The 57,671-nt window shown below is 68.4% G+C and carries 48 protein-coding genes (2 of these 48 running past the window's edge); 18 read left to right on the top strand and 30 right to left on the bottom strand.

Annotated elements, in window-relative coordinates; genetic code table 11:
* On the top strand, window positions 1-517 hold the 3' end of the coding sequence (locus EV138_RS22700; protein ID WP_133980807.1) for a cytochrome P450 family protein. 527 nt of this gene lie to the left of the window's left edge; the window shows 517 of its 1,044 coding nt (coding positions 528-1,044); its start codon lies beyond the left edge, outside the window; the stop codon is at window positions 515-517.
* On the opposite strand, the gene EV138_RS22705 is transcribed toward EV138_RS22700, so the two are convergent.
* Together EV138_RS22705 and EV138_RS22710 are read right to left on the bottom strand one after the other, a co-directional pair.
* Window positions 481-1,146, bottom strand: coding sequence for a response regulator (locus EV138_RS22705; protein WP_133980808.1), 666 nt, complete (start codon window positions 1,144-1,146; stop codon window positions 481-483). The genes EV138_RS22700 and EV138_RS22705 overlap by 37 nt on opposite strands.
* Window positions 1,143-1,940: a sensor histidine kinase gene (locus EV138_RS22710; protein ID WP_238158294.1), complete on the bottom strand. Its 798-nt coding sequence runs from the start codon at window positions 1,938-1,940 to the stop codon at window positions 1,143-1,145. Before EV138_RS22710 ends, EV138_RS22705 begins: the two co-directional genes overlap by 4 nt.
* 139 nt (window positions 1,941-2,079) lie before the next feature.
* Between EV138_RS22710 and EV138_RS22715 the strand changes: the two genes are divergently transcribed.
* The 5 genes from EV138_RS22715 (at window position 2,080) to guaA (ending at window position 8,502) form a co-directional block, all read left to right on the top strand.
* Window positions 2,080-2,787 (top strand): ABC transporter ATP-binding protein, encoded by a 708-nt coding sequence (locus EV138_RS22715; protein ID WP_133980810.1) that lies wholly within the window; start codon window positions 2,080-2,082, stop codon window positions 2,785-2,787.
* Window positions 2,784-5,108, top strand: coding sequence for an ABC transporter permease (locus EV138_RS22720; protein ID WP_133980811.1), 2,325 nt, complete (start codon window positions 2,784-2,786; stop codon window positions 5,106-5,108). Before EV138_RS22715 ends, EV138_RS22720 begins: the two co-directional genes overlap by 4 nt.
* Before the next feature lie 242 nt (window positions 5,109-5,350).
* The gene (gene fdhA, locus EV138_RS22725; protein ID WP_133980812.1) at window positions 5,351-6,565 is read left to right on the top strand and encodes a formaldehyde dehydrogenase, glutathione-independent; all 1,215 of its coding nucleotides are present in this window, start codon (window positions 5,351-5,353) and stop codon (window positions 6,563-6,565) included.
* A gap of 126 nt (window positions 6,566-6,691) precedes the next feature.
* Window positions 6,692-6,895: a hypothetical protein gene (locus EV138_RS22730; RefSeq protein ID WP_133980813.1), complete on the top strand. Its 204-nt coding sequence runs from the start codon at window positions 6,692-6,694 to the stop codon at window positions 6,893-6,895.
* A gap of 56 nt (window positions 6,896-6,951) precedes the next feature.
* Window positions 6,952-8,502, top strand: a complete 1,551-nt coding sequence (gene guaA / locus EV138_RS22735) for a glutamine-hydrolyzing GMP synthase (protein WP_133980814.1) — start codon at window positions 6,952-6,954, stop codon at window positions 8,500-8,502.
* Window positions 8,503-9,220: 718 nt separating this feature from the next.
* Here the strand turns inward: guaA and EV138_RS22740 are convergent.
* On the bottom strand, window positions 9,221-10,000 hold the full coding sequence (locus EV138_RS22740) for a hypothetical protein (RefSeq protein WP_133980815.1): 780 nt from the start codon (window positions 9,998-10,000) through the stop codon (window positions 9,221-9,223).
* The gene (locus tag EV138_RS22745) at window positions 9,997-10,557 is read right to left on the bottom strand and encodes an RNA polymerase sigma factor (RefSeq protein WP_133980816.1); all 561 of its coding nucleotides are present in this window, start codon (window positions 10,555-10,557) and stop codon (window positions 9,997-9,999) included. Before EV138_RS22745 ends, EV138_RS22740 begins: the two co-directional genes overlap by 4 nt.
* Window positions 10,558-11,137: 580 nt before the next feature.
* On the opposite strand from EV138_RS22745, the gene EV138_RS22750 reads away from it, so the two are divergent.
* Together EV138_RS22750 and EV138_RS22755 are read left to right on the top strand one after the other, a co-directional pair.
* A complete protein-coding gene (locus EV138_RS22750; RefSeq protein WP_133980817.1) occupies window positions 11,138-16,777 on the top strand; it encodes an Ig-like domain repeat protein in 5,640 nt (1,879 codons plus the stop codon).
* A gap of 210 nt (window positions 16,778-16,987) precedes the next feature.
* Window positions 16,988-17,842 carry a class I SAM-dependent methyltransferase gene (locus EV138_RS22755; protein ID WP_166678658.1) on the top strand — a complete coding sequence of 285 codons (855 nt, stop codon included), beginning with the start codon at window positions 16,988-16,990 and terminating at the stop codon, window positions 17,840-17,842.
* A gap of 374 nt (window positions 17,843-18,216) precedes the next feature.
* On the opposite strand, the gene EV138_RS22760 is transcribed toward EV138_RS22755, so the two are convergent.
* The 3 genes from EV138_RS22760 to EV138_RS37680 form a co-directional block, all read right to left on the bottom strand.
* Entirely contained in the window at window positions 18,217-20,868 is a 2,652-nt protein-coding gene (locus tag EV138_RS22760) for a hypothetical protein (protein ID WP_133980819.1), read from the bottom strand.
* Window positions 20,865-22,634 carry an HSP90 family protein gene (locus EV138_RS22765; RefSeq protein WP_133980820.1) on the bottom strand — a complete coding sequence of 590 codons (1,770 nt, stop codon included), beginning with the start codon at window positions 22,632-22,634 and terminating at the stop codon, window positions 20,865-20,867. The genes EV138_RS22760 and EV138_RS22765 overlap by 4 nt, the downstream gene beginning before the upstream one ends.
* A gap of 71 nt (window positions 22,635-22,705) precedes the next feature.
* Complete coding sequence (locus EV138_RS37680) at window positions 22,706-23,641, bottom strand: hypothetical protein (RefSeq protein ID WP_202866797.1); 936 nt, start codon at window positions 23,639-23,641, stop codon at window positions 22,706-22,708.
* A gap of 133 nt (window positions 23,642-23,774) precedes the next feature.
* Here EV138_RS37680 and EV138_RS22775 point away from each other — a divergent pair, with 133 nt between their 5' ends.
* Window positions 23,775-24,920 (top strand): Rv2578c family radical SAM protein, encoded by a 1,146-nt coding sequence (locus EV138_RS22775; RefSeq protein ID WP_133980821.1) that lies wholly within the window; start codon window positions 23,775-23,777, stop codon window positions 24,918-24,920.
* A gap of 352 nt (window positions 24,921-25,272) precedes the next feature.
* Here EV138_RS22775 and map read toward each other — a convergent pair whose 3' ends face one another.
* On the bottom strand, window positions 25,273-26,040 hold the full coding sequence (map, locus tag EV138_RS22780) for a type I methionyl aminopeptidase (protein ID WP_133980822.1): 768 nt from the start codon (window positions 26,038-26,040) through the stop codon (window positions 25,273-25,275).
* Window positions 26,041-26,218: 178 nt separating this feature from the next.
* Here map and EV138_RS22785 point away from each other — a divergent pair, with 178 nt between their 5' ends.
* Window positions 26,219-26,773 (top strand): 23S rRNA (adenine(2058)-N(6))-methyltransferase Erm(C), encoded by a 555-nt coding sequence (locus EV138_RS22785; RefSeq protein WP_133980823.1) that lies wholly within the window; start codon window positions 26,219-26,221, stop codon window positions 26,771-26,773.
* 46 nt (window positions 26,774-26,819) lie between these two features.
* Here EV138_RS22785 and EV138_RS22790 read toward each other — a convergent pair whose 3' ends face one another.
* A complete protein-coding gene (locus EV138_RS22790; RefSeq protein ID WP_133980824.1) occupies window positions 26,820-28,556 on the bottom strand; it encodes an ABC transporter ATP-binding protein in 1,737 nt (578 codons plus the stop codon).
* A complete protein-coding gene (locus EV138_RS22795) occupies window positions 28,553-30,274 on the bottom strand; it encodes an ABC transporter ATP-binding protein (RefSeq protein ID WP_133980825.1) in 1,722 nt (573 codons plus the stop codon). The genes EV138_RS22790 and EV138_RS22795 overlap by 4 nt, the downstream gene beginning before the upstream one ends.
* Before the next feature lie 151 nt (window positions 30,275-30,425).
* Here EV138_RS22795 and EV138_RS22800 point away from each other — a divergent pair, with 151 nt between their 5' ends.
* Window positions 30,426-31,391, top strand: coding sequence for a glycerophosphodiester phosphodiesterase family protein (locus tag EV138_RS22800; RefSeq protein WP_133980826.1), 966 nt, complete (start codon window positions 30,426-30,428; stop codon window positions 31,389-31,391).
* On the opposite strand, the gene EV138_RS22805 is transcribed toward EV138_RS22800, so the two are convergent.
* The 3 genes from EV138_RS22805 to EV138_RS22815 form a co-directional block, all read right to left on the bottom strand.
* Entirely contained in the window at window positions 31,388-32,659 is a 1,272-nt protein-coding gene (locus EV138_RS22805; RefSeq protein WP_133980827.1) for a M48 family metalloprotease, read from the bottom strand. The genes EV138_RS22800 and EV138_RS22805 overlap by 4 nt on opposite strands.
* A gap of 272 nt (window positions 32,660-32,931) precedes the next feature.
* Window positions 32,932-33,255 carry a PspC domain-containing protein gene (locus EV138_RS22810; protein ID WP_112242891.1) on the bottom strand — a complete coding sequence of 108 codons (324 nt, stop codon included), beginning with the start codon at window positions 33,253-33,255 and terminating at the stop codon, window positions 32,932-32,934.
* 122 nt (window positions 33,256-33,377) lie between these two features.
* On the bottom strand, window positions 33,378-33,941 hold the full coding sequence (locus tag EV138_RS22815) for a GNAT family N-acetyltransferase (RefSeq protein WP_133980828.1): 564 nt from the start codon (window positions 33,939-33,941) through the stop codon (window positions 33,378-33,380).
* A gap of 244 nt (window positions 33,942-34,185) precedes the next feature.
* Between EV138_RS22815 and groL the strand changes: the two genes are divergently transcribed.
* The 4 genes from groL (at window position 34,186) to EV138_RS22835 (ending at window position 39,646) form a co-directional block, all read left to right on the top strand.
* Window positions 34,186-35,811 carry a chaperonin GroEL gene (gene groL / locus EV138_RS22820; RefSeq protein ID WP_112242887.1) on the top strand — a complete coding sequence of 542 codons (1,626 nt, stop codon included), beginning with the start codon at window positions 34,186-34,188 and terminating at the stop codon, window positions 35,809-35,811.
* A gap of 270 nt (window positions 35,812-36,081) precedes the next feature.
* Window positions 36,082-37,014, top strand: a complete 933-nt coding sequence (locus EV138_RS22825) for a GNAT family N-acetyltransferase (protein ID WP_133980829.1) — start codon at window positions 36,082-36,084, stop codon at window positions 37,012-37,014.
* 129 nt (window positions 37,015-37,143) lie between these two features.
* Window positions 37,144-37,584, top strand: coding sequence for a hypothetical protein (locus EV138_RS22830; protein WP_133980830.1), 441 nt, complete (start codon window positions 37,144-37,146; stop codon window positions 37,582-37,584).
* A 28-nt stretch (window positions 37,585-37,612) separates the two neighbouring features.
* Complete coding sequence (locus EV138_RS22835) at window positions 37,613-39,646, top strand: S9 family peptidase (RefSeq protein ID WP_133980831.1); 2,034 nt, start codon at window positions 37,613-37,615, stop codon at window positions 39,644-39,646.
* Window positions 39,647-39,699: 53 nt separating this feature from the next.
* Here EV138_RS22835 and EV138_RS22840 read toward each other — a convergent pair whose 3' ends face one another.
* From EV138_RS22840 to EV138_RS22895, 12 genes are all read right to left on the bottom strand, one after another.
* On the bottom strand, window positions 39,700-40,410 hold the full coding sequence (locus EV138_RS22840) for an FHA domain-containing protein (protein ID WP_133980832.1): 711 nt from the start codon (window positions 40,408-40,410) through the stop codon (window positions 39,700-39,702).
* A complete protein-coding gene (locus EV138_RS22845; RefSeq protein ID WP_133980833.1) occupies window positions 40,407-41,684 on the bottom strand; it encodes a vWA domain-containing protein in 1,278 nt (425 codons plus the stop codon). The genes EV138_RS22840 and EV138_RS22845 overlap by 4 nt, the downstream gene beginning before the upstream one ends.
* A gap of 33 nt (window positions 41,685-41,717) precedes the next feature.
* Window positions 41,718-42,791, bottom strand: coding sequence for a PP2C family protein-serine/threonine phosphatase (locus tag EV138_RS22850; protein ID WP_238158296.1), 1,074 nt, complete (start codon window positions 42,789-42,791; stop codon window positions 41,718-41,720).
* A complete protein-coding gene (locus EV138_RS22855) occupies window positions 42,788-45,142 on the bottom strand; it encodes a serine/threonine-protein kinase (RefSeq protein WP_133980835.1) in 2,355 nt (784 codons plus the stop codon). Before EV138_RS22855 ends, EV138_RS22850 begins: the two co-directional genes overlap by 4 nt.
* Window positions 45,139-46,305 (bottom strand): hypothetical protein, encoded by a 1,167-nt coding sequence (locus EV138_RS22860; RefSeq protein WP_133980836.1) that lies wholly within the window; start codon window positions 46,303-46,305, stop codon window positions 45,139-45,141. Before EV138_RS22860 ends, EV138_RS22855 begins: the two co-directional genes overlap by 4 nt.
* Window positions 46,302-47,267, bottom strand: a complete 966-nt coding sequence (locus tag EV138_RS22865; protein ID WP_133980837.1) for a glutamate ABC transporter substrate-binding protein — start codon at window positions 47,265-47,267, stop codon at window positions 46,302-46,304. The genes EV138_RS22860 and EV138_RS22865 overlap by 4 nt, the downstream gene beginning before the upstream one ends.
* A complete protein-coding gene (locus tag EV138_RS22870; RefSeq protein ID WP_133980838.1) occupies window positions 47,264-48,595 on the bottom strand; it encodes a GlnX family signal transduction membrane protein in 1,332 nt (443 codons plus the stop codon). The genes EV138_RS22865 and EV138_RS22870 overlap by 4 nt, the downstream gene beginning before the upstream one ends.
* Window positions 48,592-50,073 carry an AAA family ATPase gene (locus EV138_RS22875; protein ID WP_133980839.1) on the bottom strand — a complete coding sequence of 494 codons (1,482 nt, stop codon included), beginning with the start codon at window positions 50,071-50,073 and terminating at the stop codon, window positions 48,592-48,594. Before EV138_RS22875 ends, EV138_RS22870 begins: the two co-directional genes overlap by 4 nt.
* Window positions 50,070-50,654 (bottom strand): hypothetical protein, encoded by a 585-nt coding sequence (locus EV138_RS22880; protein ID WP_133980840.1) that lies wholly within the window; start codon window positions 50,652-50,654, stop codon window positions 50,070-50,072. The genes EV138_RS22875 and EV138_RS22880 overlap by 4 nt, the downstream gene beginning before the upstream one ends.
* Window positions 50,655-50,688: 34 nt before the next feature.
* The gene (locus EV138_RS22885; protein ID WP_133980841.1) at window positions 50,689-51,948 is read right to left on the bottom strand and encodes a toxic anion resistance protein; all 1,260 of its coding nucleotides are present in this window, start codon (window positions 51,946-51,948) and stop codon (window positions 50,689-50,691) included.
* Window positions 51,949-52,068: 120 nt separating this feature from the next.
* Window positions 52,069-52,524: a dihydrofolate reductase gene (locus EV138_RS22890; RefSeq protein WP_133980842.1), complete on the bottom strand. Its 456-nt coding sequence runs from the start codon at window positions 52,522-52,524 to the stop codon at window positions 52,069-52,071.
* On the bottom strand, window positions 52,521-53,312 hold the full coding sequence (locus EV138_RS22895; protein WP_133980843.1) for a thymidylate synthase: 792 nt from the start codon (window positions 53,310-53,312) through the stop codon (window positions 52,521-52,523). Before EV138_RS22895 ends, EV138_RS22890 begins: the two co-directional genes overlap by 4 nt.
* A gap of 102 nt (window positions 53,313-53,414) precedes the next feature.
* Between EV138_RS22895 and EV138_RS22900 the strand changes: the two genes are divergently transcribed.
* The gene (locus EV138_RS22900; RefSeq protein WP_133980844.1) at window positions 53,415-54,080 is read left to right on the top strand and encodes a peptidyl-tRNA hydrolase; all 666 of its coding nucleotides are present in this window, start codon (window positions 53,415-53,417) and stop codon (window positions 54,078-54,080) included.
* Here the strand turns inward: EV138_RS22900 and EV138_RS22905 are convergent.
* The 4 genes from EV138_RS22905 to EV138_RS22920 are packed head-to-tail and all read right to left on the bottom strand — an operon-like array spanning window position 54,059 to window position 56,074.
* Window positions 54,059-54,649 carry a dihydrofolate reductase family protein gene (locus EV138_RS22905; RefSeq protein ID WP_133980845.1) on the bottom strand — a complete coding sequence of 197 codons (591 nt, stop codon included), beginning with the start codon at window positions 54,647-54,649 and terminating at the stop codon, window positions 54,059-54,061. The two genes, EV138_RS22900 and EV138_RS22905, sit on opposite strands and share 22 nt — an antisense overlap.
* A 2-nt stretch (window positions 54,650-54,651) precedes the next feature.
* Window positions 54,652-55,260, bottom strand: a complete 609-nt coding sequence (locus EV138_RS22910; protein ID WP_133980846.1) for a dihydrofolate reductase family protein — start codon at window positions 55,258-55,260, stop codon at window positions 54,652-54,654.
* Entirely contained in the window at window positions 55,257-55,739 is a 483-nt protein-coding gene (locus EV138_RS22915; protein WP_133980847.1) for an SRPBCC family protein, read from the bottom strand. The genes EV138_RS22910 and EV138_RS22915 overlap by 4 nt, the downstream gene beginning before the upstream one ends.
* On the bottom strand, window positions 55,736-56,074 hold the full coding sequence (locus EV138_RS22920; RefSeq protein ID WP_133980848.1) for an ArsR/SmtB family transcription factor: 339 nt from the start codon (window positions 56,072-56,074) through the stop codon (window positions 55,736-55,738). Before EV138_RS22920 ends, EV138_RS22915 begins: the two co-directional genes overlap by 4 nt.
* 124 nt (window positions 56,075-56,198) lie before the next feature.
* Here EV138_RS22920 and EV138_RS22925 point away from each other — a divergent pair, with 124 nt between their 5' ends.
* Together EV138_RS22925 and EV138_RS22930 are read left to right on the top strand one after the other, a co-directional pair.
* Window positions 56,199-56,423 carry a hypothetical protein gene (locus EV138_RS22925; protein WP_202866798.1) on the top strand — a complete coding sequence of 75 codons (225 nt, stop codon included), beginning with the start codon at window positions 56,199-56,201 and terminating at the stop codon, window positions 56,421-56,423.
* The gene (locus EV138_RS22930; protein ID WP_133980849.1) at window positions 56,423-56,914 is read left to right on the top strand and encodes a Clp protease N-terminal domain-containing protein; all 492 of its coding nucleotides are present in this window, start codon (window positions 56,423-56,425) and stop codon (window positions 56,912-56,914) included. Before EV138_RS22925 ends, EV138_RS22930 begins: the two co-directional genes overlap by 1 nt.
* Here EV138_RS22930 and EV138_RS22935 read toward each other — a convergent pair.
* On the bottom strand, window positions 56,911-57,671 hold the 3' portion of the coding sequence (locus tag EV138_RS22935) for a multicopper oxidase family protein (RefSeq protein WP_133980850.1). 760 nt of this gene lie beyond the right edge of the window; 761 of the gene's 1,521 nt are visible here — the last part of the coding sequence; its start codon lies off the right edge, out of view; it ends in the stop codon at window positions 56,911-56,913. The two genes, EV138_RS22930 and EV138_RS22935, sit on opposite strands and share 4 nt — an antisense overlap.

Here is a 57,671-nt window from a genome sequence, read left to right on the forward strand (position 1 = left end):
TGGTGACGATCTGTTCGGGGTGCTGGTCGAGCTCGGACTGAGCGACGAAGAGGTGTGCGCGGTGGCGTACTTCCTGCTGATCGCGGGGCAGGAGACGACGACCCAGTTGATCTCGGCCGCCTTCCATCGGGCCGTCGGCTCGGTGATCGGGGACGCGGCAGAGCTGGTCGAGCTCGTACTGCGTGAGTCGTCCTCGGTCCCCACCTGGCGCCGGATCACCGCTGAACCGGTTGCGCTCGGAGACGTCGAGTTGCCTGCTGGTGCGCCGGTGCTGCTCGGATTGTCGGGGCACGGCGGTCCGGCCGATCTGGCCTTCGGGCTCGGGATTCATCGGTGCCTCGGGGCAGGTCTTGCCCGGCTCGAGACGCGGGTGGCGCTGGAATGCGCTGGGCCGCTGCTGGCCGCAGTACGGGGTGTCGAGGCGGCGCCGCCGATGATCGAGCTGTTGTCGTTCCGGGCTCCGGCGCGCGTGCTGGTCGCTCAGCGATCGCCGGGGGACACCAGGCCGGTTTCGTAGGCGAGGACTACGGCCTGGGCTCGGTCGCGGAGGGTGAGCTTGGCGAAGATCCGCGCGACGTGGGTCTTGACCGTCGCCTCGCTCAGCGTCAGCTCGGTGGCGAGCTCGGCGTTGGACAGCCCATGGCCCATCAGGGTGAGGACCTCGAGTTCCCGTGGCGTCAGGGCGGCGAGGTCTCGATGGATCGCGGGCTGGGTCGGTGCGGGCGTGGCGAACCGCTCCACCAGCCGCCGCGTGATCGAGGGAGCCAGCAGGGCGTCGCCAGTGGTGACCAGCCGGACCGCCGCCGCCAGGTGCTCGGGGGTGACGTCCTTCAGCAGGAACCCGCTGGCTCCGGCCGCCAAAGCGGCGTACACGTAGCGATCCAGATCGAAGGTGGTGAGGATCAGGACCCGGCAGCCCGTCTGCTCGGCCAGGATGCGGCGGGTCGCCTCCAGGCCGTCCATCGCCGGCATCCGGATGTCCATGAGTACGACGTCCGGCCCCAGCCGGCGGACCGCCTCGACGGCCTCGGCACCGTCGGCCGCCTCACCGACGACCTCGATGCCGTGCGCGGTCAGGATCATCCGGAACCCGGTCCGCACCAGGGCCTGGTCATCGGCGATCACGACCCGGAGGGCGGTCGTCACAGGCGCTCCAGCGGGATCTTCGCGCGGACCCGGAACCCGCCACCCAACCGGCGCCGCGCATCCAGATCGCCGCCGTACACGGCCACTCGCTGCCGCAACCCCACCAGCCCGCGTCCCTCGCCACCGGCGATCGGTGAACGCCCACCGGTCAGGATGCTCGGCCCGGTGTTCAGGATCTCCACCCGCAACGCGTGGTCGGCGTATCGCACCGTCACCTCCGCCTTCACCCCGTCGCCATGCCTGAGTGCGTTGGTCAGCGCCTCCTGGATGATCCGGTACGCCGTGACGTCGACCCCGGCCGGAAGTGGCCGCGGCTCCCCCGAGATCCGCACCTCCACCGGCAATCCGGCGAAGGCGATCCGGTCGATCAGCGGACTGAGCCGGCTCAGGCTCGGCTGTGGTGACAGTCGATCGTCTTCTTGACCATCGGACGGCGGTGCGAGCAGACCGAGTAGATGCCGCAGCTCGGCCATCGTGTCGCGCCCGGCCGCCTCGACCGCGAGCAGCGCTGCCTCGGCTTCAGCCGGCTCGGTCGCCAGCACGTGCCGCGCGGCCCCGGCCTGGATCACCATCACGCTCACGTTGTGGCTGACGATGTCGTGCAGATCGTGGGCGATCCGGGCCCGCTCGGCGTCGACCGCGGTCTGCGCTGCGCTCTCCCGTTCGCGCTCGAGCAACCATCCGCGCTCCTCCAAGGCGCGAGCGTGCGCCCGCCGCGCCCGGACGAGGGCCACCGCGAGCGCCGCGGCGGCCAGGCAGGCCAGCACAGCGACGAGCAGCCAGATCGTGGTCACGAGAACCACTCTCCCAAAGGCGCTTCGGATTCGGCATCCCCCCGCTGGGGGCACGCCGTACATCTGCGGGATGACCGGACGCGGACAGTACGCCGGCAGGCTGACGTCCAGCGCGTGCCGGCGGTTCTAGCGTGAACGCATGACGGATGACGAAGGCAACGGGCAGGCGGTTGTACGGCTCACCGCTGTACGCAAGGAGTACGGCGACTCCGTCGCACTGGACGGGGTATCGCTGGAGATTCGCGCCGGCGAGGCCGTTGCGGTGATGGGACCGTCCGGCAGCGGCAAGTCCACGCTGCTCAGCATGGTCGCCGGACTCGACCGGCCGACCTCAGGGTCGGTCATGGTGCACGGCGACGACCTGGGCAGGCTGGACGAGAAGGGCCTGGCGTTGTACCGGCGCCGGCGGATCGGCATGATCTTCCAGTTCTTCAACCTGCTGGACGATCTGTCCGCCCTCGACAACGTCGCACTGGCCGCGCAGCTGACCGGCACGTCGGCCTCGGCCGCCCGGAAGCGTGCCGAGGAACTTTTCGAGGAACTCGGCATCGCCGACCGCCGGAACATCTACCCGGCCCAACTGAGTGGCGGCGAACGGCAACGCGTTGCCGTCGCCCGGGCGCTGATGAACCGCCCTGCCGTGCTGCTGGCCGACGAGCCGACCGGTGCACTGGACACGCGCGCCGGCGAACAGGTGATGGATCTCCTGCTGGACCTCAACCAGATCGGCCAGACGCTGCTCCTGGTGACCCATGACCAGCAACTCGCGACGCGCTGCGCCAGCCGCGTCATCGAGTTCGTCGACGGGCAGATCGCGGGCGAGCGCAGCCTGGAGCGTACGTCGTGAGCGCCGTGTGGCCGGTGTCGCGAGCAGCGGTCCGACGGCGCCGGATGCAGACCGTGATCATCGGAGTGGTCGTGATGCTGTCCACCTCGATGATCGTCGTGGCACTGGGGCTGCTGGCGGCGTCGAGTGGTCCCTTCGACCAGGCGTACGCGCGGCAGAGCGGTGCACACTTGGTCGCGTCGTACGACCGGACCAAGGTCAGCGACGCCCAGCTCACCGAGTCGGCTCGTACTGCGGCCGCCGTGGCCGGGCCGTTCGGCCAGGCGACCCTCGACATGGACACCGGCGGACCAGAGACGTCTCTGGTGGTGGTGGGACGCGCGGATCCCGGCGGAACGGTCGACCGGCTCAACGTGTGGAAGGGACGCTGGGCAACCAAGCCGGGCGAGATCGTGATGAACCGGAATCCGACCGACTCCACCGGGCGCGGTGCGCCGACGCTGGGTGAGACGGTCACAGTGGCCGGCAGCCACAGGCTGACCATCGTCGGGTTCGCCTACAGCGTGAGCGGATCGGCCGATGCCTGGGTCGCGCCGGCGCAGATGACGTCGTTGAAGCCGACCTCGACGCAGATGCTGTACCGCTTCGCCCAGGCCGCGACCAACGAGCAGGTGTCGGCTGGTCAGTCCGCGGTGACGTCCGGTCTGCCGTCCGGCGCACTGGTGGGCACCCAGTCCTACCTTGCGCTGCGAGCACTCGCCACCGGCGAACCGAACACCTTCGTGCCGTTCTTGATGGTGTTCGGCTGGCTCGGGCTAGCGGTCGCCGTACTGATCGTGGCGAACGTGGTCAGTGGTGCTGTGGTCGCCGGCTTCAAGCACATCGGCGTACTCAAGGCTCTCGGGTTCACCCCGACCCAGGTGATGACGGTCTATCTGGCGATGGTGTCCATCCCGGCGTTCGCCGGCTGCGCGATCGGCACGGTTCTGGGCAATGTGCTCGCAGAGTCGTTGCTGACGAGGGCCTTCGAGAACTACGGCGCGGGTGGTGTCGGCGTAGCGGTCTGGGTGGACGTGGCCGCGCTGCTCGGCGTACCTGCGCTGGTGGCGCTGTCCGCTCTGGTCCCTGCGCTTCGAGCGCGAAGTCTGTCGGCGGCTGAGGCGATCAGTGCGGGTAGTGCGCCGCGAGCCGGCCGCGGGCTGCGGGCCCAGCGCTGGCTGAGTGGTACTCGGTTGCCGCGGGCGGTGAGCCTCGGGTTCGGGCTTCCGTTCGCCCGGCCGGCGCGTACGGCGTTGACGCTGGCGGCCGTCGTACTCGGGGTCACCAGCGTGACGCTGGCGGTTGGTCTCGGGAAGTCGTTGACCTCCTACCAGACTGCTGCGAGCCGGGTCGGTGCTGTCGACGTGACGATGTTCGGAGGTCTCAAGGGGAGCGGTCCGCCACCTCCTGGTGAGGTGGCGCCGCCCGTCGCCAAGCTGACTGACGCGCAGGACGAGGCGTTGCTGCGGTCGACTCCAGGCGCTTCGGCGGTGATCGCGAGTGCGGAGCTGCCGATGCGGCTGGCCGGGACGAACACGGATTTGCGGGTGTCCTTCTATCGCGGGGACTTCGAGCAGCTCGGCTATCGGATGCTCAGCGGGCGATGGTTCGACGGGCCGGGGCAGGTGGTCGTGTCCGAGCGGTTCCTTCGCCAGCACGGGCTGGCGATCGGCGACACGATCACCCTGCAGTCGGAGGGCAGGAACGTTCAGGCACGGATCGTCGGGAAGGCGCTCTACAACTCGGGTGAGGAGGTGCTGTCGAACTGGCAGACGCTGGCGTTGGTGGCACCGGAATTGCGAGCGTCGCTGTACGAGATCAAGGTGAAGCCCGGCACGGACCTGGACAGCTACGTCAAGGCCGTGCAGGCCGGGGACTCCGGGTTACAGGAGGCCTCCGGTCAGGAATCGGGCAGCTTCGTTGCGATCGTCCTGGCGACTGTCGTCCTGCTGACCCTGATGCTGGGGACCGTGGCCGCGCTCGGCGTCTTCAACACAGTCGTCCTCAACACCCGCGAACGTCGCCGCGACCTCGGCATGCTCAAGTCGATCGGCATGACCCCCGCCCAGGTCGTCGTGATGGTGGTGACGTCCATGGCCGCGCTGGGCGCGATCGGCGGCCTCCTGGGCATCCCACTGGGCATCGTCGCCCACCGTCTGGTCGTCCCCGCCATGGCGAACGGTGCCCAGGTGGCGATCCCCGACTTCATGCTGCACGTCTACCCCGCCCCGCTGCTAGCTCTGCTGGTCCTCGCCGGCATCGCGATCTCCGCCCTCGGTGCCTTCGTCCCGGCCCGGTCCGCCGCCCACACCACCATCGCCGAAGTCCTCCACAACGAATGAGCGAGCGTCCGCTGAGGTGGTGGGTAATGGTCCGGACACCTGGGAGCGTTGACCGGTTCCGGCGACGGGACTAGCGTCGTGAACGATCCCTTCGCCGGACCGGTCGTGCGCGTCCAGGCGCATCCGGAGTCCCCGGGGATTCACCTGACACGGGGCGGGCGACGATCGCATCGCCGTACCACAAGGCGGTCGCGGTCCGCGGTCAAGCAGCACCGGAGCTTCCCGGGAGAGGGGCAACAGTCGTGCCTGGCAACAGGGCAGTCATCTACAAGGGACCAGGTGACGTGGCGGTCGAGACGATCGACTACCCGAGCCTTGAACTCAAGGACGGTCCAGGAGTCAACCCCGCGAACGTGGGCCGGCAGGTCCAACACGGGGCGATCCTGAAGGTCGTCGCCAGCAATATCTGCGGCAGCGACCAGCACATGGTCCGCGGCCGGACCACGGCACCGCCGGGACTCGCTCTCGGCCATGAGATCACCGGCGAGGTCGCCGAGGTCGGCCGCGACGTCGAGTTCATCAAGGTCGGCGATCTGGTGTCGGTCCCGTTCAACATCGCCTGTGGACGGTGTATCAACTGTAAGGAGGGCAAGACCGGCGTCTGCCTGAACGTGAACCCGGACCGGCCCGGCTCGGCGTACGGGTACGTCGACATGGGCGGCTGGGTCGGCGGCCAGGCGGAGTACGCGCTGGTGCCGTACGCCGACTGGAACCTGCTGAAGTTCCCCGACAAGGACCAGGCGCTCGCGAAGATCCGCGACCTGGCGATGCTGTCGGACATCTTCCCGACCGGATACCACGGCGCGGTCACCGCCGGTGTCGGAACCGGGTCGACCGTCTACATCGCCGGAGCCGGACCCGTCGGCCTGGCCGCGGCGACATCGGCGTTCCTGCTCGGAGCGGCGGTCGTGATCGTGGCCGATCTGCAGAAGGAACGGCTGGAACAGGCCCGTAGCTTCGGCTGCGAAACGATCGACGTTTCACAGGGCGAACCGAGGGACCAGGTTGAACAGCTCCTCGGGGAGCCGGAGGTCGACTGCGCCGTTGACGCGGTCGGGTTCGAGGCACACGGCCACGGCAGTGATGCTCAGGCCGAGCGGCCGGCGACCGTGCTGAACACGGTCATGGATGTCACCCGTGCCGGTGGCGCGGTCGGTATTCCCGGGCTCTACGTCACCGGCGATCCCGGTGCGAGCGACGATGCCGCGAAGACCGGTTCGCTGTCCATCCGGCTCGGCCTCGGCTGGGCGAAGTCGCTGTCGTTCACGACCGGCCAATGCCCGGTGATGCGGTACAACCGCCAGTTGATGAAGGCGATCCTGAACGACCGGACGCAGATCGCGAAGAACGTGAACGCCACGGTCATCCCGCTGGATCAGGCGCCGCAGGGGTACGCCGAGTTCGACAAGGGAGCGGCCCGCAAGTACGTGCTGGACCCGCACGGAATGATCAAGTAGGCCCGTCGGAAGTCGCGGGAGCCGGGCCTACCGGATCGGCTCCCGCGCCCGGGGCATACTGCGAGTGAGAGCGGATTTCCCACCAGAGCGAAGCGAACGAGCGCGAGTTCAGGCTTGGGGACTTTCATGAGCGGTGACGGGAGCAGCGACAGCCTGCTGGATCTGGAGTTCGCGTACACGAGCCACCAGGACTCGTGCCGCGACCTGTACTCGCCGTTCTACTACTGTCGGCGCCCGCTCGGTCACGACGGCGTCCACGCGGCCGGCTTCGGCAGTGGCCGCCTACGCTGGCGGCACGACCCCAACCACCCGCCACACATGCTTTCGTGATCAAGCACCGCTGGAGCGATTAGAGCCTTGCTGACCTGCACCGATACGCTTTGCGGGTGACTGAGCATGAGTTGGTTCTGGTCGTCGACTTCGGGGCGCAGTACGCGCAGCTGATCGCGCGGCGGGTGCGCGAGGCCAAGGTGTACTCCGAGATCGTGCCGCACTCGATGCCGGTCGAGGAGATGCTGGCCCGGAATCCGAAGGCGATCATCCTGTCCGGCGGACCGCAGTCGGTGTACGCCGAGGGTGCGCCGCGGGTGGACTCGGCACTGTTCGAGGCGGGGGTGCCGGCGTTCGGGATCTGCTACGGGTTCCAGGCGATGGCGCAGACGCTGGGCGGCGACGTACGCCGTACGGGACTGCGCGAGTTCGGGCGGACCCCGGTCACGGTGAGCGAGGCCGGCGCGCTGCTCGCAGGGATCCCCGAGGACCTGAACGTGTGGATGTCGCACGGTGACGCCGTACACGCGCCGCCGGTCGGATTCGCCGTACTGGCTGCGTCTTCGGGTGCGCCGGTCGCGGCGTTCGAGAACCTGGAGAGCAAGCTGGCCGGTGTGCAGTGGCACCCGGAGGTGCTGCACTCGCAGGCTGGGCAGGCCGTGCTGGAGCACTTCCTGTACGACATCGCTGGGTGCAGCGGCGACTGGACGACCACCAACGTCGTCGAGGAGCAGGTGGAGCTGATCCGGCAGCAGGTCGGCGACAAGCAGGTGCTGTGTGCGCTGTCCGGTGGCGTGGATTCGGCCGTCGCCGCGGCTCTGGTGAGCAAGGCGATCGGCGACCAGCTCACCTGTGTGTATGTGGACCACGGGTTGCAGCGGTCGGGTGAGTCGGACCAGATCGAGAAGGACTTCGTCGCTGCTACCGGCACGCGGCTGGAAGTCGTGGACGCGGAGGATCAGTTCCTGGGCGCGCTGGCCGGGGTGACCGACCCGGAGCAAAAGCGGAAGATCGTAGGGCGCGAGTTCATCCGGACTTTCGAGGCGACCGCCCGGAAGCTCGACGCTGATCGGCACATCGAGTTCTTGGTGCAGGGGACGCTTTATCCGGATGTCGTGGAGTCCGGTGGCGGGACCGGTACGGCGAACATCAAGTCGCATCACAATGTCGGTGGGCTGCCCGACGACCTGCAGTTCTCGCTGATCGAGCCGCTGCGGACGTTGTTCAAGGACGAGGTCCGCGAGCTGGGGATCGCGCTGGGACTGCCGGAGACGCTGGTTTACCGGCACCCGTTCCCGGGGCCGGGGTTGTCGATCCGGATCATCGGCGAGGTGACGAAGGAGCGGCTGGAGATCCTGCGGGCGGCCGATCTGATCGCCCGGACCGAGCTGACCGCCGCCGGGCTGGATCGCGACATCTGGCAGTTCCCGGTGGTGTTGCTGGCTGACGTGCGGTCGGTGGGTGTGCAGGGTGACGGTCGGACCTACGGTCATCCCGTCGTACTGCGGCCGGTCACCAGCGAAGACGCGATGACGGCCGACTGGGCCCGCCTGCCCTACGAAGTACTCGAGAAGATCTCTACTCGCATCACCAACGAGGTCGACGAGATCAACCGAGTCACCGTAGACATCACAAGCAAGCCCCCGGGGACGATCGAGTGGGAGTAGTTCGTACTACGTAGGAGCCGCCCGCCCGGTCGCGGCCTCCTGCGTCGGCCGTCTCCTCCCACCCTGGACGCTGGCTCCTGCGTCGCAGCTGAGTTACCCGCCCGGTCGCGGCCTCCTGCGTCGGCCGTCTCCACCCACCCCAGGACACCGGCTCCTGCGTCGCCAGCTCACCTGCCCCGGGGCACCGGCTCCTGCGTCGCTGGTTGGAAGGGCGGTGGGTGCCCGGTGTTGTCGGGGCTGGTGTGGTTGGCGCGCTGGTTGTGCTTGGCTCCTGCGTCGCCAGCTCACCTGCCCCCGGGCACCGGCTCCTGCGTCGCCGGTCGGAAGGGCGGTGGGGTGCCGGGCGTGCGGTGACGGCCACTCCGCCGACTGTGTTGTCGGGCTGGTGTGGGTTGGCGTGCCGGTTGGTGCTGGCTCCTCCGTTGCCTCCACCACGCTGGACGCCTGCTGCGGCGTCGCCTCGCTCCCCCACGCTGGGCGCCGGAGTTCTGCCTCGCTGGCTGTGCCACCCTCGGCGCCCGTTCCTTCGTTGCCGGTGGAGAGGCGGTGGGTACCCGACCTTGTCGGGGCTGGTGTGGTTGGTGCACCTGTTGGTGCTGGCTCGTATGTCGCCCGTCTCCCTCACACTCGGGCGTCGGCTTCTTCGTTGTCGGTGTAGAAGGCGGTTGGTGCGAGAGCGTGCGGAGGCCGGTGTTGTGGGGCTTCGTGAAGCTGGTTCCTACAGCGAGAGCTGGACGGTGGCTGTGGTGCCGTCTCGGTAGGTGACCTGGACGGTGGTGCCTTTCGAGCCGTTGGTCAGGTCGTTGCCGGGGAGCCAGAGGGCGAACTGGCCGCCGGAGACGGTGGCGTTGACCTTTCCGTGGGTGGGGCTGGTGTAGCTGACCGCGGTGACGTCTGACCCGGCGGCGCCTGCAGCGACCGACAGTTCGTTTCCGTCGATCGAGCCGGTACCCAGCACGAGCGGGGCGAGGCCGCGGTTGCTCGGGCGGTCGGCCGGGGGAGTCGAGCCGATGGCACCGAAGTACGACCGGAAGAGGTGCTTCGAATCGTCGGTGATGCAGAGGGCCGAGAAGCCGTCGCGGCCCGCGAGGATCACCAGAGTCCAGGCGCCGCGTCGCTCGGAGATCGCGGTGCCGGCGGACTTCAGCTGATCGGCGTACTCACGGCTTCCCGACTTCTGGTGGCTGCGGCAGGAGTTCGCCGCGTCGGCGCGCTTCGATGCCGACATACCTGAGGGCGAACTTGTCCAGCTCGCGAAGGCTTTGTCGCCGCCGAGTGCTGAAGGGAGTACCAGCGCGGCGACGGTGGCGGCAGCCGCAGTACCCAGGGCGACGGAAACGGCGAGTCGCCGGGTCCGCCGGGGCGTGGGAGCAGGCAACGCCGGGTCGGTCGCGAGGATGCGTTCGAGGTCGGCGCGGGCGCGGGGTCCGTTCGGGTCGATCTCGCGGTCGGCGGGATCGAGCGTTCGTAGTACGGGGAAATCGTCCGTGATGTTCATGAGGAGTGCCTTTCGGTCACGCTCGCCGGGGCGAGCGTGGGTTGGGGGCGGTGGTCGAGGTGCGCGCGTAGTGCGCGCCGGGCGCGGCTGAGGCGCAGGCGGAACGCGACGGGCGAGATCCCGAGGACCACCGCGGCCTGCGGTGCCGTCAGCTCATCCAGTACTGCGAGGGCGAGCGCCTCCTGGTGGACCTCCGACAGCAGATTCCACGCGGCCGCGAGATCGATCTGCTGAGCCACGAGATCCGCAGCACCATCGGTTGCGGTCGAGACGGAAGTAGCCAGCCGTACGGCGAGCGCCCGTCGCCGGTCGGATCCGCGTCGGCTGTTCATGATCGTGTGCCGAGCGACCCCGAAGAGCCAGGCGCGAGCGTCCTCGGCCTGCTTCGGCAAATCATCCAACCGCCGCCACGCGACCAGGAACGCCTCCGCGACGACGTCCTCCGCCTGACTGTGATCGACCCGCCGCTGAGCAAATCGCACCAGGTCGGCATAGGTCGCCCGATAAAGCGCACTGAACCGAGCCGCCCGATCCGGAGCGCGTGAACTGTTGGTCATACCCCGAACCTGTCCACCACACCACCAAGTGTGTCGCCCCACCGACGCAGATAAGGCGGGAAGGCTGATGGAGACACCCAGCCGCCCGCGTTTCGTGCATATGAGACTCATTGCGCCGGCGCCTGCGCCGTGGCGCGAACATCCTCCGCACCCCCAGACCCTCACTAGCGTCCGTGACCAGGCCGGGTTCGTGCTCTGCCGGGCCGGCCGTCGAGCTGCCGCGAAAATGCCCCCGGCGAAAGGTCACTTGCTGCGCAGGCGCGGCGACGCCCTGGTCCTGCCCACTTCGGGACCAATGGCCCTGTGTCGGGCAGGAGGGCCAGCGTCAAATCGGAGAACCGGTAGCGACTGCGCCGCCGGCATGGGGAGGGGCATCATGAGATGGTCAAGGGGTACGAAACGAGCCGGCAGCAGAGCTGGCGGTCGCACCAAGAGGTTGTCTGTCGCCCTCCTGGCCGCGATCGTGTTCTGCGCGATGACGAGTCCCCCGGCGTTGGCCGGGCAAGACCAGAACGCACGGAGAACGACGCAAGCCGCTCAGGTTTCGTCCGCGCCGACGAGTCCCACCGACGAGTCGAAGGTGCCACACTATTTCGGCCCCTATCCCAACTGGGCCAACAGCCCGCAAGTACTTTCCGACGCCATCGTCACCATCACCAACGGCGGCGGCACCGGCGCCGAGGCACGGGCGACGGTCGACCCGAAGACGGGCGGCATCACCGCGGTGACCGTTGTGAGTCCGGGCAGCGGTTACACGAGCGCCCCGGACGTCGCCGTCACCGCGGCGGGCGTGACTCCCACGCCCGCCCAGGCGACGGCCGTCATCTCTCTCGGCGTCGTCAAGAGCATCGCGGTCGACGAGGCGGGCTTCGGTTTCGTCGCGCCGGCGGTCACCATCACGGGTGGCAACCCGACTCCGGGTTCCGAGGCCACGGCAGTTGCCAGTGGCGGCGTCGACGACCTCACGCTGACCGATGGCGGATCCGGCTACACGACCCAGCCTGTGGTCGAGTTCAGCCTGCCGGACCTACCGAGCGGAACGCCGGCCACCGGTACGGCGACCATGGACGCCGCCGGTGTGGTCAACGGAGTCACCGTGGTGACCCCGGGCACGGGGTACACGTCAGCGCCGAGGGTCACGATCCTCGATGCGAACCAGGTCAACCCCACGGCAGCGACCGTCAAGGCCACACTCGGCATCGCCCAGATCGATGTCACCGATGGCGGCCAGGGATATGACTCCGCTCCGACCGTCACGATCAACGACACGGTCGGCGTGGCTGACAAGGGCGCCAGCGCGACCGCGACGGTGGCCGTCAAGGGCGCCGTCACCGACATCAACGTCACCGCCCCTGGCGCCGGCTACCTCACGCCCGGCCTGAAGAAGTTCGTCGACACACTGCCTGGACTGGGACCGAACGCCGCGAACGACCTCGGCCAGTACATCCCGGTGGCGGTGCCCGACACCACCACCTATCCCGGCACTGACTACTACGAGATCGCGGTCGTCCAGTACCGGATGAAGTTCCACCGCGACCTGCCGGCCACCCTGTTGCGCGGCTATGTCCAGCTGTCGACCAGCGTGGTGCCCGGCAAACAGATTGCCCTGAGCAACGCCAACCTCGACCCCGCCATCGCGGACACTCCGATCACGGCGTACAAGGGTGTGGACAATCCCCACTACCTCGGCCCGACCATCGTGGCCAACAAGAACAGGCCGACCCGGATCCTGTTCCGCGACCTGCTCCCGACGGGCGTGGCCGGGAACCTGTTCCTGCCGGTCGACACCTCGCTGATGGGTTCGGGCGTGGGTCCGGACGGTGTGACGCTGGGCGCGAACGGAGTACCGAACGACCAAGCCCAAGATCAAGGCTCTGTGACCGACGGGGTCCGGAATCCGGCGTGTGCCGACATCCCGAAGCCAGCCGGAAAATGCTATTCGGAGAACCGCGCCACGCTGCACCTGCACGGTGGCATCACCCCCTGGATCAGCGACGGCACGCCGCACCAATGGGTCACGCCCGACGGCGAGAACACCGCGTACCCCAAGGGCGTCAGTGTGAGCAACGTTCCCGACATGCCCGATCCGGGCCCGGGAGCGGAGACCTTCTTCTACACCAACCAGCAGAGTGCCCGGCTGATGTTCTACCACGACCATGCCTGGGGCATCACCCGACTGAACGTCTACGCCGGTGAGGCCGCCGGCTACCTGCTCACCGACCCGATGGAGCAGAGTCTGATCGCCCCAGGAGGTGCTCTCGCGGGCCTGGGCCTCGGCGACCCGTTGATCGTCCAGGACAAGAGCTTCGTCCCGAGTGCCGCCCAGATGGCGAAGGTGGATCCGACCTGGGACGCGGCCAAATGGGGTGGCGAGGGCAGCCTGTGGACACCCCACGTGTACATGCCCGCGCAGAACCCCGGCTCGCCCTCGGGGATGAGCCCGTTCGGACGCTGGATGTACGGCCCCTGGTTCTGGCCACCGGCAAAGGACGCCAAGTACCCGCCGATCGCCAACCCGTACTACGACTCCGCCTGCGATGCTGACGTCCAACCGTTCTGCGAGCCGGCCCAGATCCCGTCGACCCCGAACGTCTCGGTCGGTATGGAGGCATTCAACGACACGCCGATCGTCAACGGCACCGCCTATCCCACCACCACGGTGGATCCGAAGTCCTACCGCTACCGGATTCTGAACGCGGCAAACGACCGCTTCTGGAACCTGTCCTGGTATGTCGCCGACTCGACCGGAACCGAGGTCGCTCTCAAGAAGGCCGAGGTCGACGCGGCTCAGACCGATCCGGTCGTGTTCCCGACGCCTGATACCGCCCAGAGCCCGAAGGGCCCGAGCTGGGTGCAGATCGGCACAGAGGGCGGCTTCCTGCCTGCTCCCACTGTCGTTCCAGCCCAGGAGACCACGTGGATCACCGACCCGACCCGCTTCGACGTCGGCAATGTCGACAAGCATTCGTTGCTGCTGGCACCGGCCGAGCGGGCTGACGTGATCGTCGACTTCTCGCAGTACCGCGGGAAGACGCTGATCCTCTACAACGACGCTCCCGCCGCGTTCCCGGCGCGAGTGCCCGGCTACGACTACTTCACCGGCGGCGCGGACCTGACGCCGTCCGGCGCACCGCCGACCCTGCCGGGCTACGGCCCCAACACCCGCACCGTCATGCAGGTGAAGGTCTCCACAGCGGCGCCGGCGATCGCGTTCGACCGGCCCAACACCACCAGTGACCGGATGGGCGCCCTCGTCACCGCGTTCGCTCATCACGCCGATGGTTCAGGCGTCTTCGAGTCCGGATCCGACCCGGTCATCGTCGGACAGGACGCGTACGACTCTGCTTACGGGACGAACTTCGTGGCCAACGGCTACTGCAACAGTCCCACCAACCCCACCGCGAAGTGCGACGGGTTCGCACGGATCGCCGAGCAGGGCGGCGACCAGTTCAAGTTCGACACCCTCGGCCCGAACAAGGACGGAACAGGTACCCAGCTTTCAATCCCCTTACAGGGCAAGGGCATTCATGACGAGATGAACTCGGCCAACTTCGACGAATGGGGGCGGATGACCGCCAACATGGGACTCGAGGCACCAGGCGCGACACCGCTGCTGCAGAACATCATCCTCTATCCCTACGTGAACCCGGCGACCGAGACACTGGACTCGACCGGCCTGCCGGGCAGTCTCGACGTCACGCCGATCTCGTCGGCCGCCGACGGGACACAGATCTGGAAGATCACCCACAACGGAGTCGACACCCATCCACTGCACTTCCATCTGTACGACGTGCAGGTGATCAACCGGGTCACCTGGGACAACATCATCATTCCTCCAGAGCCGAGCGAGCTCGGCTGGAAGGACACGGTGCGGGTGAGCCCGCTCGAGGACACCATCGTCGCCGTACGGCCAATCGTGCCGACGCTGCCGTTCGGAGTCCCCGACAGCCACCGTCCGCTCAACCCGATGATGCCCATCGGCGCCAAGGGGTCCCTGAACGGCCCGAACGGGACCGAAGCGGGCTTCAACAACACCGATGCCGGCGGCAACCCCATCGCGCCGATCGAGAACGTGGTCGCGAACTTCGGCTGGGAGTACGTGTGGCACTGCCACATCCTCAGCCACGAGGAGATGGACATGATGCGGCCGGTGACGGTTCACGTCAGTCGGGCTCTGCCTGCTGCACCTGTTCTGTCGTTCACCCGCGGCAGCACTGATCTCAGCTGGACCGACGGCACACCGGTCGACTACACGAAGCCGGCCACGTGGACCAACCCGGGCACTGCCGAGGTCGGCTATCGCGTTGAACGGGCAGAGGTCACCGATGGGGTACCTGGGGCGTACACGAAGATCGCGGACGCCGTCGCGAATGCCACCGCCTACACCGACAACCCAGCCGACCCGACACTCACCTACAACTACCGGGTAACAGCCTGGAACGCTGCTGGTGATGCTGCCTCCAACGTTGTCACCGTCGAAGGACTGCCCAAAGCCCCGACCGGGTTGACGGCAGTGGTCCAACCGGCGCCACAACTGCCGGCCGGCTCCCAGGTCGCCGTGAGTTGGGTCAACAACGCCAGCAACGCGGTGAGTGTCGTCGTCGAACGAGCCGTGGGCACCGGAACCTTCAGCGTGCTGGCGACAGTGGCTCCGACTGACACCGGCTACATCGACACAACCGTTGTCCCGGGCACCTACCACTACCGGGTCAAGGCGGTGAATCCGATCGCGTCGTCTGCCTACGCGGGCCCAGCCTCTGTGGATGTTCCGCAGCCTGGATCCACATCGGTGCTGCTGAATGCTCCCAACCCGTCCTCGGTCGGACAGGACGTGACGTTCACCGCGACGGTGAGCCCACTGCTGGCCAGCGGTCTGCCGACCGGTGACGTCACCTTTACCGTCAACGGGACGACCACGAAGGTTGCGCTCGACGTGACCGGCGTGGCGACCTACACGACGAACTCGCTGCCGGCGGGCTCGCACACTGTCACAGCCGACTACAGCGGCGACAGCGTGTTCCTCGCGAGCTCGGCATCCACAACCCAGACGGTGAACAAGACCGCGACCACGACCGTCGTGGTCAGCAGCATCAACCCCTCGATCTCTGGCGGGCCCGTGACCTTCACCGCGACGGTCACACCCTCCACCGCAACAGGGACTGTTCAGTTCACCATCGACGGCGTCGGCGCCGGTGCCCCAGTTCCGCTGATCGGCGGAAGCGCGACCTACTCGACGAGCGGGCTCGCTGTCGGGGCGCACCTGGTCTCCGCCACCTACGGCGGCGACCCTGCCTATCTGGCCAGCAGCAGTACGCCGCTGACCCAGAGCGTCGGCCCGGCGCTGCGCGCGACCTCCACGGTCGTGACCAGCAACCGGACACCGGCGTCGACCTTCGGGCAGAACGTCACCTTCACGGCCACCGTCAGGCCACTGAGCGGCACCGGCATTCCGACCGGCAGCGTCCAGTTCAGCATTGACGGCGCCAATGTCGGCGGTGTCCTGACACTGAGCGCCCAAGGAAGGGCGACGTACTCGACCGCGACTCTGTCGGCCGGTAGCCATAACGTCATCGCGACGTACAGCGGCTCGACGGTCTTCGCGGGCGGCGGAAGCGCGACGGTCACCCAGGTCGTCGCCCAGGCGGCCAGCGCAACCGTCGTGACGACCAGCCGGACTCCATCCGTCTCCGGCCAGACAGTGACGTTCACCGCCAGGGTTACCCCGTTGGCAGCGGCCGGAGCTGTCCAGTTCAGGCTCGACGGCGCCGACGTCGGCGGCCCGGTAGCCACGGACGCAACCGGTAGGGCCCGGCTCGTGATCAGCACCCTGCCTGTCGGGGCGCACACGGTCTCGGCCGCCTACAGCGGCAACGTCAACTACCTGCCCAGCACAAGCGCCGTGCTCACCCAGACGGTGAACAAGGCAGCGAGCAGGACAGTTGTCCAGAGTAGTGGCAGTCCAGCGACGCGGGGCACAACAGTCGTCTTCACCGCGACCGTCACGGCGGTAGCACCAGGAGCCGGCATCCCCACGGGAACGGTCCAATTCCGGATCGACGGTAGAGCCGTAGGGACCCCAGCATCGATCAACGTGGCCGGACAAGCGGCCTACGCGACAAGCACTATGACCGTGGGCAACCACACCGTCTCGGCCGTATTCAGCGGTAACGGCGCCTTCAACCCGAGCACCAGCGCCAACATCACCCAGCGAGTCCGGTAACCCAGCAACGGGCCAAGAGACGGGAGGGCAAAGAGCGGCCCAACTGCTCCCCGGAAGGTGGGACTGAGTTCCGCAGTCCCACCTTCCGGGGACCTGTATTCCAGGCACCCATCCGACGAGCGAAACCTGACGATGGTCGGCCTCGGGCAGTTGCACACTGACACTCTGTACCGATCAACCAGCGCCCGACGATCACGAGAGGTTGTGAACGTGGCGTATTCGTCCACCGACCACAAAGCCGCAACCTGGAAATCGCGATGCGCCGTCGGCGGAGTTGGTCGTATTGTCTCGGCCATGTCGGAGCGAACTGCGTCGCGGATTGTGCTTGACAACCAGAGGTACTGGGAGGCGCTGGCTCCGCACCGCAAAGGAGAACCGGTCGAGTCCGTCCGGTCCGGCAGCGTGCTGAACGAGAACGAGCGGGCCGCGGTCGGCGATGTTCGAGGGCGCCGGGTCCTGCAGCTGGCCTGCTCGGTGGGGGACGAGGCGCTGACGTTCGCTCAGATGGGGGCAGATGTCACCGCCGTCGACCTTGCGCCGAGCCACCTGGCTACGGGGAGGGCGAAGGCCGAAGCTTTGGGCCTGGTCGTCGACTTTCGAGAGCAGGACATGATGAAGCTGGACCAGGACGTCACTGGGTTCGACCTGGTCTTCATCTCCTGGGGTGGCTTGTGCTGGGCACCAGACATCGACGCTTGGGCACGGCTGATAGCCAAACGGATCAATCCTGGCGGCTCGCTGGTGATCAGTGAGCATCATCCCTTGTGGGAGGTGCTTACTGTCGCGGGCGATGGTCATCTGAGCGTCAGCGGCGACTACTTCGGTTCGGGTCGCGACGGTTATGCCGACCCACTCAAAGCACCGGAGATCACCAGGACGCTAGGAGTTCCGGATCTTCCGCACAGGAGTTTTGTCTGGAGTATCGGCAGCGTCGTCAGTGCGGTGCTGGCGGCGGGCATGACGGTTCGGTCGTTGCAGGAGTTTGCCGAAGCCGACATGTACCCCGGTCTCGGCGACGCCGATGCTTGTATTCCGGCGACCTATCTCCTGACCGCAGTCCGCTGACTTCCTGTGGTGACGGCTGTGAGAACAGACAGCCGGCCCACTATCTGACGATGGTCCGGCTGGCCGATCAGGTCGTTGCGAGTGTTGCGCGTACCGCAGGGACCCTGCGCGAGCGGTCATCGGCTGGGCCGGGGTAGCCACGTCGAAGTCGGCGATGAGGGAGCAGACGTCCGCGGGCTGGGGGAGTCAGACGACGCAGGAGGCGCGGCGGGTCTGTATCCCAGCCGCGACGCAGGAGCCGGCCTGCAGGGTGGGAGGAGTCAGGCGACGCAGTAGCCTGCGACCGGGTGGGCTATTCCAGCCGCGACGGAGGAGCCGGCGTGGAAGGGTGGGTGGAGACGGCCGACGTAGGAGGCCGCGACTGGGCGGGCGTATCAAGCTTGTAGTTGCTTCTCCAAAGCTTCGGCTTCGGCAGTGCGACCGAGGGTGCGTAGGCGGTCGGCCAGGAGCCAGCCGGTGCGGTGCCAGGACTCGTCGCCGGTGGGGAGGGTGGTGAAGATGTCCTGGAGCATGGTGGCGTCGGTGGTGCCGTGTTCGGCGATCAGGAGGCGGGCGTTGAGTAGTTGCCCCTCGAAACCACCGCGTTCGTAGTACTCCGCTGCGTTGCGCGCGTGCTCGACTGCCTCGCTGATGGAGCCCTGCTGCATCTTCAGCATTGCCAGGTCCCAGTGGATCCCCGCCTGCTGGAAGAGCACGGGCTGCTCGGCAGAGGGGAGCGATTCGAGTACCGGCCGCGCCCGGTCGAGCAGTTGGTCCACCACGTCGAAGTCACCGGCGTACCGGGCGGACTGTGCAGCCAACCGAACCGCTTGCACGTAAGCGAGTGGCAGTTCGGCCGCCTCGAAGTGCTCGGCTGCGGTCAGGAAGATGTCGACGGCTTCCTTGTCGCGGTCCATCCGTTCGAGCAGCAGGCCCTCGTCCTGGCGGAGGTTGCCGAGCCATTGCGGGTGCGCGTCGACCGGTGCCTCGGCGAGCAGGAGGCGTACCTGCGCCAAAGCGGAGTCCAGCTCGCCCAGAGCTCGATAGGCATCAACCAGTACGCCGCGTACGTCGGCTTGGAGACTCGCGAGCGACGGATCCCGCAGTACGGGCAGTGCCTCTTCGCCGGTTTCGGCCGCTTCGAGGGTACGACCGGTGAGCAGGTAGGCGCGAGCGAGTTCCAGGCGACAGATGGCGATGTGTACTTCGGCGTCGGGGGCGCCCGTCGCCAAGGCGATCGCTTCCTCCAGATCGGCGACGGCCTCGTCCGGCCTGTCCAGGGCGATCCGGATCCAGCCGCGCTGGCGGTACGCGAACGACCTGGGCAGCTCGTGCCTGGCAACGACCCCGGCAGTCGCCGCGCTCTCAGCCTCCTCAAGCTGTTCGCGCTGGATCAACAAGTTGCACTGGAGGATCCCCGCGGCCGCGCGCAGGTCGTCCTCCGTGTCGGGCGCAGCACGGAGAATCGTCAACTCCTGCAGGGATTCCTCGACCCGACCGGCTTGGGCAAGCAGCGTGGCGAGCGAGTACCGCCAGCCTCCCTGGCGTCGGGGTTCGTCGTTGTCGATCAGCCGGCGCAGCGGTTCCTCACCGGTCGCCAGCGCCTCGTTGATCCGTCCGGCTTCGCCCAGAACCCTTGCGATCCGGCCGCGGTCGCGCAGGAGCCGGACCTCCTCACCGAGCTCGGAGTACAGGGCGAGCGCCTCACGCCAGGCGTTCACGGCCTCCTCGTCCTGGCCGATCGACGACAGGCCACGACCGTCGAGCAGGCGCGCCTGGTCGAGCTTGGTCCGCTCGCTCTCGGGCACTTCGCGCTCGAACGCCTGCCAGGCCGCGATCGCCTGCTCCCGACGATCGTTCTGCCACTCCTCCTCGGCCCGATCGAGCCAACCGCTGCCGGACGGATCAGGGCCGACGGCAACTTCTTCTACAGCCACAGCCTGGGCTTTGGTTCGCGCATGGGCACGCCGAGCGGTCTCGGACAACGGCAGGTACTCCAGCCACGGCTCGGCCTCGAGCACAGAGCGGATCTGGTCGCTCTGATGGCTGGTCCCGTTCCGTACGTCGAACTGTGCCGCCAACTCCAGCGCCCGCTCCGCCAACTGGGCGGACAGTTCCGCCGACGCGATGTCCGGTTCCTGCGGACGCCGGATCATCAGATCGACCCGGCTCAGCGCCAGCGCGGCCGCGGCAGCAAAACGCATCTCGGCGAACGGGCTGGGTGGGTCCGCGAGATCGGTGAGGTGACGCTCCACCAGTTCGACAGCGCGCGTCTCGTTGCCGGTGCGGGCGCAGAAGAGGACGTGTTCGGCGTATGTCTCCAGCTCGCCCGGGTTGTTGCGCAGCTTCCGATAAGCCCGCCGATGCGCATCGACGGCCTCCGAATGCATGCCCTCGGCAACATAAGCGGGAAGCAGTGTGGTCAGCAGTTGCTGCGGCTGCTCGTTACAGGTCAGTTGGCCGTCCAGTACGCCGACCGCGAGCGCCAGCGCGTCGGCCGGCTGCCCGATCTCGATCAGGTGCCGCGCCTTGCCGGTCGGGTCGCAGCCGATGCAGTCGGACAGGTCGTCGCGCGGCGTGGTCGACCAGAGCCGGAACTCCTCGGCCGCCGCGGCCGCATCGCCGATGTGGTTCGCGACGAGCCACCGGTAGTGGTGGACGACCTGCATGCTGTGCCCGCCGGCGCGCCACCTTCGCTCCATGTCGTCCAGTACCGCGTAGGTCTGGTCGAGCGAGACCTCGGGAAACTTCGCCAGCGTGTTGGGCGTGTACTTGAAGCACCACAGGAACGTGTGCTCGTGGCGCTGAAACTTCCCCGGATCCGCGTCCCAGTCGGCCACACAACGCGCGAACGGCACGAGCAGCTTCCGCGGCTCGCCGCCCATCACGTACGCCGTGACGAGCGTGAGCCGCGCGAAGAAGGCCAGCTCTTCGTCGGTGGACGCGTCCGCCCGGCGTACGACGTCCTCCAGCAAGGCCGAACGCGCTTTCCCGTACGGCGTACTCATCGCGCGGTCGAGTCGCTCGAGCAGGTCGTCGTCGCTCATTTCGGGTCCTCCTGGGTCGGGACAGCCTGATCCAGCAGGCCGAGGAAGGATCGATTCACCAGTGCGGAGTCCGCCGGGCCGATCGGGTGGTAGCCGAGCATCAGAGCGTGCCCGTAGAGGCCTTCGACCGCGAGACGCGCGAGCTCGGGATCCGCCAGGCCGGCCATCCGGCGTACGAGGGGACTGCGATGGTTCAGGACGAGTTGCGGGCGGCTGTCGTCATGGGTGTCGAGGGCACCGAGTACTTCGGACCACAGCGCGTCGGCCTTGCTCTTCGTGGACCGCAGCTCGGCGGCGAACTGGGCGGACCGGTCGACCAGATAGATCGCCGGCAGCCCAGCGGGGTCGAAGGCACGGACGACGACCTCGCAGCCGACCGCATCGAGGGCCTCCTGGGCCAGCCGGACGAACGGCCTGAGCGCGAGCTCGGTTTCCGGGTCGAGACTGTCGAAGCTGGTGCTCAGCTCGGTCGGATCGAACCGGCTGACGGCCAGGCCCGGTACGACGTCGGGCAGCCGTTCGAGCAGTTCGGAGTCGTAGGTGTAGCCACCGTTGACGACCGTGAGTTGCTGGGCGGCGGCGACCGCGGCGAGCTGGCGGAACTCCTCGATCGTCGCGGCGTACCGGATCTCGCCGTACCGCTCGTGCAGTTCGGCCGAGGTCATCCGGCCGTGGTTGGTCTCGAACTTGAGCCAGCGGTGAACCAGCCGGAGCAGTTCGTCGTCGTGCAGCGCGAGTGCCTTCACGCCGAGCTGGTGGATCGCCAGGAAGCGGTCGAGCTTCTGCGGATCCGTGCTGCCGAGGCGTACCAGCCAGCCTCTCAGCTGTGCTCCGAGAGCCTCGCGGGTTTCCTCGAGATTGCCGTCGTCGAAGAGCGCCTCGCGGCTCGCGGTCGGACGCAGCTCGGACGTGTCAATGACAGCCCGGACGAAGAACGCCCAGTCCGGCAGGAGACCCTCGACACCCTCGGCCAACAGCATCCGCTTGAGGTAGACGCGGTGCGTGGCGCGCTCGGCCGGGTTGGCGGGGAAGGGCAGCACGAAGGCGACCCCGGTGAGTCCGGCTGCCGGGTTGTTGAGTGGAATGACGTCGAACGGGGTGAACCCGAGCTTGTCCTGTGCATACCCGACGAGCTCGGCCCGTTGAGTCGCCCCGGTGTTCTCCCAGGGCGCTTTGCCTTCGGTGACCCGCTCACCGTCGACGCGGATCTCGAGCGGGAGCAAGGCACCGAAGAGCTTGATCAGCTCGATGACGGTGGCCTGCTTGAACCATTGTTCGGCACCACGGCGAGCCTTGAGCGTCACCGTAGTACCGGTTTCTTCGGCCGGGTCTGCCTCGCTGATGGTGTAGCGGCCGTCCGCCGTACCGACCCAGCGGGTGGTCGGACCGGCGGTGGGGTGCGTCAGTACTTCGATCTCGTCGGCGACCATGAAGGCCGACAGCAGACCGATGCCGAACTGGCCGAGGAACTCGGTCCGCGCGAACCCGATCTCGTCCCGCTTCGAACTCCGCCCGATCGTGGCGAGCAGTTCCCGTACCTCGTCAGGTCGGAGCCCGATCCCGGTGTCGGTGATGCTGAGCCGATCCGGGCCGGTCCGTACGTCGATCCGCGCGGGCGCCTGTGGCTCAGCGGCCTGCCGCGCTGTGATCGCGTCCACGGCGTTCTGTAGCAGTTCTCGCAGGTAGACCCGCGGACTGCTGTACAGGTGATTGCTCAGCAGATCGACGATCCCGTGCAGATCAACCTGGAAGTTTTCGCTCCCCATCCCCAGCCTCTCGCTCCACCCCGGCTGCCACACGGTACGCCATCACAGGGGCTGGGTCTTCTCCGTATCCGTCAGGGGACGCGGGGCAGGAAATGAATCCACTTGAGGACGCGAGCACCCAGTTTGGCGGTGCTCAGATGGCTTTCGGCCGCTTCGAGGACCTTGGTCTGACCCTTGAGCTCGGCCAGATCCTCCGACAAGGCGATCGGACGATTCGAACTGTCGTGCACCCGTACTTCGGCGGCGCGCTCGCGGCACTTGTTCACGGCGACGCCGGCGCCGAGGCCGTCGAGCAGCAGGTCGGACATGTCCTTGTCGGCCAGGTCGGACGTCTTCTCGGCGAGCTCGTTCATCGTGAAGGCGCACTGGGCGATCGCCGCACCGGCTCTGGTCCTGCCCTTGAGTGCGTCGATCAGCGCTGTCTTTCCCAGCGAGGCGATCTTGGCGACGACCAGTGCGTGCGCCTCCCAGCTGAGGCTGAGCGGAAGATCGATCGTCCATTCGAGATCGGCGGTGGGAATGCTGGTGGTGATCACGTCTTTCGGTGGCAGCAGGGCCCTGGTGGTGAAGACGTTGCGAAAAGACGTGATGTCCAGGGTGGGCGACCAATGGGTGACGCCTGCGGTGGTTCTCCCGTTGTTGTGCAGCACCCAGACCGCGTCGCTCTCGTTCCGCAGATAGGTGGCCGTGCCCGCATCGTTGACACAGGCAACGATCTTGTCGACGTACTCGAGCTCCGCGGGTGTCTCGGTCATGATGTCGAGGCCGTGACCGTAGTTGCCCGGGCAGTCCTCGTCGGGCACCTGGTAAGTGGCGCGTTCTGGCCGCTCCGAGCTGGGCTCGGACGACGGCGGCGACGGCGGCGTCCAGGTCGTTGACGGCGGCGGGAAGCCGCCCGTGTCTGTGCCTCCGCCCGTGCCTCCGCCGCCGGTCTCCTTGCCGCCGCATGCGGACAGACAGAGTGCGACCAGCAAGATGAGAGCGACGCCCCGCGTAATGACCTTCATGTCGAACCCCCCGGTCCTGATGATTGTGACTGTAGGTCACGACACCCGCTGACGGAAGGTGACGGCTGCTCCTTGGTGGTGGGTCACTGCTGACCGACTTGAAAGGTTGGCGAACATATGTTCGACTGTCGTCATGCGATGGGCTGGACAGCAGATCGACGCGGAGACCCCGGGGGCACTGCCGGGGTTGGGGTCGATCGCGGGCCTGGTGCGGAGCGTGACGACGCCGGAGTTCCGCGGGGTGACGTTCCACGAGGTGGTCGCGAGGTCGGCGCTCAACTCGGTGCCGGGCACCGGGCTGCCGTTCAACTGGACCGTCAATCCGTACCGCGGATGCACGCACGCCTGCCGTTACTGCTTCGCCAGACCGACCCACCGCTACTTGGAGCTGGATCAAGGCCTGGACTTCGACCAGCAGATCGTGGTGAAGACCAACATCGCCGACGTACTGCGCCGGGAGCTCGCCAGACCGTCATGGCGCGGCGAGCAAGTTGCCCTGGGCACCAACACCGATCCCTATCAACGGGCCGAGGGCCGCTACCGCCTGATGCCCGGCATCATCGAGGCGCTGGCAGACTCCGGTACGCCGTTGTCGATCCTCACCAAGGGCACGTTGCTCAAACGCGACCTCGCCCTGCTCACCGCGGCCGCCGAGCGCGTGCCGGTCGGAATCGGCATCTCGTTGGCCCTCGGAGACGAAGACCTCCGCAAACGCCTGGAACCAGGCGTCCCCTCGGTACGCGGCCGCCTCGACCTGATCCGCGCAGTACGCGAGGCCGGCCTGCCCTGCGGTGTGATGGTGGCGCCCGTCCTCCCGTGGATGACCGACTCCTCGGATCAGCTCGACGCCTTGCTCGGTGACCTGGCGGACGCCGGCGCGACCGGAGTGACCACGCTCGTCCTGCACCTACGACCCGGCGTGAAGGAATGGTTCATGGGCTGGCTTGCTCAGGAACGCCCGGACTTGGTGAAGCGCTACGAAGACCTCTACTCCCGCGGCACCAACGCGTCGCCGAGCTACCGCCGAGCTTTTCAAGACAAGGTTCGTCCATTGCTCGACAAGCACGGCTTCGGATCGTCATCCCGCCACCGCTCCCGCGCCAACAGCACACCGGTAACTCCGCGCAAGCAACTCGGAATCGTCGACGTCCCGGGCAACGGCTCAGAGTCCGGCTGGGGAGAACCAGACCCCACCCACGCCCGCTTCCGAGGACCCCGCAAGCGTGCTGCTCCGGTCCCAGCAGTTGGCCCGGATCTCAACCAGGACACGCTTTTCTAGTACTTCCCACGCACCTCCTACGTCGGTGCTCCCGCCCACCCGGGTGCGCGGCTCCTGCGTTGCGTGGGGCTTCGAGCGCCCCGGGTGGGCGGTTCGTTGCCCAGCATCCAGCGGGTTGCGGCATCTGGCCAGCCAACTGCGCTTGCAGCGGCGACGCAGGAGCCGCGTTTCTGGGAGGGTGGGAGCGCCGACGCAGGAGGTGCGTGGGCCTTCGAGCGCCCGGGGTGGGCGGGTTCGTTGCCCAGCTATCCGGTTGGCGTGCGGCATCCGGCCAGCCGACTGCTTTCGAAAGCGCGACGGAGGAGCCGCGCACCAGGGCGGGTGGGAGCGCCGACGCAGGAGGTGCGTGGGTTCAGCGTTGCGTGAGGATCTGAGGCCCGGCGTCGGTGATGGCGACGGTGTGTTCGGCGTGGGCTCCTCGGGTGTGGTCGGCGGAGCGGAGGGTCCAGCCGTCTTTGTCGATGACGTAGACCGAGCCGGGGCCGTGCCAGAACCAGGGTTCGATGGCGATGACGTGCCCGGGGCGGAGTTTCAGGCCGCGGCCTGGTTGGCCGCCGTTCGGTACGTGTGGGTCCTCGTGCATGCGCCGCCCGATGCCGTGGCCGCCGAAGTCGAGGTTGGTGCCGACGCCGGCACGCTGGCCGACCGCGCCGATCGCTGCACCGATGTCGCCGAGGCGCGCGCCCGGAACCGCGGCGGCGATCCCTGCTGCCAGCGCCTCCTCTGTGGTGGCGATCAACTCGAGGTCCTGCGCGTTCGGCGTACCGACGATGAAGCTGGTGGCGGAGTCGGCGCACCAGCCGTCGATCGAGGCGCCGCAGTCGACGTTCAGCAGGTCGCCGTCGGCGAGGCGGAGGTCGCTGGGCAGGCCGTGCAGTACTGCGTCGTTCACGGAAGTGCAGATGACACCGCTGAACGGGATGGTCGCGAAACCGGGTTGGTACCCGTCGAAGAGCGACACGGCCCCGGCGGATCGGAGTACGTCGCGGGCGACCTCGTCCAGTTCGCGGAGCGAGACGCCGACGGCGGCTTCCTTCTTCACCGCGGTCAGCGCCGTGGCGACGACCTGGCCGGCGGCGCGCATCCGATCGATCTCGGCCGCCGTCTTCAAATCGACCATCTGCTTCTTCCTCAACCTCACGTGATAGTTATACCGGTACTACTATCACGCTCGCGGTGCGACCTCGGTTCTCCGGACGGGCGGCCGAGCCGCAGCTGTGCGGAAAATCCTTTGTGTGCTGAGGATTTCGGGCCTTAGGGTCCAGGCATGGCTATGAACTGCTTTGTGATGGTCCGTCGTGCCCGGCTCCGGGCAGGCGAGGGGTGCCTGGGGATGGCATCCGCTCGATAGTCGTTGGGCCCAGCGGGTCGTGGACTCGGCCGGGATCAGTCCCGGTGAGCTCGTCCTCGATGTCGGAGCCGGCCTCGGCGCGTTGACAGCGCCGCTGGTTCGGGCCGGGGCTCAGGTGGTCGCCGTGGAGCTCCACCCTGGTCGTGCCGATCGGTTGCGCCGGCGGTTCGCGGATGCACCGGTGACGGTGGTTCGTGCTGATGCCGGCGATCTCCGGTTGCCCAGCCGACCGTTCCGGGTGGTCTCCAGTCCGCCGTACGGAATCTCCACCTCGTTGCTGAAGAGGTTGCTCGCGCCGGGGTCACGCCTGGTCTCGGCCGACCTCGTCCTGCAGCGCGCGGTGGTGAACCGGTGGACCGCCGGTGCCGCACCAGGGGCCGCCCGCTGGTCGCAGTACTACGATCTTTCGATCGGGATTCGCCTTCCTCGTAAGGCTTTCACCCCACCGCCACACGTCGATTCCGCTGTCCTGCTCATCCGTCGTCCTACTCGCAGAACATGAGAGGCCCCGCCTTCCTGAAACAAGAAGGCGGGGCCCAACTACCGGATCAGCCGTGCCAGGAGTGCCAGAGCGCGGCGTAGGAGCCGTTCTGGGCTACCAGGTCGTCGTGGCTGCCTAGTTCGGTGATTCGGCCGTCCTCGACCACGGCGACCCGGTCGGCGTCGTGGGCCGTGTAGAGGCGGTGGGCGATCGCGATCACGGTCCGGCCTTCCAGTACGGCGGCCAGCGAACGCTCCATGTGCCGCGCGGCCCGCGGGTCGATCAGTGAGGTCGCCTCGTCGAGCACCAGCGTGTGCGGATCGGCCAGCACCAGGCGCGCCAACGCCAACTGCTGCGCCTGGGCCGGGGTCAGCGTGTGCTCACCCGAGCCAACGCGGGTGTCCAGACCGGACGGCAACGCCAGAGTCCACTCCCGCGCGTCCACTGCTTCCAACGCCGCCAGTAGCTGGTCATCCGAAGCATCCGAGCGCGCCATCGAGAGGTTGTCCCGCAGTGTGCCGACGAAGACGTGGTGCTCCTGGGTGACCAGCGCGACCTGCTTGCGCAGCTCGTCCAGGGGCAGCTCGGTCATGCCGACGCCACCGACGTTCACCGATCCGGCCCGCGGCGGATGGATCCCAGCGACCAGGCGGCCGAGTGTCGACTTGCCGGCACCCGACGGGCCGACCATGGCGATCCGCTCGCCCGGCTGAACCACCAGGTCGACGCCGTGCAACACGTCGCGCCCGTCGACGTACGAGAACCGGACGTCGCGCGCCTCGACCAGCTCGCCGTTGGGCCTACGGCCGGAAGGCGTCCGGTCGTCCGGCACGTCCGTGATGCCGATCAGCCGGGCGAGCGAGGCACCGCCGATCTGTAGCTCGTCCATCCAGGAGAGCAGCCGGTCCACCGGGTCGATCAACTGGTTGACGTAGAGCACGCCGGCCGTGACCGCGCCCAGCGAGACGTGCCCGCCGAGGTGCAGCCAGCCGCCGAACAACAATGTCCCGACGACCGGAACGAGGTACCCGATCTCGACCACCGGAAAGTAGATGGTCCGGAGGGACAAGGTGTACCGCTCGGCGTCGTACGAGCCGCGGATGTCCTTGTCCGACTGGCGCACGCGCTGCTCGTACCGCTGGAGAGCCTCGACCGTCCGAGCACCCTCGACCGTCTCGGCGAGCGAGCTCGTCATCTGCGCGTACGCCGCGTTCTCGCGCAGGTACCCGTCCTTCGCACGGCGCAGGTACCACCTGGTGCTCAGCGCGAGCACCGGGACGAGAGCGAGCAGCGGCACGAGCACCCACACGCCGACGAGCAGCGCGGCACCGACCGTGAACAACACAGTCACGAAAGCGACAATCGTCTCCGGGATGGCCAGACGCACTGTCTTCGACAGGGCGTCCACGTCCCGCGACGTCCGAGTCAGCAGATCGCCCGTGCCGGCGCTCTCGACTGTCCCGATCGGCAGCGCCAGCGCGTTGTCGACGAAGTCCTCGCGCAGCTCGGCGAGCACCTCCTCACCAAGCGCGAACGAGCGGAACCGGGCCCACCGGGTGAGCAGCGACTGCACCACCACGAACACTGCGATCACCAGGATCACTTGGTTGACCTTGCTCGCGGTGGTTCCGTGCTGCACGTCCTCGACCAGTCCACCGATCAGCCGCGGGGCGACCAGACCGGACACCGCGGCCAACGCGTGCAGGCCGAGGGCGACCAGCAGGGCCCGCGGGTGGCGCCGGGCCAGACTGCGCGCATACCGGCGGACGTCCGCCGAACTCGCGACAGGCAGGATCTGTCTCACGCCGGCACCTCCTCGTCCTCGGTCTGCCTGGTCACTGTGCTGCGGTACTGCGGTTGCTCCTCGAGCAGCTGCCGATGCTTGCCAACAGCAACCACTCGTCCGTCCGCGACGAAGATCACCTCGTCGACACGATCCAGCAGCAACGGGCTGGAAGTCAGTACTACGGTGCTGCGGCCGGCCCGGTGCTCCGCCAGCCGCTCAGCGATCCGCATCTCCGTGTGCGCGTCCACCGCGGAGGTGGGCTCGACCAGCACCAGCACCGACGGATCGGCCAGCAGAGCGCGAACCAGGATCAGCCGCTGCCGCTGCCCACCGGAGAACGAGCGGCCCTTCTCCTCGACCTCGGAGTCGAGCCCGTCCGGCAACGCGACCAAAACGTCCTCGGCCGACGCCGTCCGGATCGCGGCCAGCAACTCCTCATCCGTACGCCGGTGTGCCGGGTCGAGCTCGTCGCGCAGGGTCCCGGTGAACAACTGAGTGCCCGTGTCGCTCACCAGGATCCGCCTGCGCACGTCCGCCCGGGTCGCGCTGGCCAGCGTGACCCCGCCGTACCGGACCTCGCTGGTCTCGTCGTAGCGGCCGAGGCGGTCGGCCAGCACTGCGGCGAGGTCGGCCTCGGCGGACACGATCGCGGTGAGCAGGCCCTCGCGGGCGCGGATGCCGGAGACGGGGTCGACCAGGTCGCCGCGGTCCGGCAACGTGACCGGCTCGGCCGGATCCACCACGTCGGGGGTCAGCACCATCACCCTGTTCACCCGGCCGGCCGCGACCAGGCCGCGCATCAGCTGGTTGGCGAACTCTGTCGCCGTCCGCAACGGCAGCACCAGGAACATGGCATAGCCGTAGAAAGCAAGCAGGGTGCCGGCGCTCAGCTCACCCTTCAGCGCGAAGTGGGCGCCCAGACCGACGACGGCCACCACGAAGATGCCCGGAAGGAGAACCTGGGTGGCGTCCAGGGCGGACTGGATCCGGGCCACCTGGACACCGGCCCGGCGGACACCCTGCGACTCGTCGCGGTAGCGCCGGGAGAACGAGTCCTCGCCGCCGATGCCACGCAGTACGCGCAAGCCGGAGACGATGTCGGAGCCGAGGGAGTTCAGCTCGCCGACCGCCTGCCGCTGGGCGAACTGCTTGCGGTGCAACGGCCGCAGCATCGGACCGAGCGCGAACAGCATCACCGGGACACCGATCAGCACCACGAGACCGAGCACGGTCGACGACTGCAGCAGGATCACCGCGACCACGGCGAAGGAGACGATCGAGCCGGCGAACCGGGCGCAGACCTCCATCAGATTGCCGATGTAGGACAGGTCGCCCGCGCCGATGCTGACCACCTCGCCGGTGGCCAGGTTCTTCGGCAGGGTCGCGCCGAGGTCGGCCGACTTCCGCGTCACCACCTGAACCGTCCGATACGCGGCGGAGAGCCAGTTCGCCACGGCGAACCTGTGCCGCATGATGCCGGCCAGCGCCTGCACGACCCCGACAGCGGTCAGCGCGACGGTCCACAGCACCAGCCGCTCGCCGTTGCGATCAGCGACGCCCTCGTCGATGGCCTTGCCCAGGATCGCGGGGATGAAGGCCTGTGACCCCATCCACAGGATTCCGAACGCCATCCCGCCCAGGAGCGTGGTCTTCTGACCGCGCGCCACCCACCACAGATAGCGGGCAGGCGAACGGTGATCGGGCGTACCGGGATCGGCCACAGGAAGCTGTTTCATAGCTCTCTCAGGCTAGGTGGCCGCACCGACTGAACGCATGTGATTAAAAGCTCCCCGGTGACCCACGCCATCGATCTGTTGGTGGCGGAGCTTCATCTTGCGTTGGGCAACGAGTTCCCGGGCCGCCATCTGCACCCCCTGTGCTGGATCCATGCTGGTGATCGCGCATCGTGGAGCGAGTGGCTACCGACCGGAACACACCCCCTCGGCGTACCGCCTGGCGGCCGCGCTGGGGGCCGACTACCTGGAGCCCGACCTGGTCGCCACGCTCGACGGCGTCCTGGTGGCCCGGCACGAGAACGAGATCTCCGGTACGACGGACGTCGCGGACCACGCGGTGTTCGCGGACCGGCGGATCACCAAGATCGTCGACGGGACGGCCGTCACCGGCTGGTTCGTCGAGGACTTCACCTACGAGGAACTACGTACGCTCCGGGCCAAGGAGCGGATGCCGGCGCTGAGGGCGGCCAACACGGCGTACGACGGCCGGGAGCTGATCCCCACCTTCGACGAGGTGGTCGCGCTGGCGCGGCAGGAGTCCGCAAGGCTCGGCCGCCCGATCGGGGTGATCCCGGAGATCAAGCACCCGGCGTACTTCCGGCACCTCGGTCTGCCGCTGGAGGAGCTCCTCGCCGAGCGGTTGGCAGCGCTGGGGCTGTGCAAGGGCGAGGCGATGGTTCAGTCGTTCGAGCCGACGAGTCTGCGGCGGCTGTCGGTGATGACGAGCGTGCCGCTAGTGCAGCTGGTCGACTCCGAGAACGCACCGAACGATTTCCTGCGAAGCGGTGACGGCAGGACGTTCCTGGACCTGATCGCGCCATCCGGGCTGCGCGAGATATCGACGTACGCGCAGGTACTGGCGCCGCACAAGGACCTGGTGATCCCACGCACGGCCAGTGGCGCCTTGGGGGAGCCCACCAAGCTGGTGGATCAAGCGCACCGGGCAGGGCTCGCTGTGCAGCTCTGGACCTTCCGCGCCGAACGCCGCTTCACCCCGACCGGCCTCGACATGGCCGCCGAACTGGCCCGCTTCGCGGCCACCGGCATCGACGGCGTCTTCGCCGACCATCCGGACATCGCAGTAGCAGCTGCCGCGAGAACGGCAGTCAAGGTCTAACGCAGCTCGGTCCGCAACTCCTTCAGTACTGCGTCAGCCGTCGTCGCCAACTCGCCATCGATCGCGCGGCTCCGGTCATTCGTCAGTACTACGAGCGCGCGCTGGGCCGGCCTTGCACGGATCAGCTTGGTCCGCAGGTACGTCGGTGGGTGGGTCGAGTCGATCCGGGTGTCCTGGAGTCGGCTGAGCCTGACGCGTCGCTCGATCTCACGCGCGGGTACCTCGGCGACAGCACGCCGTACGGCCTCCAGCGGTTGGATGCCCTTGTCGAAGCGCAGGGACCGCTCGAGCGCACGGTAGGAGGCATCGGCGAGCAGCGTCCGCTCGAGTGCCCAGGCGGTGGCGTCCGAGCCGGCGATCTCGGCGGCCTTGCGGTCGGCGAGGTACTCGGCCCGCTGGCTGCTCCGCAAGTCCAGCTTGCCGAGCAGCCAGGAGTAGCTCCGTACGCCGCCGCCCACGGTCGCGTTGACGATCCTGGTCACCAGGCCTGCGGGGGTCGGATCCGCCCACATCGCGTCAGCGAGTTCCTGCCTGTACCGATCGAGAGGCTGCTCGCTGAAGGTCTGCCGCAGCTCGTAGAGCACAGAACCCGCGGCATTCACCATCCAGCCGTGCCGGGCGTCACCGTTCTTGCCGTGACCGAGCTCGTGCGCGAGGATCGCGACCCGCTCCTGCGGTCCGAGCCCTGCCCACAGTGGCAGTCCGAGACCGATCACGGGCCGGAAGCGCCAGCCGATGCGCGCGAAGTACACAGTGGGCTCAGGATCGACGACCACCGCGGTAACCGGCTTGGTGCCGATGGTCCTGGCGAGTTCGTCCAGCAGAGCGAACAGCGTCGGTGCACTGTCCCGCTCGACGAGGTGGGCGTCCGGATCCAGACGGTGCGCTCGCGGCCGGAGCAGCAGGGCGAGGCTGAGCGGAATCAGCGCCAGCAGGATGCTCAGCCAGAGAGGTCTGTAGAAGACAAGTAGTGCGATCCCGGCCAGCAGGGCGGCCAGGGGCAGTAGAAGGACCAAGCCCGACAGTAGCCAGGCGCCGATCCGGGCGGCGTCCCAGCCGGGTCGGTGGAGGTGGCCGTGCTCCAGTTCGCGGTACAGGGTGTCAGCGAGCCGGTGTTCCAGGCGCTGGCGCCAGGTCGGCTCGGGGCGGTCAGTGGCCGACGGGTCGACGTTCCAGTCGCACTTGTCGCACCAGGTGACGTACCGCGGGTCTACGGGGACTTGCTGGGCGCACTGCGGACAGCGCGTCACCCCGGCATCTGTCTGCACCGGGGAAGTGTGGCAGTAGTTCTGTACTGCGGCAGCACGGTGGCGGGCCGTCGGGGCCTACCGAGGGGACCGTCACCGTGCTGCCAGGGTGCCCGCTTCTGGTTGTGTGGCTGCGGGCCGGCCGACCTGGCGCGGCTGGGCGGGGTGCCCGGCTGGTGCACCCGGTCGACCAGGCTGGTTGTGCAGTGCGGCTAGCTGTTGCCGGCGCAGCTTGAGCAAGCGTGCGCGGTACTGGCGCCGGCGCCGGGCCAGGTCGGCCCGGACGGCCGGGCTCACGCGGCCGGCGGCTTGTCGTCGTAGATGCGGGCGGCGATGTCGGCTTCCTGGGTCGGCTGCTGCTGGAAGTTCTGCTGAACGTCCTGCCAGACCGCCTTGCCGTCGGCCTCCGGGATCACGATCCAGGCGATCACGTAGCCGAGCAGCGCGGTGCCGCCGGTGATCAGGGTGAGGCCGACGATGCCCAGCCGGACCAGCGTCGCGTCGATGTTGAGGTACTCCGCGATGCCGCCGGAGACACCGGACAGCATCCGCTGGTTGCGGGAGCGGCGAAGGACCTTGCCGGACAGATTCGAGAACGGTGCAGTGGAGTTCGTCATGTCACCAACTGTGCCGCCGCGGACCCCCTCGCCACATCAGGATCCGACCCGACCCACCCCTGACCCGACCCCTGCCCACACCTTCACCCCGCCCCTGACGACTTTCGTCACCTACAGCTGCTTCAGAGGTCGCGGCTGACCAGGACCCAGGAGGGGGAGGTGCGGCTGACTTCCTCGAAGCCGGCGGCCAGGTAGATGGAGAGCGGGCCGCGATAGAGGCCGGCGGAGGAGGTCTTGCCTGTCCGGGCGACGTCCACGGCGCAGGCCTGGAGGGTGGTGGCGCCGTGGGTGCGGGCGAGGTCGATCGCGCCGGTCAGCAGTTCGCCGGTGACTCCCTGGCGGCGGTGAGCTACCGGTACTACGAAGCAGGTGACCACCCAGGCCTCGGGGTCGGCGCCTCGCCAGTTGGGTGACGCGATCACACGTGGGTAGGCCGCACGGGGCCCGACGGCGCACCAGCCGACCGGCGTACCGGACTCGTCGCTGGCCAGTACGCCGGGAGGCCGGTCCGAGTGGAGCTGAGCGCGCAGGGCGTCGCGGTGAGTCGCGGGAGCGGCGTCGGACCACAGCTTGCCGCGAAGCCGGAAGTACTGACAGAAACAGCGCGACGGGTCGCCGCGCTCGCCCATCACCTGGACCAGATCGTCCCAGCGATCGGCCGTCGCCGGGCGCACCTCGAGACTCATCCAGCCACCGTAGCGCGGGCCGGAGCGAGGGGGCTGGCTTGCACTCGGTTGGGGCGAGTGCTAATACTTGGTTAGCACTCGCTGGGTGAGAGTGATAACTCTCGTGCCCAGCAGGTGTGACCATAGACGGCCTCGATGAGGTATCGGAGACGTGGCGGGACGTGACCGCCACGACGACGGTGCCGTCCGTCGCGGGCATCCGGCCGGCTGAACAAAAAACTCGACGCGGGAGGACTCGCGGAGAATGCCCAAGCTGATTTCTTTCAATGAAGAGGCGCGCCGCGGCCTCGAGCGGGGTATGAACACCCTCGCCGACGCCGTCAAGGTGACGCTTGGCCCCAAGGGCCGCAACGTCGTCCTGGAGAAGAAGTGGGGCGCCCCCACGATCACCAACGACGGTGTCTCCATCGCCAAGGAGATCGAGCTCGAGGACCCGTACGAGAAGATCGGGGCCGAGCTCGTCAAGGAAGTTGCCAAGAAGACCGACGACGTCGCTGGTGACGGCACCACCACCGCGACCGTGCTGGCCCAGGCGCTCGTGCGCGAGGGTCTGCGCAACGTCGCCGCCGGCGCCAACCCGATGGGCCTGAAGAAGGGCATCGAGAAGGCTGTCGAGGCCGTCAGCGAGCAGCTGCTCGCCCTGGCGAAGCCGGTCGAGACGCGGGAGCAGATCGCGGCCACCGCCTCGATCTCCGCCGCGGACACCCAGGTCGGCCAGATCATCGCCGAGGCGATGGACAAGGTCGGCAAGGAAGGTGTCATCACCGTCGAGGAGAGCAACACCTTCGGTCTGGAGCTCGAGCTCACCGAGGGCATGCGCTTCGACAAGGGTTACATCTCGCCGTACTTCGTGACGGACACCGAGCGGATGGAAGCGGTCCTCGACGACCCGTACATCCTGATCGTGAACAGCAAGATCTCCAGCATCAAGGACCTGGTCCCGGTGCTGGAGAAGGTGATGCAGACCGGCAAGCCGCTGGCCATCATCGCCGAGGACATCGAGGGCGAGGCCCTGGCGACCCTGGTCGTGAACAAGATCAAGGGCACCTTCAAGACCGTCGCCGTCAAGGCGCCGGGCTTCGGTGACCGCCGCAAGGCCATGCTCGTCGACATCGCCGTCCTGACCGGCGGCGAGGTGATCTCCGAGGAGGTCGGCCTCAAGCTCGACTCCGTCGACCTGGAGCTGCTCGGCCAGGCCCGCAAGATCGTCGTCACCAAGGACGAGACGACCATCGTCGAGGGCACCGGCGACGCCGACCAGATCTCCGGCCGGGTCAACCAGATCCGCGCCGAGATCGAGAAGTCGGACTCCGACTACGACCGCGAGAAGCTGCAGGAGCGGCTGGCCAAGCTGGCCGGTGGCGTTGCGGTGATCAAGGTCGGCGCGGCCACCGAGGTCGAGCTGAAGGAGCGCAAGCACCGCATCGAGGACGCCGTTCGCAACGCGAAGGCGGCCGTCGAGGAGGGCATCGTCGCGGGTGGTGGCGTCGCGCTGCTGCAGGCGTCGGTGATCGCGTTCGAGAAGCTGGAGCTCGAGGGTGACGAGGCCACCGGTGCCGCCATCGTGCGGTCCGCGGTCGAGGCGCCGTTGAAGCAGATCGCCGTGAACGCCGGCCTCGAGGGTGGCGTCGTGGTGGAGAAGGTTCGCAACCTCGAGCCGGGTCACGGTCTGAACGCCGCGACCGGTGAGTACGTGGACCTGATCAAGACCGGCATCATCGACCCGGCGAAGGTCACCCGCTCGGCGCTGCAGAACGCAGCCTCGATCGCGGCGCTGTTCCTCACCACCGAGGCCGTCATCGCCGACAAGCCGGAGAAGGCCTCGGCCGCTCCGGGTGGCGCGCCCGACATGGGCGGCATGGACTTCTGATCTCCTGAAGTCCCGCAGGACAGCAACACAAAGCAGTACAGCAAGGCGGTCCCGGCTCCGGCCGGGGCCGCCTTTGCGTCGCCTCCCAAGACCGGCGTCGTGGGATTAATCGGTGGACCATGACCTCGGCGGGGCCTAAGGTCTGCGACAGCGAGACGATCTCGAGTGGAAGGAGCGACCGATGAAGACCACTTTGTGCATTCCGGCGCGCCTGCCCCGCTCGTTCAGCTCGCACTGAGTGCGGCCGCCGCGCCTCCTTCTGGAGGATTCGTGAAGATCCGCACCACCGTCGAGGCCGACCTCGACTTCATCCGCACCGCGATCACCGAGCAGTCGATCAACACCGTCACCCCCGAGCGTTTCGACGAGTACATCGTCTCGGGCTACTACCGGCACGAGTGGTGCTGGGTGGCCGAGCAGGACGGCGAGATCGTTGCCCTCGCCATCTGGTGGGGCATGCCGCAGGCCGAGCAGCCGTACAGCGTGGACGGCCTGTACGCCGTACCGGGCGTCGACCGGGTCGCTGCCTGGGCCGAGCTGATCCGGGCCGGAGCGGCCAGTGTCCCGTCTGGCGGGGACGGACCGGAGTACCACCTCTTCCTCCCCAATGGCTGGCGCGAACAGGCCGACGTGGTGGAGGCGTTCGAGCCCCGGGCCGAGGCGGCCGCGCGGGCCGGGCTTTCCGAGCGCACCGAGCGACTGCGGTACGAATGGCTGCCGGAGTACGGACTGCCGGCGCGGTCGACCCGGCTGCGGTTCGAGCCGGGCGACGACGAGGCGTTCCTGGCCGCCTTCCGCCAGGTGATCGAGGGCAGCCTCGATGCGGCGACCGCGCGCGAAGTCGCGAAGGTGGGCGTCGACGGGGCAGCCCGGCAGGACCTGGAGATCTACCAGGAGATGCCCGGAGAGCGTTCCTGGTGGCGCCTCGCGTACGACCAGGACGGCGCGTTGGTGGGCTTCGCGTTGCCGTCGGCCAACAACGGCGGTCCGGTCGTCGGGTACCTCGGCGTGGTACCCGAGCAGCGCGGTCACCGGTACAGCGACGACCTGCTGGCCGAGATCACCCATCTCCTGGTCGAAACCGGAGCCGACCGGATCAGGGCCGACACCGACCTGACCAACAAGCCAATGGCGGCGAGCTTCGAGCGGACCGGCTACCGCAACCACGCCGTACGGATGGTGTTGTCGTACCCGATCGCCTGACCTGGTGGCCGTCGGCCCCTGGCCGGAAAGAACTTCTCGCCAGGGGCAGACGGCAGCCGGTGTGACCCCTATGCTTCCCTGACATGTCAGTCACCTCCGGTGATCACCGGAGTCAGGGGAGCCGCTGGGATGCGTGATATCGCGCTGATCCTGCACGTTGTCGCCGGAACCGTCGCGCTCGTGTTCGGACCACTGGCGATCGTTTTGACCTTGCGCCTTCGCCGGCTCAACTGGGCCGGCGAGAGCTACCACTGGGCCGTCGCGCTGGTCTGCCTGTCGGCGCTGGTGATGGTGCCGTACGACTGGGCCAAGCTCTGGGTGTTCTGGCCGATCGCCGTCGCGACGTACCTGTTCGTGTACTTCGGTCAGCGGGCGGCCGAGGAGGCGGGCGGCCTCTGGTACCGAGGCGTACTGCGCGGGTACGGCGGCGGCTGGATCGCTTTGTGGACAGCGTTCCTGGTGATCAACCTGCCGGATCACCCGTGGAGCTGGGCCGTTCCGCTCGTGGTGGGCTCGGTCGTGGTCGAGTGGCTGTGCTTCCGCCCGGCGGCTGCCTGGACGAGCCAGTAGCTGAACTGGCCACGAGTTACCGTCGGCTGTGGACTACTCGACGTTCGACGACTTTCTGGCTGTACCGCGTGTCAACAGCCTCGCCCTCTCGCTCGACGGCAGCCGCCTGGTGGCAGCGATCGCGAAGTACGACAAAGAAGCGAACAAGCTGGTCAGTGCGCTCTATGAACTCGACGCCGACGGCAGCGCCGAACCACGCCGGTTGACGCACTCGGCCGAAGGGGAGAGCCAGCCGGTGTTCGAGCCGGACGGCTCACTCTTGTTCGTCTCCAGTCGCTCCAGCGACGACGGCCCCGCCCTGTGGCGGCTCCCGGTCAGCGGTGAGGCCGCGAAGGTCGCCAGTACGCCGGGCGGCATCTCGGCGATCCGAGTGGCAGCCGATGCGGGGACGGCGGTCGTGACGACCAGCGTGATGCCCGGCGCCAAGGATGCCGCTGAGGACAAGGAGCTTCGCAAGGCCCGCAAGGACGCTGGGGTCAGCGCGATCCTGCACACGACTTCACCGGTGCGGTTCTGGGACAGCGAACTCGGCCCGGACGAGACCCACCTGCAAGTGGTGGCTGGTAAGAACCTGAGGGCCGGCGAGGGTGGCGCTAAGGACCTGACGGCCGGCGAGGGTGGCGCTAAGGACCTGACGGCCGGCGACGGTGGCACGAAGGACCTGACGCCGGCTCCCGGCCGGGCTCTCGACGACGCCGAGTTCACGGTGACGCCGGACGGCAGGACCGTGATCGCGAAGTGGCAGCTCGACCGTGTCGGCTGGCCGCGGCCTGTCCTCGTCGCCATCGACACCGAGACGGGCGAGCGGCGTACTCTCGCCGATGCCGAGGACGGCGGCTTCTACGAACCCGCCGTGTCACACGACGGCCGCTTCGTCGCTTTCACCCGCTGGCAGGACCAGAAGCACGACAGGCCGCCGACGGTCTCGCTGCTGCTGGCCGATCTGCAGACCGGCGAGACGCGCGACCTGGTCGCCGATCCCGACGGCTGGCCGGAAGCGCCCGCCTTCAGCGCCGACGATCGAAGCGTGTTCTTCATCGCCTTCGACCACGGTCACCGCTCGCTCTTCCGGGCCGACATCGCCACCGGCGAGGTCAGCCGGGTGACCACCGAAGGCTCGTTCAGCGCGGTACAGGTCGCTCCGGACAACGCGTCGCTGTTCGCCATCCGGGCCGCGACCGATGCGCCGGCCCATCCGGTCCGGATCGATCTGGCCTCCGGTGCTGTCACCCGACTGCTCCCTGCGCCTGAAGCCGAGCTGCCTGGCACCCTTGAACGAGTCGAGACCACCGCGGCCGACGGGACCACCATCGAAGCCTGGCTGATCCTGCCGCGCAACGCTTCCCCGGCCGAACCGGCTCCGCTGCTGCTCTGGGTCCACGGCGGCCCGTTGAGTTCCTGGGCCGGCTGGAGCTGGCGATGGAACCCCTGGCTGATGGCGACCAAGGGGTACGCCGTACTGATGCCCGATCCGGCCCTGTCACTCGGGTACGGCGCGCAGATGCTCGAGCGGGCCTGGGACCGCTGGGCCGCGCTGGTTCACGAGGACCTGATGGAGATCACCGACGCCGTCGTCGCGCGGCCCGACATCGACGCTGATCGCACAGCCGCGATGGGCGCGTCCTTCGGTGGCTACATGGTGAACTGGATCGCCGGTCAGACCGACCGCTTCAAGTGCCTGATCACCATGGCCGGCAAGTGGAACACGGAGAACTTCTGGGCCACCAGCGACATGCCCGGCTACTTCAGGGCGGAGTGGGGCCCGCAGGAGGAATTCCCGGACCGGTACGCCGAACGCTCACCGCGCCGCTTCCTCGACCGGATCACCACACCCACCCTGATCATCCACGGCACCCTCGACCAGCGGGTCCCGATCAACCAGACCCTGCACATGTTCACCGACCTCCAGCTGGCCGGCGTCGAGTCGGCCTACCTCTCCTTCCCCGACGAAGGCCACTGGATCCTCAAACCCGGCAATGCCCGCACCTGGCACGAAACCGTCTGGTCCTGGCTAGCCAAACACCTCGACAAGCAGGAGTGGACCAAGCCACCCCTGCTCTGACGCGCGAGCGCCTCCAGCTCTACACAGTCTGTAGCTCAGGAGCAGATGGAGAGCTAAGCCTGGCCGGCTTGTTCTTCTGGGGTGGATTTGCGGACTACCAGGCGGGTCCAGGCGCCGACGTAGACGCGGTCGTCGCCGGTGAGTTCTCGGCGTTGGCCCGGGGGGATCGGGTCTTCGGGGAGGGGGTCGGAGGCCTGGCCGACGAAGGTGCCGTTGGAGGACTGGAGGTCTTCGACCCACCAGCGCTGGCCGTCGGTGGTGAGTTGGGCCTGGCGGCGGCTCACGCCGGTGTCGTCGCCGCAGTCGATCTCCGGGGTGATCCCGCGGCTCTTCGAAGGCCTGCCGACCAGCACGCTCTTGGCCGTGATCGGGATGACCACCGGCAGCCCGGGGGAGGGGCAGGGGTCGTCGCTCTGCTGTACGGCGTACCAGTCGGGGTCGACCCAGCGCTCCACGACCCAGTCAGCGACCTCTTGCGGCGCGGGTGGCACCGGTGGGGGCGTACCGAGGTCCAGCGGCGAGGCCGGCCGTGGCATGGTGCCGGTGGTGAAGTCGTAGCCGCAGTTCTCGCAGAACAAGGCGTCTGCGGCAGCAGGCTCGGAACAGTTCGGGCATGCCTGGGTCGTCGCCGCCGGTGCCGCCACTGCGGGGGCCGGGACGGACGCGGCGGCCGGGGTGGCCGCAGCACCGATCGGGAGTCCACAGACGTCGCAGTAGTCCGTGGAGACGGACGGGTGTCCGCTCGGACAGGTGACTGAGCTCATTTCTTCACCCTGGTGGTCTTGGTGGACGCGGTGTCGAGCGCCATCTCGTCAGCCTTCTCGACGCTGCGCTTCAGTCGAACGGTGCCGGTGTCCTGGTCGTCGATCTCGACCACCTTCCGCAGCCGCGAGGTGGCTTCCTCGTTGCCGGTCTGGGCGGCGAGCTGGACCGCGCGGCCGAGCTTGGTGGTCGCGGTCTCGGTGTCACCGGCGGCCTTCGCGGCCAGGCCCTCCTGGATCGCGTCGGCGAGCTCGGTCTGGCCGGTGTAGTGCGCGACCTCCGGGCTGATCCGGGTGGTGAGCGCCTCGTCGTTGGACCACAGCGCCTTCACCAAGCCTTGCGCGACGACCTGGTCGCCGACTGCGAGCTGGACCCGGGCGGCGAGTTGCTCCTGCCCGATTCCCTTGGCAGCAAGGCGAATCGCGACGTGGTAGTCGCGCGACTCGTCACCCCAGGAGCCGGTCGGGTACGCACTGGTCAGCGCGTTCACCTCCGTACGCCGGGAGGTCAGGTCGTCGACGGTCGGAGCGACCTGGCGGACGAACAGCACCTGTGCGCCCTGCGGAGCCCAGACCCGCATGTCGGCACCGGCGACACCCTTGCTCATCGCCTGCTTGATCAGCTTGGAGAACTCCGCGGCGAGCTGGTCCGGGGCGGGGATGATGTCGACCGTACCGAGCAGCGCGGTCGCGATCCGGCGGACCTCGGCGACCTGCCAGTTGACGCCGACACCGCGGCAGTCGCACTGGAACTGACCGGTGACGGCCTCGATCGTCGCGGACAGCACCTCGGGCGTCTCGTGCTGGTTCTCGCCGTCGGTGAGCAGGATCGCGTGCTTCTGCGACAGCGACGGCACGGTCGCGAAGACCCGGGCGGCGAGCCGCAACCAGGTGCCCATCGCCGTACCGCCGTCGGCGTAGAAGCGGGCGACGGCGTCCTTGGCGGCCTGCCGGGTGAACTGGTCCATCCGCACCATCACCGGCTCGGGCGACGGCGGGAAAGCGAGCTGGGCCCGGTCGTTGCCGGAGATGACGGCGAACCAGACGCCGTCGAGGATCTGGTCGAGCGCGGTCTGGGCGGCGTACGCCGCGGCCCGGATGCCCTCGGCGCCCATCGAGCCGGAGGTGTCGACGATGATGATCTCGCCGGCGTCACCGCTGCCGGACTGGCCGGCCGCACCCGCGCCGGTACAGGACACCGTGACGATCGCGTGCACGTCGGTGCCGCCGTCGGGCAGGAACTCGTTCTGGTACACGGTGGCGGAGAACTCGGCCATCTCAGGCGTCCTTTCTACAAAGCTGACGGGCGATCACAGACGAGCCAGTGCGACGGTGATGTTGTCCTGGCCGCCCTGGGCGTTCGCCCAGTCGACCAATGCGGACGCGGTGGCCAGAGGCTCGCCACGGTTGGCCGCAGCGGTCTGACGTACGAGGTCGGCCAGTGGTGCCGCCTCGGAGCAGTAGTTCCACAGGCCGTCGGAGCAGACCACGAGCCATCCCGGGCCGTCCACCTTGACGGTCGTGGTGCGGGGAGTGTGGTCCGGTGCGTCCTTGCCGAGCCAGCGGGTGATGGCGTGGGCCTGCGGGCCGGTCTCGGCCTGCTGCCGCGGTACGCCGGTGGCGATGAGCTCGGCGGCCCAGGAGTCGTCCACGGTGAGCCCAACCGGCTCCGCGTTGTCCGGGAACCAGTACGCCCGGCTGTCACCCACCACGCCCGCCACCAGCAGGTCGCCCTCGAGGACGACGGCGACGAACGTGCAGGAAGCCGGATTCGGGCTGTCCGGGCTGGTGTTCGCCAGTACTGCGTCGTTCGCGGCGTCCGCGGCTGCCTTCAAGCGGGCGACCACCGCGCTGTTCCGCGACGACTCGGTGCCCATCCCTTGTGCATGACCAGCGGCCAGCACTTCGCGAGCGGCACGCGCTGCGGCCAGGCTGGCCACGTCGGAGTCCAGCGAGGAGCTCACGCCGTCGCAGACCACGAGCTGTGCCCTACTGCCCGGCTCGGCGTCGGCGGAGACGGCCACGGCGTCCTCGTTGCGGCTGTGCCGGATGCCGCGATCGCAGACGGCCGCGACCCACGGCGCCGGCTGCTCGCTGAAGTGGTCGCGCGGCTTGGCTGCCTTGGTCCCACAGGTCTGGCAGTAGCTGTCGTCACCGACGACGCCGCCACAGGACCGGCAGGGGCCGGGCGGAGCCTCCGCCGAGCGGGCCGCGGACGGGTTGAGCTCCACAGTCGGCTCGGTGTCGGTGTCGATCGCGGCCGTCGCTGGAGTGGCAGCAGGCGACAGTTCGGCCCCGCAGGCCTCGCAGTAGCGGTCGGCGGCGCCGATCGGCCCGCCACAGCTCGGACAGGTCGTACTCGTCGTGCCGGTCGTCGAAGTCATCGCAGTGTCCATCCTCGAACCTCGTTGGCCTGGTCGACCAGGGCGATCCGTTCCTCCCGGCTGGGCGCTTGCCCGGCCAGCTCACGGTAGGCCGCCTCCAGGCCGTCCCGCAGTTCCGGTTCGGTGGCGGCCCGTCCGGCGATGTGCACGCCGGGCTGGGGGCCGTTGCCGAGGACCTCGTCCAGCGCGGTCCGGAACACGTTCGCCGACAACTGGGCCCGGTCGGCCGGGTCGATCGTCAGCGACTCGATACTGCCCATGGCCTCCGCGAGGGCGGGGAGTCCACGTCCTGATCCTGCCAGCAGACCGGCTCGCTGGCGACGAGCCCGGATGTACGCGCCGCTGGTCGGGGGTACCAGGTCGACCGCCGCGATGGCCCCGTCCAGGTCGCCGCGGTCGGAGCGGATCGCGGCCAGGCCGAACGCGGACGGTGCGATGTAATTGGCGTCGGTCCGGGCACAGGTGATGTAGAGCCCTTCGGCCACGTCGTACTCGCCGCTGAGCTCGCAGGACAGGGCCAGCGCGAGCTTCGGTGCCAGCTCACCGGGGACCTGGCCGTAGACGGCGTTGAAAGCCGACTGGGCAGCAGCGTTGTCTCCACGGGCCAGCGCGACGAGCCCGGACATCCAGACCGCGCGCCACTCCCACGGGTCCTCCGCGAGCAGGTCCGACACCGCGGTGTCGACCATGTCGTACTGCCCGGACTCCAGTGCCGCCAGTGCGATCTCCAGCAACACCTGCGGCGACTGCTCCGGTGCGTTGACCAGCAACTCCAGCCGCGCGGCCGGATCCGGGACGCTCACCGTCTTCAACCAGCCGGCCTGCTTGTCGGTCTCGTCCGGCAACAGCGAAGGCAACCGCCGCCACGGGGGAGCGGCCTCACCCAGCCCGCCGGCCAGGTCGCCGGGGCTGCCGAACAGCAGCGACGACGCGGAATGCTGCGCTGCGCCACTCTTCTGCTGCGACGCGACCACTTCACGCAGTACGCCGAGCAGCTGGACCCGGAACTCGTCGGCGGACACGAAGCGGTCGGCCGGGTCCTTCGCGCACGCCTTCAGCAGCAAGCGGTACACCGAGTCGTGCTGCTGGAAGAGCGGGACGTCGGCCACCGGCGGCAGCGAGGACAGGTACGTCGACTGGTAGCCGCGGAACTCCATCGCCAGCACGGTCAGCGTACGGCCGAGGGTGAAGATGTCGGAGGCGACCGACGTACCGACCTCGGGCACTTCCGGTGCCTGGTAGCCGACCGTGCCGTAGATGGCGGAGTCCGCGTCGTCGATACGGCGTACGCCGCCCAGGTCGATCAGCTTCACCGCGTCGCCGACCTGGATGATGTTGTCCGGCTTGAAGTCGCAGTAGACCAGGCCGAGGTCGTGCAGGTAGGAGAACGCGGGCAGGATCTCCAGCATGTAGGCGATCGCCTGGTCGATCGGCAGCGCGTTGTACCGGCCGCCGTTGGCCTCCATCCGCTGCTTGAGCAGGGTTTTCAGCGACGTACCGCCGACGTACTCCATCACGATGTAGCCGGCGCCGTCGTGGCTGACGAAGTTGTAGATCTCGACGATCAGCGGGTGCTCGACCCGGGCCAGGAACTGCTGCTCGGCGATCGCGGCCGCGACGGCGTCGGGGTCCTCGGAGTTCAGCAGGCCCTTGAGCACGACCCAGCGCTTCTGGACGTTCAGGTCCCGCGCCATGTAGATCCAGCCGAAGCCGCCGTGCGCCAGCGCGCCGGCCACCTCGTACTGGCCGCCGACCAGATCGCCCGCCTTGAGCTTGGGCGAGAACGAGAACGGGCTGCGGCACTTCGGGCAGAAGCCCTCGGTGCGGCCCGGCTGATCGCCGCGGGACCGGCCGACCGGGTTGCCGCACTTCGGGCAGTTGCGACGGTCCTCGGGAACCATCGGGTTCGCCAGGATCGCTTTGCTCGCGTCGATCGGCGGGATCGGCGGGACATGGGTCAGACCGGCACCCAGCCGCGCCCCGCGCAGCCGGGTGGACGACGTACCGAGCCGGCGGGTCAGCTTGGAGCCGGCCTGGGTCGCGCGAGCCGAGCCGAGGGGGGTGGAGGCCAGCCGGTTGGAGGCGCGGGAGACGGTCGACGGCGAGCTGATCGGCTCGTGCGCCGGTGAGGCGGCGGCTCCACCAGGAGCGCCGCAGACGTCGCAGTAGCCGTCGACGATCGTGCCGGAGCAGCCCGGCTGAGCACAGGCGCCGCTTGCGGGAGCACTGGCAGCACTGGCAGCACTGGCCGCACTGGCTGGGGCCGCTGCCGCGGGTGAACCGCAGACGTCGCAGTAGCCGTCAACGATCGAGCCGGTACAGCCTGGCTGGGTGCAGGCGATGTTCGTCATGTCGTCCCTCCTGTGGCGCGACCGGAGTGCGGGTCGGCGGCAAGACTGGTGTCCAGGTAGGCCTGGTAGGCCGCGACGAGCGCGCCGAGCCGGATCAGGTCCACTGGTTCGGTGTCGATCACGTCGTGGCCGCGCCGGTAGAGCTCGGCAAGGTCCTCGGTGGTTCCACTGGTCCGCGCGACGCTGCCCGCCTTCACGCTGTAGGCGTCCAGCCGTGCGGCCAACTCGTCGCGGCGTTCCAGCGCGGCGCCGTACGCCGACTGCGCCTGCCCGAGCGCACGCCGTACTGCGTCCAGCCGCGTCAGGTACTTCTCCAGCTCAGCAGGCGTGTTCGGCACCGGCCCGAGCGCAGTGACATCCGGTACGCCGAGGCGCGGCGCCGGGGTGACCGCAGCGACACATCGATCGGCGAGAGCCCGTACTGCGACCCCCTGCGCTTCCAGCTCGGTCCGTACTGCGCGGGCGCGGGCCACGTCGGCAGCGCGCTCCCGGCGGGTGGCGCCACCGACGATCAGGTCCCGTTCGGTGCGGGCGGCATCCATCTCGAGCGAGCCGATCAGGCCGCCGACATCCGCGCCACGCTTGGCCCGCTCGGTCAGGTCGGTGACCCGGCGGTCCAGGTCGTGATGGGTCGCGATCGCCTCGTTCCGGCTGATCGCCGGCTCGTTCTTGACCAGGTCACTGATCCGTTCCACCTGGGCGCGAAGCTGCCGCAGCCGCGCGGCGAGATCCGCGTCGCCCGGCTCCAGTGCCAGCCTGGACCGGAGCGTGGCGGCCAGCGCGTCCGACAAAGTGCATGCCTCAGGCAACGAAACGGCGAGCGACCCGCTCGCGCCACCGGTGTCCAGACCGCCCCAGATCAGCGTCGAGATCCGCTCGGTCTCGGTCGCGCCGACCCGGCCGGAGTCCCAGGTGACGAGGATCAGTTCGTACCGATCCGACACTGCCTTCCAGACCGCCATCGCCAGGACGACGTCGGCGCTGAGCGCGTCGGCGTCCTCGGCCTGCAGGGCGGCCTGGTCGAGCTCGTCCAGTTCGGCCCTGCGGCGGTCCCGCCACGTCCCCAGGGCATCGAGGAACGCCAGCAGATCCTTCGCGGGGATGCTGCTGCCGATCCGCCCTGGCGGCGGAGGCGCGACTGCCGTCGGAGTACGAACTGTCATTCGGGGACTCGTCCGTAGACAGCCTTGGGCGGAGCCGGCGCGGGACCGAGATCGGCCGCGAACCACTTGTTGTACGACGCCTTCCAGCGGCCGTCGGCCTTGATCTGCTCCAGGACACCGTTGACGAACCGGACGAACTCCGGGTGCTTCTTGGACATCCCGAGGCCGTACGGCTCGTCACTGAACCGCTCGCCCTTGATCACCCGCGCGTACGGGTCCTGCGCTGCGTCGCCGGCCAGGACGGTGTCGTCGCCGCTGATGCCGAAGACCTTGCCCTGCTGGAAGAGCACCAGGCAACCGCCGTCCGTGTCGGCGGTGACCGCCTTGAGGAGCCGGAAGTTCTTCCGCAGGTTCGTGTAACTGGTCGAGCCGGTCGGGGTACAGATCGCCGTGCCCGGGGGCAGGTCGTTGAGGCTCTTGGCGGTCGAACTCAGCGGCACCAGCGACTTCTGGCCGGAGCGGTAGTACTCCGCGGAGAAGGCGATCTGACTCCAGCGATCGCAGTTGATCGTCATGTTGCGGGCCACGATGTCGACCGAACCGTCGATGAGGACGGGCAGCCGTTGCGGACTGGAGATGACCCGCAGTTCGACCGGGACGCCGAGGGCCTGGGCAACGGCCTTGATCATGTCGATGTCGAAGCCCTCGATGTCTCCGCTGATCGGGTTCCGGGAGCCGAGGTGCAGGCTGTCGGCCGAGACGCCGGCGATCAGCCGGCCGCGCTGCTTGATCTGCGCCATGTAGGAGCCGGCGGGGAACTGGTCGGGCGAGGGGAGGGCACCCTCGGGGGCGTAGGAGGCCAACGCGTTGTCGCATTTCAGCGGTAGCGTGCCAGGGGCCGGAGGCGTTTCGACCGGAACCGGCTTGGTGGGCACCGGGGTCGCCTCGTAGCTGCTGGAGCCGCAGGCCGTCAGGGCGAGCAGTGCGGCGGCCACACCGGCCGCGATCAGCTGCTTCTTCATCGATATTCCCCCAGTCGCTGAGACATGCCCCAGGCCACCAGCAGTGCGGCGACGATCCCGATGGGCAGGCCGAGCCAGCCGATCGGGGGCAGCCCCTTGCGGGCGTCGGACAGTTCGGTGCTGACCTTCGTGCTGGTCACGCCCAGGCTGGCGGCCGACGCCTCGTCGAAGTCGCCGAAGATCGTGCCCGCATCGGTGCCGGTGTTCGTGCCGACCGACCTGGCCACCGCGTCGCCCCACTTGCCCTGCTTGGCGTCCAGGTCGCGGATCGTGGCGTGGATGGCCTTGTACTGGTTCCAGGGCGTCTGCACCGCGGGGCTGGTCGCAGCCACGATCGCGAGCTGCTTGTCGACCTCGGCCGCGGACTTGGTCCAGGCGGTCTGGAAGGCCTCGCCGGAACCGCGAGCGATCAGGGTGAGGCTCTCGTTGGACTTGGCGTCGTACGCCGCGATCCGGGCTCGGGACAGCGCCAGCGTGTCGGCGTACGCATGTCCTCTGGTGTCCTTCGCCTTGCTGCCCGCGCTCGACAGCGCGGCACCGCCGACGACCATGGTCAGCAGCACCAGTGCGGCTGCGGCGGCGATCGGCAGGTTCAGGTAGCGGTGCGTCCGCTTCGCCAGCCACCACAGGGCGTAGGCGAGCACCAGCAGCGTGACCAGACCGCCGATGATCAGCCAGTAGTTGCCGTTACCGATGCCGTCGAACTCGGTGCCGACCCGGGACTCGTTGGCTTTGACCAGTGCGTCGAGCAGCGGCAGCGAGTCCTCCTGCAGCGAGGCGCTGGCGTCCTTGAGGTACTGCGAACCGATCGGCAGGCCCTGCCGATTGTTCGCGCGGGCCTGCTCGACCAGACCCTGGTAGGTCAGGAGCGTGGTGTTCAGCTGGCCGAGTGCGGCCTGGTCGGCCGGCTGCGCGGTGGCGGCCTCGGTGATCAGCTTGGAGGCCTGCGCCATCGAGTCGACGAAGTGCTGTCGCTGGGCGGGCGGCTCGAGGCCGCCGACCAGGAAGGCGTTGGTGGCGTCGGCGTTCGCGCTGACCAGGTTCGTGTGGATTCCCTGGATCCGGACCAGCTGGGCAGTGTTCGCTTCCGCGCGCTTCAGAGCGCCGTCGGACTCCCGGAACCCTTGCGCCGCGGCGAGACCGAACAGGACTGCCATCGCGGCCGAGATGATGAGAACGAGCCGCATCCGGCCCGGCGTGCCGGCGAACCAGGTCTGGATCGCGCCGCTCGGTCGCGCGCGCCGCGGCGTACCGGCCGGGGCGGTGGCCACGGACGGTGGAGGCGGCGGCGACCAGATGACTGGGGGCGCGCTGGTGGTTTGGGTCACGCCTGCTCCTCTTGCTCGGCCTCGGCCTCGACTGCTTCGGCTTGCTCGGCCTTCGTCTCGGCCTCGGCTGCTTCGGCTTGCTCGGCCTTCGTCTCGGCCTCGGCTGCTTCGGCTTGCTCGGCCTTCGTCTCGGCCTCGGTCTCGGCTGCTTCGGCGGGTGCTTCGTCGGTCAGGTCCTCAGGGAGGATCTGACGCAGCTGATCGGTACTGGGTGCCGTCACGTCGCGAAGTCGCCAGGCATGGCGGCCGATCGCCGCCTCCAGCATGTTGCGGGCGAACCGGCCGTTGCCGAACGAGCGGTTCCGCGGCGTCGACGCCAGGATCACCTTGAACTGGTCCAGCGCGTTCGGTGTCAGCTCGTAGTCGGCTGCCTCGGCGAGCCCGGTCAGGATGTCGGTGAGTTCGGAGTCGGAGTAGTCCTCGAACGCGATCGTGGTCCGGAACCGGCTGGCCAGTCCGGGGTTCGCGGCGATGAAGTCCTCCATCGGCTCGGGATACCCGGCGACGATGACGACCAGGTCGTCGCGCCGGTCCTCCATCTCCTTCACCAGCGTGTCGACGGCCTCCCGGCCGTACTGGTCGGCGCCCAGCTCGCCGGCGGTCAGGCTGTACGCCTCGTCGATGAACAGCACCCCACCAGCGGCAGAGGCGACCACCTCGGCGGTCTTCGTTGCCGTCTGCCCCAAATAGCCGGCGACCAGCTCGGAGCGGTCGATCTCGACCAATTGGCCCTTGGAGAGCAGGCCGAGTGCCTTGTAGATCCCGCTGACCAGCCGCGCCACCGTGGTCTTGCCGGTGCCGGGATTCCCCACGAACACCAGGTGCCGGGTAATGGTCGGGCTCTTGAGCCCCGCTTCGGCACGGAGCTTCTCGACCCGCAGTACGGCGACCTGCCGGTGCACCTCGCGCTTGACGCTCGCCAGACCGGTCAGTTCGTCCAGCTCGGCGAGCAGCTCTTCGACAGTGCGCGCCGGTACCGGCTCAGCTTCGACAGCCGGCTTGGCTTCCGCCTGTACTGCGGCGGTCGGCGCGCTCGCCGTCGGGCTCGCAACCGGGCCGCCGGCCTGGAGCTGCCGTGCACCCGCTGCCTGGAGTTGCGCGGCAGCTGCGACCGACGCATTGCCGATGACGCGCATCGTGGGCTCGCCAAGGCTGCAAGCAGCAGAGGCGAGCTCAGCGAGCGCTTCGGCGTACGGGATCTTCTCTGCTGAACCCTGTGCGATCAGATCAGTCAGTACTGCGGTTGGCGCGCCACGCCATCTCCGGCCGCGTACTGCGGCGTCGAAGAAGTCCTGGGTGTCAGTGCCGGGTGATACAGCAGCCCAGTCGACCGCAGCTCCCGGAGCCGACTCGGCCAGCGCAGCAGCGAGCGACAGTCCTTCGGCTCTCGCCGACTCCTCTTGCACCCCGGCCCGAGCAGCGACGGCCAGCAGGGCCGACAGCGCTTCCTGCAGCGAAGTACCCCCCGCGCTGGTCATGCCCCTCCTCGTCCTGGTGGTGGTTGCAGTGGTCCTGAACCGGGTGGCAGATCCGGCGCCGGCGTCGACGGAGTGTTGCCGAGGGCAAGACTCCCACCGGTCGATCCGGTCCCGAACTTCTCCTGCAGGAACCGGCCATGGGCGATCAGCGCGGCCGCGTCGGCCCGGTTGACCGCGTCGAACACCTTGTCCATCGTCGCGCCCAAGAGGTCCAACTGGTCGATCAGGATCATCAGCGAGGTCTTGCCGCGGTCCACCGGCCGGCTGTCCGCCCACTGCCGGGGCAGCCGCAGGTACCCACCGATTGCCTCCGGCAAGTAGTCCGTCGCGGTCGCCATCACGTTGTAGGCCTGGACGCTGCCACCGAGGTTGCCCAGCCGCGGGATGGTCTCCCGGACGATCCGCACGACGCGGGCGACCCGGGAGGCGACCACGGCCGGAACGGCGCCGTCGGCAACGAGTTGCTCCACCCGGACCAGCGCCGCCAGCAGATCGTCGTTGGTCGGTGCGCGCGGGATCGGGGCAGGCTCGGGCTCCGCCTTGCGGCCGGTCAGCCGCGCGAAGAAGTCACCCAATGCCATGCAGTACCGTCCCCCGCTTCACGGTCCCGGGCTCTCAGCGACCGAGGTCGAGGGTGCCGGCGACGACCCGCTGGTCCTGCTGGGCGACCCGGTCCAGGTAGCTGCGGGACTTGGTCACCTCGTTCTCCAGCGTGCCGATGGTGGCGGCCATGTTGTCCAGCGCCTCGACCTTGAAGGTGTCGATCGCGTCCATCGTGGCGTAGATGTTCGCGAACGCCGCCTGCAGCTGGGGCAGCCCGATGGTCGCCGAGGCGGCCTGCTGCTGGATCGCGACCGAGTTGTCCCGCAGCATCTGCGAGGTCCGCTCGATCATGCCGCTGGTGGTCGTGTTCAGCGCGGTGATCTGGTCGAGCACCAGCTTCTGGTTGCCGAGCGCCTGGGCCACGATGACCGCCGTACGGAGTGCGGAGACCGTGGTGGTGGAGGCGCGGTCGACGCCCTTGATCAGCTCGATGTTGTTCTTGATCACGATGTCGATGGCCAGGTAGTTCTGGATCGACACGGCCAGCTGGGTGAGCAGGTCCTGGTGCTTCTGCCGGACGTAGAAGAGAACGTCGTCGCGCAGCGCGCGGGCCTTCTCGGGGTCGGTCGCCTCCAGTTCCGCGATCGTCGCGGACAGCCGGGCGTCCAGCCGCTCGGCGACGTACACGTACTGGTTCAGCCGGCCCATCGCGTCCCAGAGCTGCTGCTTCTCCAGGTTGAGCGCGGCGTTGTCCTTGCCGAGCTCGTCCTGGCCGTCGCGCAACGAGTGCAGGATGCCTTCGAGGTGGCTCTGCGCGCTCTGGTACTTGCGGAAGTAGTCCTCGATCTTGTCGCCGAAGGGGATCATCCCGAGCAGCTTCTTCGCGCCGGTGGCTTCCTTCGGGTCCAGGTTCTCGACCGTACGGCGAAGTTCGAGCAGCGTCTTGCCGACCGTCGATCCCTCGGACAGGCCGCCGCTGGTCAGCGCCTTCACCGGCGACTGCAGCAACCGGTTCGAGCTCTCGGCGGCGTGCCGGATGTCGACGTCGCCCATGCTGCGGACGTCACCGGCCTTCTGGGCGAACTCCGGCGAGCGTGGCTCGGCCGACATCAACGACGTCAGGAACCCGTCGACCTTGGAGTCGAGCCCCGGCAGCGCGGCCGGGTCGACCGCGGGGGCCAGACTCGGCGCTGCGGTCGCGGCGACCGGCTGTGTCGGTGCGGGCGCGGTCAGTATCAGTCCGGGCGCGGTAGCCGTCGGCGGCTGCAGTGGCGCCTGCACCGGCGCAGCCTGCGCTGCCGCGGCGCCCTGCGTGTTGTCAGCTTCGGTCATCGTCGTTCCCCTCCGGTGGCCTACTCGCGAGCCGGCGCCCGCATCCCCTGTCACACCCGTGACGCGCACACAATCTACGCGGTTCCCGGCCCACCGGACACCAACGTCCTGTGACCGTTATCAGGCCCTGTCGTAAGTGACGAAAGTGAAGCCGTCGTGCGGGGTGCGGGCGGTCTCGGTCCAGTCGGCGGGGTCGAAGGCCGGGAAGGTGACGTCGCCGATGGGGGACTGGGCGACCTCGGTCAGCTCGAGGCGGTCGGCGTACGGGAGGGCCTGGCGGTAGATCTCGCCGCCGCCGGCGACGTAGAGGTCGCCGTCCTGCTTGAGGGCGGTCTCGAGATCGTTCACCACCTCGACACCGTCGGCTGACCAGTCCGGCCGGCGGGTGACGACGACCGTACGGCGGCCGGGTAGCGGGCGACCGATCGAGTCGTAGGTCTTGCGGCCCATCACCAGGGTGTGGCCGAGCGTCAGCTGCTTGAAGTGCTGCAGGTCTTCGCGGATCCGCCAGGGCAGGTCGTTGTCGCGGCCGATCACGCCGTTCGCGCCGACCGCGGCGATCAGGATGATCGTCATACCGCGATGGGCGCCTTGATCCCGGGGTGCGGGTCGTAGCCGATGAGCCGCACGTCCGCGATCTCGTAGGAGTCGATCGAGTCCCGCTTGGTCAGCTCCAGCGTCGGCAGCGGCCGTGCCTCGCGGGTCAGTTGCAGCTTCGCCTGGTCGAGGTGGTTCAGGTAGAGGTGCGCGTCGCCGAGGGTGTGCACGAAGTCGCCGACCTCGAGACCGGTCTGCTGGGCGACCATGTGCGTGAGCAGCGCGTACGACGCGATGTTGAACGGTACGCCGAGGAAGATGTCGGCCGACCGCTGGTAGAGCTGACAGGACAGCCGGCCGTCGGCCACATAGAACTGGAACATCGTGTGGCACGGCGGCAGCGCCATCTGGTCCACGTCGGCGACGTTCCAGGCGTTGACGATGTGCCGGCGGGAGTCCGGGTTCTGCTTGATCGAGGTGATGACGGCGGCGATCTGGTCGATGTGCCGGCCGTCCGGAGCCGGCCAGGAGCGCCACTGCGAGCCGTAGACCGGCCCGAGCTCGCCGTCCGCGTCGGCCCACTCGTCCCAGATGCTGATGCCGTTCTCCTGCAGCCACTTCACGTTGGTGGAGCCGCTGAGGAACCAGATCAGCTCGCCGACGACGGACCGCAGATGCAGCTTCTTCGTGGTCACCGCGGGGAATCCGGCGCTCAGGTCGTACCGCGCCTGGTGCCCGAACACGCTCAGCGTGCCGGTCCCCGTCCGGTCCCCCTTCTCGACACCGTTGGTCAGGACGTGATCGAGAAGCTCGAGATACTGCCGCATGCGGTCAAACTAACAGCCACCCGAAGGCCCGCCGGGTGCGGCACGACGGACAGCGGGGCAGCGTCCGCTGAGCGGGCACGGCGGGCTTGAGACACTCACAGCGTGGAATACGTACTGACGCTGGTGGTCCGGGTCGAGAAGGGTGCGCGTCCGGCGCAGACCGATGCGCTGGAGACGGCGGCGCGGGCGGTGCTCGCGATCCTGTCCGACGACCGGTCGGTCGGGGAGGGGGAGTGGGCCGAGGCGATGGCCGGCTGGCAGGACGCCCGGATCCGAAAGGTGGTACGACGTGCTCGCGGCGCCGAGTGGCGTCGGGCCGAAGCGCTGCCGGGAATCACCGTGACGGGACGAGCCGCCGGGGACTCACCGGCCGAAGTACGGGTCTTCCCGCCGGTACCGCTGGAAGAAGTACCGAAGGATCTCGCCAAGCTGCAGGTCAGCGGGACCGACTTCGAGGATCCGGAGGAGTTGCCGGCACCCGAGCCCGGGCTGCCGGTGCTGTGGATCAATCCGGCTCTGGAGATGTCGAGCGGCAAGGCGATGGCCCAATGCGGCCACGCGGCGCAACTCGCCTGGTGGGAACTGTCACCCGAGGAGCGGAAGGAATGGGCGGCGGCGGACTTCGCGCTCGCCGTACGGACTGCGAGCCCGGCCCAGTGGCAGACCCTGCAGGGCAGCGGTCTGCCGGTGGTCCAGGACGCGGGCTTCACCGAGGTGGCGCCCGGGTCCCGGACCGTGATCGCGGCTCATCCCTTGCTGACCCGGTAGTGCAGGTGAGTGACGCGGTCGCCCTCGATGACCTTGGGGTCGTCCAGCCGGATCTGGTCGCCCGCGTAGTCGCCGAAGAAGCTCTTGCCGGTCCCGAAGATCACCGGTACGAGGTTGTACGAGAGCTCGTCGACCAGCCCCGCCCGCAGCGCCTGGCCGGTCAGGTTGCCCGCCGCGAGCGAGATGTCGCGGTCACCGGCGAGCTCCTTCGCCTTCGCGACGGCCTCCTCGATCCCGCTGACGAAGGTGTACGGCGCATCGGGGAACGGCCAGTCGGTGGGCGGCTGGTGCGTCACGACGACGACATGCTCGCCGAACGGCGGGACGCCTTCCCAGCCGTTGGTGAGGTCGAACAGGTGCCGCCCGCACAGGACGGCCCCGACCTTCTTCCAGGCAGTGTTGATGTAGTCGGCGCTGGCCTGGCTGACCTTGAAGGGCCGGCCCGGGTCGGTGCCGTACACCTCGACCGTGCCGTTGCCGTACCAGTCGAACAGCGGGCCGACCTGGTCCTCGGTATCGGCGACGAACCCGTCCAGCGACACGACGGCCGCGGCAATGACGTTGCCCATGGCTACTTCTCCTTCACGACGCGATAGGTGAGGTGCTGGGCTGCCGCAGTCGAGATCGACTCGGCCAGCTCCAGTTGCACCGATTCGGACGGCTCGGCCGGGAACAGCCGGGTCCCGTCCCCCAGTACGACGGTTGCCACGTGCAACCGCAGTACGTCGGCCAGCCCTGCGGCGAGCACCTGGTGGCAGACCTGGCCGCCGCCCATCACCACGACATCCTTGCCGTTGGCAACTGCTCGGGCCTGCTCGACGGCGCTCCGGACTCCATCGGTGACGTAGTGGAACCGGTCGCCGAGCCGGGGGTTGTCCGGCGCGGAGTGGGTGACCACGAAGACGGGTGGATTCACCCCGCCGGTCGGCTTGGCGCCGTACCCCATCTCGTCGCTCCAGCCGCCGGGCGCGTCGATGATGTCGAACAGGTTCCGGCCCTGGACGACCGAGCCGGTCGCTTCGAAGGCGGCATCCAGCACGGCCTGGTCGTCGGCGTTGCCGTGGAAGACCCAGTCGTGCAGGGCCATGCCGCCGTCGCCCAGTCCGTTGCCGATGCCGACGTTGGGGCCGGTCACGTAACCGTCCAGCGACATCGAGATGTCGACCACCACCCGGGTCATGACTGCTCCTTGCCGATCAGTTCGGCGAGGCGGTCGTAGGAGTCGCGGATGCCGTACTCCATGCCGCTCTCGACGGCGGCGTCCCGGCTCGCGACGGAGGGGAACACCGTCTGGGTGTGCAGGCGGACGCCGGTGTCGGTCTTGGTGTAGCTGGCCCGCTCCAGGCAGACCTCGCCCGGAGCGCCTTCCCACTCGAAGGTCTGGATCACCAGCGCGTCCTGCTCGACGGTGTGGAAGACCCCGCGGAACGCGTACTCCGTGCCGTCGGCGTCGCGGTGGATGTAGCGGTAACGCCCGCCCGGGCGTACGTCGTACTCGACGACCTCGGCTTCCAGGTTGCGCGGGCCGAGCCACTGGGTCACCAGGTCGGGATCGGTGGCGACCCGGAACAGCTGGGCCGGGGTGGCGTCGAAGTCCCGGGTCACCTCGATGAACGGGAGTCCGGCCGGGGCGGTGATGGTGGTGGGGTTGGTGCTCACGAGTCTTGCTCCTTCACGGTTTCGAGGATGGCGTCGATGCGGCGGAACTGCCGCTCGGCGGTCAGCCGGTAGTCGTCGATCCAGCTGGTCAGCGCTTCGAGGGCGGCCGGGTTGAGCCGGCACGGCCGGCGCTGGCCGTCCCGGCTGCGGGTGATCAGGCCGGCGGTCTCCAGGACCTGCAGGTGCCGCGAGATCGCCTGCTTGGTGATGTCGAACGGCTCGGCCAGCTCGTTCACCGTCGCCTCGCCGCGGGACAGCCGTGCGATCAGCGCCCGGCGGACCGGGTCACCGAGTGCCGCGAAGCCCCGATCCAGCTGCCCATTGTCAATCGACATCTTTATCAACCATTCCGTTGATCAACCGATGTGTTGAATATAGACAGATGGCTCTCGCGCGGTCAAATGGCGAGCTTTAGCAACTTTGGTTGACAGAAGCAGCTTGTCAACTTAGGTTGCTCATATGGAGAAGCTGATGGATCCCGCCGATCCCGCCGCGGGGCTGGCCGCCGTGGTGGCGTTGCGCCGGCTGGCCGACCGGCTGGAGGACAGCCAGGTGGAGGCAGCCCTGCGAGCCGGCTGGAGCTGGTCCGACGTGGCCGAGGTGCTGGGAGTCACCCGGCAGGCAGTGCACAAGAAACATGCCGCGCGGCTGATCGCTGCCGGTGTCGCCCTGAGGAGGCGCTGATGTCGACGAATGTGAAAGATGTCCGGACGGTCCTGACCCGGGACGCTCGCGAGGAGGCCGAGCTGGACGGGTCGGCCGCGATCGAGGCCGAGCATGTGCTGCTCGGACTGACGCGGCAATCAGCTGGACCGGTTTCTCGGTTGCTGACCGAGGCGGGACTGACCAGGGAGACGATCCGCGACGCGCTCGACCGCGAGTGGGAGCAGAGCCTTTCCGTCGCCGGGATCGCCGTCGCCGTGGCGGAGTTGCCCACGCCGACGCCGGATCGCGGCCGCCCGCCGAAGTTCGGCGAATCGGCCAAGCTCGTGCTCAAGCGGGCGGCCGATCTGGCCAGGCGGCTCGGTGCGCACCGGATCACCGCGGCCCACATCCTGGCCGGACTGCTGGACACCAACCTCGGCCGGGTCGCCCGCGCACTGGACCTGGCCGGCGTCGATCGGCCGGCCCTGCAAGCGCGGGCGTTGCAGATCGCCGCCGACGAGGCGCGTTAGCTGGTTCGGAAGGCGGCCATCATCGCCATGTCCTCGTGTTCGAGATTGTGGCAATGGATCAGGTACTTGCCACGGTGCGCGGTGAACCTGACCAGTACTTCGACGACCTCGGCCGGCCGGATGTCCACGGTGTCCTTCCAGCCGCGGTCGTACGGGCCCGGCTTCTTCCCGCCACGGCGGAGTACCTGGAACGGCGCGAGATGGACGTGCACCGGGTGGTGGACATCGGTGACGAACGACCAGATCTCGTACTGATCCAGCTTCACCTCGGCCTGCATGACGTCCGGGTCGAACGGCTTGCCGTTGATCGTCCAGCCCTTGTGATCACCGGCATCGCCCCGGCGAAAGGCCCACTTGCGGCGAACGACGCCGGCCGGCTCGCGCACCTCGGCGTACGACGAAAGCTTGCTCGGGATGCTCGTGTCGTCGCTCGCCCTGCCGGTGACCCGGAAGCGCATCACCTGGCCGGTGCGATCCTTGCCGAGCTTGTTCAGCAAGGTGACCTCGGTGCCCGGCTGGTACTTCGAGAAGTCCACGATCACGTCGAAGCGCTCGGCCGGTGCGATCACCAGGCTGGCCTGCTCCACCGGCGTACCGAGCAGTCCGCCGTCGCTGCCGATCTGGATCAGTGGCTGTCCTGGGTCGAGGGCCAGCTCGTACCGGCGGGCGTTGGAGGCGTTCAGGATCCGGAACCGATAGCGTGCGGCCGCCACGTCGAGGATCGGCCAGGGTGCGCCGTTGACCAGGACGACGTCGC

Source organism: Kribbella voronezhensis, from assembly GCF_004365175.1.
Taxonomy (GTDB): Bacteria; Actinomycetota; Actinomycetes; order Propionibacteriales; family Kribbellaceae; genus Kribbella; species Kribbella voronezhensis.

Excerpts from the sequence above, each read along its gene's own strand:
- EV138_RS22810 (WP_112242891.1), bottom strand. The coding sequence starts at position 33,255 with ATGACGAACTCCACTGCACCGTTCTCGAATCTGTCCGGCAAGGTCCTT.
- EV138_RS22920 (WP_133980848.1), bottom strand. The coding sequence starts at position 56,074 with ATGTCGATTGACAATGGGCAGCTGGATCGGGGCTTCGCGGCACTCGGT.
- EV138_RS37680 (WP_202866797.1), bottom strand. The coding sequence starts at position 23,641 with ATGAAGGTCATTACGCGGGGCGTCGCTCTCATCTTGCTGGTCGCACTC.
- EV138_RS22740 (WP_133980815.1), bottom strand. The coding sequence starts at position 10,000 with ATGAACATCACGGACGATTTCCCCGTACTACGAACGCTCGATCCCGCC.
- EV138_RS22895 (WP_133980843.1), bottom strand. The coding sequence starts at position 53,312 with ATGCGGCAGTATCTCGAGCTTCTCGATCACGTCCTGACCAACGGTGTC.
- EV138_RS22775 (WP_133980821.1), top strand. The coding sequence starts at position 23,775 with ATGCGATGGGCTGGACAGCAGATCGACGCGGAGACCCCGGGGGCACTG.
- EV138_RS22815 (WP_133980828.1), bottom strand. The coding sequence starts at position 33,941 with ATGAGTCTCGAGGTGCGCCCGGCGACGGCCGATCGCTGGGACGATCTG.
- EV138_RS22795 (WP_133980825.1), bottom strand. The coding sequence starts at position 30,274 with ATGAAACAGCTTCCTGTGGCCGATCCCGGTACGCCCGATCACCGTTCG.
- EV138_RS22910 (WP_133980846.1), bottom strand. The coding sequence starts at position 55,260 with ATGACCCGGGTGGTGGTCGACATCTCGATGTCGCTGGACGGTTACGTG.
- EV138_RS22875 (WP_133980839.1), bottom strand. The coding sequence starts at position 50,073 with ATGACCAGCGCGGGGGGTACTTCGCTGCAGGAAGCGCTGTCGGCCCTG.
- EV138_RS22845 (WP_133980833.1), bottom strand. The coding sequence starts at position 41,684 with ATGGCCGAGTTCTCCGCCACCGTGTACCAGAACGAGTTCCTGCCCGAC.
- EV138_RS22765 (WP_133980820.1), bottom strand. The coding sequence starts at position 22,634 with ATGGGGAGCGAAAACTTCCAGGTTGATCTGCACGGGATCGTCGATCTG.
- EV138_RS22850 (WP_238158296.1), bottom strand. The coding sequence starts at position 42,791 with ATGACTTCGACGACCGGCACGACGAGTACGACCTGTCCGAGCTGTGGC.
- groL (WP_112242887.1), top strand. The coding sequence starts at position 34,186 with ATGCCCAAGCTGATTTCTTTCAATGAAGAGGCGCGCCGCGGCCTCGAG.
- EV138_RS22930 (WP_133980849.1), top strand. The coding sequence starts at position 56,423 with ATGTCGACGAATGTGAAAGATGTCCGGACGGTCCTGACCCGGGACGCT.
- EV138_RS22865 (WP_133980837.1), bottom strand. The coding sequence starts at position 47,267 with ATGAAGAAGCAGCTGATCGCGGCCGGTGTGGCCGCCGCACTGCTCGCC.
- EV138_RS22830 (WP_133980830.1), top strand. The coding sequence starts at position 37,144 with ATGCGTGATATCGCGCTGATCCTGCACGTTGTCGCCGGAACCGTCGCG.
- EV138_RS22890 (WP_133980842.1), bottom strand. The coding sequence starts at position 52,524 with ATGACGATCATCCTGATCGCCGCGGTCGGCGCGAACGGCGTGATCGGC.
- EV138_RS22885 (WP_133980841.1), bottom strand. The coding sequence starts at position 51,948 with ATGACCGAAGCTGACAACACGCAGGGCGCCGCGGCAGCGCAGGCTGCG.
- EV138_RS22905 (WP_133980845.1), bottom strand. The coding sequence starts at position 54,649 with ATGGGCAACGTCATTGCCGCGGCCGTCGTGTCGCTGGACGGGTTCGTC.
- EV138_RS22860 (WP_133980836.1), bottom strand. The coding sequence starts at position 46,305 with ATGACAGTTCGTACTCCGACGGCAGTCGCGCCTCCGCCGCCAGGGCGG.
- EV138_RS22925 (WP_202866798.1), top strand. The coding sequence starts at position 56,199 with ATGGAGAAGCTGATGGATCCCGCCGATCCCGCCGCGGGGCTGGCCGCC.
- EV138_RS22840 (WP_133980832.1), bottom strand. The coding sequence starts at position 40,410 with ATGAGCTCAGTCACCTGTCCGAGCGGACACCCGTCCGTCTCCACGGAC.
- EV138_RS22715 (WP_133980810.1), top strand. The coding sequence starts at position 2,080 with ATGACGGATGACGAAGGCAACGGGCAGGCGGTTGTACGGCTCACCGCT.
- EV138_RS22745 (WP_133980816.1), bottom strand. The coding sequence starts at position 10,557 with ATGACCAACAGTTCACGCGCTCCGGATCGGGCGGCTCGGTTCAGTGCG.
- EV138_RS22880 (WP_133980840.1), bottom strand. The coding sequence starts at position 50,654 with ATGGCATTGGGTGACTTCTTCGCGCGGCTGACCGGCCGCAAGGCGGAG.
- map (WP_133980822.1), bottom strand. The coding sequence starts at position 26,040 with ATGGTCGATTTGAAGACGGCGGCCGAGATCGATCGGATGCGCGCCGCC.
- EV138_RS22800 (WP_133980826.1), top strand. The coding sequence starts at position 30,426 with ATGCTGGTGATCGCGCATCGTGGAGCGAGTGGCTACCGACCGGAACAC.
- EV138_RS22760 (WP_133980819.1), bottom strand. The coding sequence starts at position 20,868 with ATGAGCGACGACGACCTGCTCGAGCGACTCGACCGCGCGATGAGTACG.
- EV138_RS22855 (WP_133980835.1), bottom strand. The coding sequence starts at position 45,142 with ATGACGAACATCGCCTGCACCCAGCCAGGCTGTACCGGCTCGATCGTT.
- EV138_RS22730 (WP_133980813.1), top strand. The coding sequence starts at position 6,692 with ATGAGCGGTGACGGGAGCAGCGACAGCCTGCTGGATCTGGAGTTCGCG.